The sequence below is a fragment of the Pseudomonas sp. UBA4194 genome, from assembly GCF_002379585.1.
In the GTDB taxonomy this organism is placed as follows: domain Bacteria; phylum Pseudomonadota; class Gammaproteobacteria; order Pseudomonadales; family Pseudomonadaceae; genus Aquipseudomonas.
This window is the reverse complement of sequence record NZ_DFUE01000033.1, coordinates 1-46,088: the sequence shown is the minus strand read 5'-3', so window position 1 is coordinate 46,088 and position 46,088 is coordinate 1. Positions and strand designations below refer to the sequence as shown.

Here is a 46,088-nt window from a genome sequence, read left to right as displayed (position 1 = left end):
CGCTGGCCATGCTGCTGGCTGCCCAGGCCCGTGGCTGGACGCTGATGCACATGGAAATCCAGGATCTCTACCAGGCCAAGGGCCAGGCCCGCGCGCGGATGCGGCCGTTGAAGGTGTTCGCCGACCCCGAGCACTGGTTCGAATTCGAGTCCGAAATCGACGCGCCCCTGGCCGACCTGGACGTCATCCTGATGCGCAAGGACCCGCCCTTCGACCTGGAATTCGTTTATTCCACCTACCTGCTCGAGCAAGCCGAGAACGATGGCGTGCTGGTAGTCAACAAGCCCCAGAGCCTGCGCGACTGCAACGAAAAGATGTTCGCCACGCTGTTTCCACAGCTGACCCCGCCGACCATGGTCAGCCGTCGTGCCGACATCCTGCGCGAGTTCGTCGCCGAGCACGGCGACGTGATTCTCAAACCGCTGGATGGCATGGGCGGCACCTCGATCTTCCGCCATCGCCCGGGCGACCCCAACCTCTCGGTGATCCTGGAAACCCTGACCGTACTGGGCACCCAGCAGATCATGGCGCAGCGCTACCTGCCGGCGATCGTCGATGGCGACAAGCGCATCCTGATGATCGATGGCGAGCCGGTGCCCTACTGCCTGGCACGTATCCCGGCCAGCGGCGAGACCCGCGGCAACCTGGCCGCCGGTGGCCGTGGCGAAGCTCGTCCGCTGAGCGACAAGGACCGCTGGATCGCCGAACAGGTCGGCCCGACCCTGCGCGAGAAAGGCCTGCTGTTCGTGGGTCTGGACGTGATCGGCGAGAACCTCACCGAAATCAACGTCACCAGCCCTACCTGCATTCGCGAAATCGATGCGGCCTTCAATACCGACATCGGCGGACAGTTGATGGACGCCATTGATCGCAAGCTCAAGGCACGCTGACGTAGCCACCCGGGGACAGGTTATGATGCTCGCCCTTTTCAGTTCTCGGGCGTGCATCACCGCCCGGGATGCAAGACTGCTGGATTTTTCATGACCTTGCCTGCCGACCTGCCCACCGAATTGACTCGCATCGGCCCCCGCCCTGCGGATCGTCTGGGGTTCACCCTGTTCCTCGCTGCTCTGGTGCACGTGGCGCTGATTGTCGGCGTGAGCTTCAGCGTGGAAAAGCCGCCGGAAATCAGCAAGACCCTGGAAGTGACCCTGGCGCCGTTCAAGAGCCAGGTTGCGCCCAAGCAGGCCGATTACCTGGCCCAGGACAATCAGCAGGGCAGCGGTACCCTGGACAAGAAAGCCGTGCCCAAGACTACCGAGGTCGCGCCGTTCCAGGACAGCAAGATCAACAAGGTGACCCCGCCACCGGCGCCCAAACCTGCCGCGCAGCCCGAGCCGGCGCCGGTAAAAAAAGCCGTGGCCACCACCGCGCCCAAACCGGTCAAGACCGAAGCCCGGCCACCGCCGGCCAAACCCGAACCCACGCCCAAGGCCGCCACCCCGGATTTCGACAGTTCGCAGCTGTCCAGCGAGATTGCCAGCCTCGAAGCCGAGCTCTCTCATGAGCAGCAGGCCTATGCCAAGCGCCCGCGCATCCATCGGTTGAGCGCGGCCTCGACCATGCGCGACAAGGGTGCCTGGTACAAGGACGACTGGCGCAAGAAAGTCGAACGCATCGGCAACCTGAATTATCCCGAAGAAGCCCGGCGTCAGCAGATCTACGGTAGCTTGAGGCTGATGGTCTCGATCAACAGCGACGGCTCGCTGTACGAGGTGCTGGTGCTCGAATCGTCCGGTCAGCCGTTGCTGGACCAGGCGGCGCAGCGCATCGTGCGCCTGGCCGCGCCCTTCGCGCCGTTCACCGGGGATCTGGCAGACGTCGACCGCCTGGAGATCATCCGCACCTGGCGTTTCGCCAAGGGCGATCGACTGCAAAGCAACTGACACATGAAAGTACGCGCCTCAGCTTGTCAGCTTGGCGCACCGACGCCACACTACACCCTATGAAAAACGTCGACCCGACCTACCTCAAGCATCAGTTTCTGATTGCCATGCCGCACATGGCCGACCCGAACTTTGCCCAGACCTTGACCTACATCGTCGAGCACACGGCCAATGGCGCCATGGGTCTGGTAGTCAACCGCGCCCAGGACTTGAGCCTGGCGGACATTCTCGAGCAGTTGCGACCGGACATCGATCCACCGCCGGCCTGCCAGCACGTGCCGATCTACAACGGTGGCCCGGTGCAGACCGACCGTGGTTTCGTGTTGCACCCCAGCGGGCCGGTGTTCCAGGCCACGGTGCAGTTGGGCGAGATTTCCCTCTCCACCTCCCAGGACGTGCTGTTCGCCATCGCCGACGGCGCCGGCCCGGCCAAGAGCCTGATCACCCTGGGCTATGCCGGCTGGGATGCAGGGCAGCTGGAAGCGGAACTGGCGGACAACGCCTGGCTGACGTGCCCGTTCGACGCCGATATCCTGTTCGAGATGAACAGCGAACAGCGTCTGGCTGCCGCCGCGGCACGCCTGGGCATCAATTTGAGCCTGCTCACCAGCCAGGCGGGCCACGCCTGATGGCAAGTCCCAAACTGCTGCTGGGCGTGGACTACGGCACCAAACAGATCGGCTTCGCGGTCGGCCAGGTGATCACCGGCCAGGCCCGCGAGCTGTGCACCTTGAAAGCCCAGAACGGCGTGCCCGACTGGACCAGGGTCGAAGCCCTGATCAAGGAATGGCAACCCGATGCCATCGTCGTCGGTTTGCCGTTGAACATGGACGGCAGTCCCAGCGACATGAGCGAACGCGCCGAGAAATTTGCCCGTCGCCTCAATGGCCGCTTCAACATCCCGGTCCACACCCACGACGAGCGCCTGACCACCTTCGAAGCCAAGGGCGAGCGCATGGCCCGCGGCGGACAGCGCGGCAGTTATCGTGACAACCCGGTAGACGCCATCGCCGCCAAGCTGTTGCTGCAGGGCTGGCTCGAGGAGCATGCGGGGTCTTTTGATCGTTGATCGGATGCGACCTTGATTACCGCGTGGCCCCCATCGCGGGTAGAACCCGCTCCCACAGGAGTCCGCGCCCCAATGTGGAACCAGGCCCCCACAGGAGTCCGCGTTCCAATGTGGCCCACAGGAATCCACGTACCCATGTGGGAGCGGGCTCTGCCCGCGATGGGGTCCACACCGATCTTGCGCCATGCCGACCACCCAACACCCACACACAGGAGCACACATGAGCCTTCCCAACCCCGCTGAGCTGATCAGCGCGATGGCTGTCGATCTCAAGGCGCATCTGGCCAGACGCTCCATCCACGAGCCGCGCTTCATCGGCATCCGTACCGGCGGTGTCTGGGTCGCTCAGGCATTGCTCGAGGCGCTGGGCAGCACGGAACCGCTGGGCACCCTGGACGTGTCGTTCTACCGCGACGACTTCAGCCAGAACGGCCTGCACCCGCAAGTGCGCCCCTCCGAGCTGCCATTCGAGATCGAGGGCCAGCACCTGGTATTGATCGACGACGTGCTGATGAGCGGCCGCACCATCCGTGCGGCCCTCAATGAACTGTTCGACTATGGCCGGCCGGCCAGTGTGACGCTGGTCAGTCTGCTGGACCTGGATGCCGGCGAACTGCCGATCCGCCCCGATGTGGTCGGCGCCACCCTGTCACTGGCCGCCCACGAACGGGTAAAATTGCTCGGCCCCGCCCCGCTCGCCCTCGAGCGCCAGGACCTCGTTTCCGCCTCCACCCTTTAAGAGCCCCGCCATGACGCCTATCGACGCCAAGCGCCCGCTGCAGCTCAATGACCAGGGCCAGCTCCGCCACTTCCTGTCCCTGGACGGCCTGCCCCGGGAACTGTTGACCGAATTGCTCGACACCGCCGACTCCTTCCTTGAGGTCGGCGCTCGCGCCGTCAAGAAAGTCCCGCTGCTGCGCGGCAAGACCGTATGCAATGTGTTCTTCGAGAACTCCACGCGCACCCGCACCACCTTCGAACTGGCGGCCCAGCGGCTGTCGGCCGACGTGATCACGCTGAACGTATCGACCTCCTCGACCAGCAAGGGCGAAACCCTGTTCGACACCTTGCGCAATCTCGAGGCCATGGCGGCGGACATGTTCGTGGTACGCCATGCCGACTCCGGCGCCGCTCACTTCATCGCCGAGCACGTATGCCCGGACGTTGCCATCATCAACGGCGGTGACGGCCGCCATGCGCACCCGACCCAGGGCATGCTCGACATGCTGACCATCCGCCGCCACAAAGGCGGTTTCGAGAACCTCTCGGTGGCCATCGTCGGTGACATCTTGCACTCGCGCGTGGCGCGCTCGAACATGATTGCCCTCAAGACCCTGGGTTGCCGGGACATCCGCGTGATCGGGCCCAAGACCCTGCTGCCGATCGGTGTCGAGCAGTACGGCGTGAAGGTCTACACCGACCTGGAACAGGGCCTCAAAGACGTCGACGTGGTGATCATGCTGCGTCTGCAACGCGAGCGCATGAATGGCGGCCTGCTGCCCAGCGAAGGCGAGTTCTACCGCTTGTTCGGCCTGACCACGGCGCGATTGGCCGGGGCCAAGCCGGACGCCATCGTCATGCACCCGGGGCCGATCAACCGTGGTGTGGAAATCGAGTCGGCAGTGGCCGACGGCCCCCACTCGGTGATCCTCAATCAAGTGACCTACGGCATCGCCGTCCGCATGGCGGTGCTGTCCATGGCCATGAGCGGACAAACCGCGCAACGTCAATTCGAGCAGGAGAGCGCCCAGTGAGCCTCAGTATTCTCGGCGCCCGCGTCATCGACCCCGCCAGTGGCCTGGACCAGCTCAGCGACCTGCACGTCAGCGAGGGCCGGATCGTGGCCGTGGGTGCTGCACCCGCAGGCTTCAGCCCCAGCCAGACCCTGGACGCCACCGGCCTGGTGGTCGCGCCAGGCCTGGTCGACCTCAGCGTTTCCCTGCGAGAGCCTGGCTACAGCCGCAAAGGCACCGTCGCCAGTGAAACCCGCGCCGCAGCGGCCGGCGGTGTTACCAGCCTGTGCTGCCCGCCGCTGACCAAGCCGATTCTGGACACCACGGCGGTGGCCGAGCTGATTCTGGATCGCGCCCGCGAAGCCGGCCACGCCAAGGTTTATCCCATTGGCGCCCTGAGCAAAGGCCTGGAAGGCGAGCAACTGGCCGAACTGGTGGCCTTGCGTGACGCCGGCTGCATTGCCTTTGGCAACGGCCTGAGCAGCTTCCCCAACAACCGCACCCTGTGCCGGGCGTTGGAATACGCGGCCACGTTCGACCTGACCGTGGTGTTCCACTCCCAGGACTGTGACCTGGCCGCTGGCGGCCTGGCCCATGAAGGCCCGACGGCCAGCTTCCTGGGTCTGCCGGGGATTCCGGAAACTGCTGAGACCGTGGCCCTGGCCCGGGACCTGCTGCTGGTCGAGCAAAGTGGTGTGCGTGCCCACTTCAGCCAGCTGACCACAGCCCGCGGCGTGAAGCTGATCGAACAGGCCCAGGCCCGCGGCCTGCCGGTGACGGCGGATGTGGCGCTGTATCAGTTGATTCTGACCGACGAGGCCCTGACCGGATTCTCCAGCCTGTACCACGTACAACCGCCCCTGCGCTCCAGCGCTGACCGCGAAGGGCTGCGCCAGGCGGTGAAAAGTGGTGTGGTACAAGCCATCTCCAGCCATCACCAGCCCCACGAGCGGGATGCCAAGCTGGCGCCGTTTGGTGCCACCGAGCCGGGCATCAGCAGCGTCGAGTTGCTGTTGCCGCTGGCGTTGACCTTGGTGGAAGACGGTTTGCTGGATCTGCCGACGCTGCTGGCGCGTCTGGGCCAGGGGCCGGCCGATGCCCTGCGCTTGCCGGCGGGACGCCTGCAGGTGGGTGCGGCGGCCGATCTGGTGGTGTTCGATCCAGGTGTGTCGACGGTGGCGGGCGAGCGCTGGCTGTCCAAGGGCGCCAACTGTCCGTTCCTGGGCCATAGCCTGCCAGGCATGGTTCGCCATACGTTGGTGGATGGGCATATCAGTTTTACCAGCTGATACCGCAGCGCGCCCATCGCGGGCAGAGCCCGCTCCCACAAGTGACCTGCGCCACTCCCACCCCCCTGTGGGAGCGGGCCCTGCCCGCGAGAGGCCCTCAGCCCCACCGCAAATCCCCTGTGGGAGCGGGCTCTGCCCGCGATGAGGCCCTCAGCCCCACCACAAATCCCCTGTGGGAGCGGGCTCTGCCCGCGAGAGGCCCTCAGCCCCACCGCAAATCCCTACCGCCGCTGTGCATTCTCCAACGACACCTGGTCATTCAACGTCCAGAAGTCATACAGAATACCCACCAGAAACAACCCACCGGTCAGCAGATAGATCACCCCGGTGATCCACTTGCCCATGTACATGCGGTGCACACCGAACAAGCCGAGAAACGTCAGCAGCACCCATGCCACGCTGTAGTTGGTCTGACCCCCGTGAAAACGGATGTCTGCCTGACGATCCATGGCCGGGATCAGGAACAGGTCGATGATCCAGCCGATGCCCAGCAAGCCGAGGGTAAAGAACCAGATCGTGCCGGTTACCGGCTTGCCGTAATAGAAACGATGAGCGCCGGTGAACCCCAGGATCCACAGCAGATAACCCATCACTTTGCTGTGGGTATCATAGCTCTGATAGCTGTTCATACTTGACTCGATCCCTCTGATATAAAAATTTTCTAAACAAATGTGTGACTTTTTTGTCCTGTCCCGACGTATGGCATTTCTGTGACCGACAGGTGCTGAACCCTTGTAGCACCTGACTTGCGTGCCGCACAAAGGACAATTTTGCACCGCAAAGGTGCCATTTGCGACCTTTCGACGTCGACCAGCGGATTAAAAACCACACAAAAAGCTGTTATAAAGTTGCGCGCCTATCCATATGAGCCCTGCCGAATGCGTCCTTTCTTCAAGACATGGCTGACTATCTGCCTATTATTGCCCCTGGCCGCCCACGCCACCAACCGTGAGCAACGACTTCCTGCCGGCTTCAATGGCTACACCGCCAAAGCCGGTTCCGAACAATCCAGCCATGCGCCACGCATCGTCGTGCGCCGGGCGCCGGGCAACTCCGCCGCGCTGGCCAGCGTCACCACCAGCAAGCTGGCGACCATGCCGTCCAAGCAGAGCAGCGACGTGCTGAGCCGCGCGGTGAACGTGCTGGGCACGCCTTACCGCTGGGGCGGCAGTAGCCCGAGCAAGGGGTTTGACTGCAGTGGCCTGGTCAAATACGCCTTCAACGACGTCAAGGCCGTAGACCTGCCGCGCACCTCCAACGCCATGGCTGCAGGCCACGGTGTGAAGGTTGAACGCAAAGACCTGAAACCGGGCGACCTGGTGTTCTTCAACATCAAGAGCCGCAAGGTCAATCACGTGGCGATCTATCTGGGCAACGACCGTTTCATCCATGCCCCGCGCCGCGGCAAGGCTGTGACCATCGATACCCTGAAGAAGCCGTACTGGAACACCCATTACGCCGTCGCCAAGCGCGTCCTGCCCAAAGAGCCAACGCTGCGCGTCGTCCAGCGCTAACCCCCCGACGCGCCTTACGCCGTAGCAGCGGCGTAAGCCGCGTCCCCCCTCACCCCAACCTAAAAATTATCCGGCGACTTGGCCTTCTCCCGCGCGCTGTCCCGGCTGATCAACCCCTGCGCCAGCAGGTTCTTCAGGCACATGTCCAGTGTCTGCATCCCCAACGAACCCCCGGTCTGAATCGACGAGTACATCTGCGCCACCTTGTCCTCACGGATCAGGTTACGAATGGCCGGTGTGCCGATCATGATTTCATGAGCCGCCACCCGACCGCCGCCGATCTTCTTCAGCAGGGTCTGGGAAATCACCGCCTGCAGTGACTCGGACAGCATCGAGCGGACCATGGACTTTTCCTCGGCGGGGAACACGTCCACCACCCGGTCGATGGTCTTGGCGGCCGACGTGGTGTGCAGCGTGCCGAACACCAGGTGACCGGTCTCGGCAGCCGTCAGCGCCAGGCGAATGGTTTCCAGGTCGCGCATCTCGCCCACCAGAATCACGTCCGGGTCTTCGCGCAGCGCCGAGCGCAGGGCGTTGGAGAAACCCAGGGTATCGCGGTGCACTTCACGCTGGTTGACCAGGCACTTCTTGGATTCGTGAACGAACTCGATCGGATCCTCGACAGTGAGAATGTGGTGGTGCTTGTTGTTGTTCAGGTAGTCGATCATCGCCGCCAGGGTGGTCGACTTGCCCGAACCGGTCGGCCCGGTGACCAGCACCAGCCCGCGGGGTACTTCGGTAATCTTGCGAAACACATCTCCCATGCCCAGGTCATCCATGCTCAGGACCTTCGAGGGAATGGTCCGAAACACTGCACCCGCACCGCGATTCTGGTTGAAGGCGTTGACCCGGAAACGCGCCACACCTGGCACCTCGAACGAGAAGTCGGTCTCCAGGAACTCCTCGAAGTCCTTGCGCTGCTTGTCGTTCATGATGTCGTAGATCAGCGCCTGGACTTGTTTGTCGTCCAGTGCCGGCAGGTTGATGCGCCGTACATCGCCGTCGACGCGAATCATTGGCGGCAGGCCTGCGGAAAGGTGCAGGTCGGATGCGCCTTGTTTCGCACTGAAGGCCAACAGCTCGGTAATGTCCATGAGACTCCCCAAATACAGACAAGCAGGTAGAATGCCGCAGACCTGAAACCCGCCGGCACGAATTCAATGTCCACGATAGCAGACAACATTTCGCAAGTGAGTGCCCGAATCGCCGCCGCGGCCGTCACGGCGCAACGCGCGCCCGGCGCTATCGGCCTGCTGGCCGTGAGCAAGACCAAGCCCGCCGCTGCCGTACGTGAAGCATTCGCGGCGGGGATCTGCGATTTCGGCGAGAACTACCTGCAGGAAGCCCTGGGCAAACAGGATGAATTAAAAGATATCCCCTTGATCTGGCATTTCATCGGCCCCATTCAGTCGAACAAGACGCGCGCTATCGCCGAACACTTTGCCTGGGTACATTCCGTGGACCGCCTCAAGATCGCTCAACGGCTCAGCGAGCAACGCCCCGCCGAGCTGCCGGCGCTGAATATCTGCATCCAGGTCAACGTCAGTGGCGAAGCGAGCAAATCCGGCTGTGCGCCTGCCGATCTGCCGGCATTGGCCCAGGCCATCGGCGAGCTGCCCAACCTGCGTCTGCGCGGCCTGATGGCCATTCCCGAACCCAGCGACGACCGTGCTGCGCAAGACGCCGCCTTCGCCCGGGTACGCACCCTGCAAGAAGACTTGAACCTGCCCCTCGATACGCTATCCATGGGCATGAGCCATGACCTGGAGGCCGCCATCGCACAGGGCGCCACCTGGGTTCGCATCGGCACGGCCCTGTTCGGTGCCCGCGACTATGGCCAGGACACGACCAGAGCCAACCCCGACGCGGGCCTTCCACCCTTCACCAAGGATCCTTCATGAGCAAGACTCGTATTGCCTTTATCGGCGCCGGCAACATGGCCGCCAGCCTGATCGGCGGCCTGCGTGCCCAGGGCGTCGAAGCCAGCCACATTCGTGCCAGCGACCGCGGTGTCGAGCAGCGCGACAAGGTCGCTGCCGAGCACGGCATCGAAGTGTTTGCCGATAACGCCCAGGCAGCCGATGGCGCTGACGTGGTGGTGCTGGCGGTCAAGCCGCAAGGCATGAAAGAGGTCTGCCAGACATTGGCGCCGAGCCTCAAGCCCGGGCAACTGGTGGTCTCCATCGCCGCCGGCATCACCTGCGCCAGCATGCAGGCCTGGCTCGGCGGGCAACAGCCGATCGTACGCTGCATGCCCAACACCCCGGCGCTGCTGCGCCAAGGCACCAGCGGGTTGTACGCCACCGCCGACGTCAGCGCCGAGCAACGCCAGCAGGCCGAAGACCTGCTCAACGCGGTGGGTCTGGCCCTGTGGCTGGACGAAGAACAACAGCTGGACGCCGTCACTGCGGTGTCCGGCAGTGGCCCTGCGTATTTCTTCCTGCTCATCGAGGCCATGACCGCCGCCGGCGAGAAACTGGGCCTGCCCCATGAAACCGCCGCTCGCCTGACCCTGCAGACCGCCCTGGGCGCCGCGCACATGGCAGTGGCCAGCGACGTCGATGCCGCCGAGCTGCGCCGCCGCGTCACCTCACCCGCCGGCACCACCGAAGCGGCCATCAAATCGTTCCAGGCCAATGGCTTCGAAGCCTTGGTGGAGAAGGCCCTGGGCGCCGCCGCCCATCGCTCGGCCGAACTGGCCGAACAACTGGGTAAATAAGGAGCTTTCATGTACGGTCTCAATACCGCGGCGATCTACGTCGTGCAAACCTTGGGCAGTCTGTACCTGCTGATCATGCTGCTGCGCTTCGTGCTGCAACTGGTGCGCGCAGACTTCTACAACCCGCTCAGCCAGTTCATCGTGCGCGCCACCCAGCCGCTGCTCAAGCCCATCCGGCGGATCATCCCCAGCCTGTTCGGCCTGGACATGTCTTCGCTGTTGCTGTCGATCGTCATCCAGATGATCGTCATGGCCCTGACACTGCTGCTGGCTTACGGCACCACCGGCAACCCGCTGCAACTGCTGGTGTGGTCGATCATCGGGGTCACCGCGCTGTTTCTGAAGATCTTCTTCTTCGCCATGATCATCAGCGTGATCCTGTCGTGGGTCGCGCCACAGAGCCACAACCCCGGCGCCGAGCTGGTCAACCAGATCTGCGAACCGGCCCTGGCACCGTTCCGCCGCATCGTGCCGAACCTGGGCGGGCTGGATATCTCGCCGATCCTGGCGTTCATGGTGTTGAAGCTGCTGGATATGCTGGTGATCAATAATCTGGCGATGAGCACGGGAATGCCGCAGATCCTGCGCATGCTGATCTGATAACCGTGGTGCAGGGTCCCCTCACCCCAACCCNNCCCTGAGGGAGAGGGGGCCAACAGCTGCGGGGTGAGGGGACCCTGCGCCGCAAATCCCCAACCATCACCCGCTTGCCCCCATCCCCCGCCCTCTTTAGACTTACGCCTCATTCATGCGTGAGCAGGGTCGATGTCCACTGTCTTTCCCGACGACTCCGTCGGTCTGGTCGTTCCACAAATTGCCCATTTCAGCGAACCTCTGGCCCTGGCCTGCGGGCGTTCGTTGCCGGCCTACGACCTGATCTACGAAACCTACGGCCAGCTCAACGCCACCGCCAGCAACGCTGTGCTGATCTGCCACGCCCTGTCCGGTCATCACCACGCCGCGGGTTTTCACTCCAGCGAAGACCGCAAGCCGGGCTGGTGGGACAGCTGCATCGGCCCGGGCAAACCGATCGACACCAATCGCTTCTTCGTTGTCAGCCTCAATAACCTGGGTGGCTGCAACGGCTCTACCGGCCCCAGCAGCATCAACCCGGAAACCGGCAAGCCGTTCGGCGCCGACTTCCCGGTGCTGACCGTGGAAGACTGGGTACACAGCCAGGCGTGCCTGGCCGACTACCTGGGCGTCAGCCAGTGGGCGGCGGTGGTCGGTGGCAGCCTGGGCGGCATGCAGGCGCTGCAATGGACCATCACCTACCCTGACCGGGTGCGCCATTGCCTGGCCATCGCCTCGGCACCCAAGCTGAGCGCGCAGAACATCGCCTTCAACGAAGTGGCACGCCAAGCCATCCTGTCCGACCCCGAATTCCACGGCGGCGATTTCCAGGCCCATGGCGTGATCCCCAAGCGCGGCTTGATGCTGGCGCGCATGGTCGGGCATATCACCTACCTCTCCGATGACTCAATGGGCGAGAAATTCGGCCGGGGCCTGAAGAGTGAAAAGCTCAACTACGACTTCCACAGCGTGGAATTCCAGGTGGAAAGCTACCTGCGCTATCAGGGCGAGGAGTTTTCCGGTCGTTTCGACGCCAACACCTACCTGTTGATGACCAAGGCGCTGGATTACTTCGACCCGGCCGCCGCGCACAACGACGACCTGGCCGCCACGTTCGCCAACGTCAAAGCCAAGTTCTGCGTGATGTCGTTCACCACCGACTGGCGCTTCTCCCCGGCCCGTTCGCGGGAACTGGTGGACGCCCTGATGGCGGCCAAGAAAGACGTCTGCTACCTGGAAATCGACGCGCCGCAAGGCCATGACGCTTTCCTGATCCCTATCCCGCGGTATCTGCAGGCGTTCAGCAGCTACATGAACCGCATTGCACTCTGAGGCCTTCATGAGAGCCGATCTAGAAATCATCCAGGACTGGATTCCTGCCGGCAGCCGGGTCCTCGACCTGGGCTGCGGCGACGGTGAACTGCTGGCCTGGCTGCGTGACAACAAGCAAGTCACCGGTTATGGCTTGGAAATCGATGCCGACAACATCACCGAGTGCGTGCGCAAGGGCATCAACGTCATCGAGCAGGACCTGGACAAGGGCCTGGGCAACTTTGCCAGCAACAGCTTCGATATCGTCGTGATGACCCAGGCACTGCAAGCGGTCGAATACCCCGACCGGATTCTCGACGAGATGCTGCGCGTCGGTCGCCAGTGCATCATCACCTTCCCCAACTTCGGCCACTGGCGCTGCCGCTGGTATCTGGCGAGCAAGGGGCACATGCCGGTTTCGGAATTCCTTCCCTACACCTGGTACAACACGCCGAACATCCACTTCTGCACCTTCGCCGACTTCGAAGCCCTGTGCCATGAACGCCGCGCCCAGGTCCTGAACCGCCTGGCGGTGGATCAACAGCACCGCCACGGGTGGGCAAGCAAGATCTGGCCTAACCTTTTGGGTGAGATCGGCATCTATCGGGTGAGCAGCCCGGGGCTGCGGGAGCATCGGGTGGCGGTGTAGGCACCCGCTACCCCGTCGCGCCCATCGCGGGCAGAGCCCGCTCCCACAGGGGCCTTTTATCGGGTTCGGCACCGACACCGCCCTCTCCCCAGCAACCCACACACCCCGGACCCTACGATGAACAACCTCACCCAACTCGTCCTCGCCAGCCACAACGCCGGCAAGCTCAAGGAACTGCAAGCCATGCTCGGCGGCTCGGTGCAACTTCGCTCGGTCGGCGAGTTCAGCCAGGTAGAGCCGGAGGAAACCGGCCTGTCGTTCGTCGAGAACGCCATTCTCAAGGCGCGCAACGCTTCGCGGCTTTCCGGGCTGCCGGCGCTGGCCGATGACTCCGGGCTGGCGGTGGATTACCTCGGCGGCGCTCCTGGCATCTACTCGGCCCGCTACGCCGATGGCCAAGGCGACGCCGCGAACAACGCCAAACTGCTGGACGCCCTCAAAGACGTGCCCGAAGACCAGCGCGGTGCGCAATTCGTCTGCGTACTGGCCCTGGTCCGACATGCCGACGATCCTCTGCCCATCCTCTGCGAAGGCCTGTGGCATGGCCGTATCATGCAGGCCGCCAGCGGCGAGCACGGGTTCGGTTATGACCCGCTGTTCTGGGTGCCCGAGCGCAATTGCTCCAGCGCCGAATTGAGCCCGGCCGAGAAGAACCTGATCAGCCACCGCGCGCGCGCCATGGCGTTGCTGCGCCAACGTCTGGGCCTGGCATGACCACCGAGCTGCTCTACTCGTCCGCCAGCGCCCACGGCCCTGCGCTGGCGCAGTTGCCGCCGCTGGCGCTGTACATCCACATCCCGTGGTGCGTACGCAAATGCCCTTATTGCGACTTCAATTCCCATGCCGCCAGCCCGGTGCTGCCGGAGCAGGAATACGTCGACGCCCTGCTGGCTGACCTGGACCAGGATCTGCCGTCCGTTCACGGCCGGCCACTGACGTCGATCTTCTTCGGCGGCGGCACCCCCAGCCTGTTCAGTGCGGCGGCGCTGGGTCGCCTGCTCGCGGGCGTGGAGCAGCGCATCCCCTTTGCAGCGGATATCGAGATCACCCTGGAAGCCAACCCCGGGACCTTCGAGCAGGAAAAATTCATTGCCTATCGCAAGCTGGGCATCAATCGCCTGTCGATCGGCATCCAAAGCTTCCAGCCGCAGAAGCTGGAAGCGCTGGGCCGTATCCATACCGGCGATGAAGCCCTGCGCGCCGCCGAAATGGCCCGCCGCGCCGGCTTCGATAACTTCAACCTGGACCTGATGCACGGCTTGCCCGACCAGTCTCTGGAAGACGCGCTGGATGATCTGCGCCAGGCCATCGCGCTGGCCCCCACCCACCTGTCCTGGTACCAACTGACGCTGGAGCCGAACACAGTGTTCTGGAACCAGCCACCGCTGCTGCCCGAAGACGACATTCTCTGGGACATCCAGGAAGCGGGCCAGGCGCTGCTGGCCGAGCATGGCTACACCCAGTACGAAGTCTCCGCCTACGCCAAGCCCGGCAAGGCGGCGCGCCACAACCTCAATTACTGGAGCTTCGGCGACTTCATCGGTATCGGCGCCGGGGCCCACGGCAAGCTCAGCCATCCGGACGGGCGCATTGCGCGCACCTGGAAAACCCGGCTGCCCAAGGATTTCCTCAACCCGGCGAAAAGCTTCAAGGCCGGCGAGAAGGCCCTGACCGTGGACGAGCTGCCGTTCGAGTTCCTGATGAACGCCTTGCGCCTGACTCAAGGGGTGGATGCCGCGTTGTTCGCCGAGCGTACCGGCCTGGCCCTGGCCGATCTTGCCAAGGCCCGCCGGGAGGCCGAACAAAAGGGCCTTTTGCAGGTCGAACCGACGCGTCTGGTCGCCACCCCCCGGGGACAGCTGTTCCTCAACGACCTGCTGCAATATTTCCTGGTTTAAGGATTGCCCAATGGATTTAGTGCTTGATCTGCTCGCCACGGTTTCCCGCTGGAGTCGCAGCAACCTCTCGGAAATTTCCCTGGCGCTGGTGGGCTGTCTGCTGGTGTTGTTCGGCGCTGACGTGAAGGCCTGGGCCGAAGGCCGTCTAGGCTCGCTGGCGGGCGCGCTGCGGGTGCCACTGATCGCACTGCTGTGCGTGATCGGCAGTGGTGCGGCGCTGATCTATGCAACGCCTTGGGTGCTGCGCGGGTTGAGCCAATTCAACAACTACAGCCTGGCGCCGGTGCTGTTGGTGGTACTGGTGTTGCTGGGGATCGTGGCGGATCGCAAGTGATACGCGCCCACACCGGATCTGCGTGATTGCGAAGATCCGGTGTGGGAGCAGGCTCTGCCCGCGATAGAGCAGGCACTGCTCCTGCAAGAATTCAGTCCACCTTTTCGAACTTCAGATCCCACACCCCGTGCCCCAGGCGCTCGCCGCGGCGTTCGAACTTGGTGATCGGGCGCTCGGCCGGGCGTGGCACGCAGCCGCCGTCCGCCCCCTGGTTGCGATAACCGGGGGCCACGTTCATCACTTCCAGCATGTACTCGGCATAGGGCTCCCAGTCGGTGGCCATGTGCAGCACACCGCCAACCTTGAGCTTGCTGCGGACCAATTCGGCAAAGGCCGGCTGGACGATGCGACGCTTGTGGTGGCGCGCCTTGTGCCAAGGGTCCGGGAAGAACAGCAGCAGACGATCCAGACTGTTGTCGGCCACGCATTGCTTGAGCACCTCGATGGCGTCGCAATCGTAGACCCGCAGGTTTTTCAGGCCCTGGGTCAGCACGCCATTGAGCAACGCACCGACGCCGGGGCGATGCACTTCCACGCCAATGAAATCCAGCTCCGGCGAGGCAGCGGCCATCTCCAGCAGCGAGTGGCCCATGCCGAAACCGATTTCCAGGGTGCGCGGCGCGCTGCGCCCAAACACCTGGTCAAAGTCCACCGGCGCGTCGGCCAGGGGCAGCACGAACAGCGGCTTGCCTTGGTCCAGGCCGCGCTGCTGGCCTTCGGTCATGCGTCCGGCGCGCATCACGAAACTCTTGATGGCGCGGTGTTGGCGCGGTTCGCCTTCGGTCGGCGTTGGCGTTTCTTGCGAGTCAGTCATCGGGGGCTCTTACTTGATCAGGCCATCCAGCGGCGAAGAGGCGCTGGCATAAAGTTTTTTCGGCATACGTCCGGCGAGGTAGGCCATGCGCCCGGCGATGATGGCGTGTTTCATGGCGGCGCCCATCATGATCGGGTCCTGGGCGTGGGCGATGGCCGAGTTCATCAGCACGGCCTCGCAGCCCAGTTCCATGGCGATGGTGGCGTCGGAAGCGGTACCCACCCCGGCATCCACCAGCACAGGAACCTTGGCTTCTTCCAGGATGATCTGCAGGTTGTAGGGGTTGCAGATGCCCAGGCCGGTGCCGATCAGGCCCGCCAGCGGCATTACGGCGATGCAGCCGATTTCGGCCAGTTGCCGGGCAATGATCGGGTCATCACTGGTGTACACCATTACGTCGAAACCGTCCTTGACCAGCACTTCGGCGGCCTTGAGGGTTTCGATGACGTTGGGAAACAGGGTTTTCTGATCCGCCAGCACTTCCAGCTTCACCAGGTTGTGGCCATCGAGCAGCTCACGGGCCAGGCGACAGGTGCGCACGGCTTCCACGGCGTCGTAGCAACCGGCGGTGTTAGGCAGGATGGTGTAGCGGTCCGGCGGCAACACGTCGAGCAGGTTAGGCTCGCCAGGGTTCTGGCCGATATTGGTGCGGCGCACCGCCACGGTGACGATTTCGGCTCCCGAGGCTTCGATGGCCAGTCGGGTTTGCTCCAGGTCACGGTACTTGCCGGTGCCCACCAGAAGGCGCGACTCGAAGGTACGACCTGCCAGGGTGAACGGCTTGTCAGTGCGAGCATTGCTCATCGGAATTCCTCTCGTGCGGTGCAGGTATGCGGGCGCGGGCGCTGCCCGCAATCGGGGCTCTGGAGGACACCCCCGCGACCCGTTGGTTGGTGCGCAACGCTGGCGGTGGGTTTAGCCACCGCCGATGGCGTGGACCACTTCGATCTGGTCGCCTTCGCCCAGCACGGTCTCGCCGTGCTGGCTACGCGGGACGATATCCTGGTTCAGCTCCACCGCAACGCGGCGGCCAGCCAGGTCCAGCCGAGTGAGCAGGCCAGACACGGTTTCGCCGTCTGGCAGTTCAAAGGGATCACCGTTCAATTGAATGCGCATGCCGTTAGCAGCCATCATTTTTTGGGGTCAGCATTCTAGCCCGATCGCCCAGGATTCCCAAGGACCAGCCGACCATTCGCGCACTCAACCCAGGCGCCACGCCAGCAGCCCCAGGCACGCCCACCCGGCCAGAAAAGCCAGCCCACCGAAGGGTGTGACGATCCCCAGCTTGCTGACACCGGTGAGGGTGAGCAGGTAGAGGCTGCCGGAAAACAGCACGATACCCAGGCAGAACAGCACCCCGGCCCAGACCACCAGACGGCCCGGCAGGTGCAGGCTCAGCAGCGCCACGCCAAACAACGCCAGGGTATGGATCAGTTGATAGGTCACGCCGGTCTGGAAAATGGCCAGGTATTCGGCGCTCAGCCGGTTTTTCAGGCCATGGGCGGCGAACGCCCCGAGGCCTACACCGGTAAAGCCGAAAAATGCCGTCAGCAGCAGGAAACCACGAAGCATGTTGGATTGACCTCAGAAAGCCGCCATCGGGCGCGGGGTCTGTATAATGGCCCGCTCACCCGGTTAGGCCAAGCCTTCTATGCTGCGTTCCCTTTTCCGTCGTCTGTGCAAGGCCTTGCTCTGGTTCGCCGTCGTCAGCGTCGCTGTGGTGGTGATCTTTCGCTTCGTTCCGCCACCCGGCACCATGCTGATGGTGGAACGCAAGATCGAATCCTGGATCGACGGCACACCTATCGACCTGCAACGTAGCTGGCGTCCGTGGGATGAGATCTCCGACGACCTCAAGGTTGCAGTGATCGCTGGCGAGGATCAGAAGTTCGCCGAGCATTGGGGCTTCGACATTGCCGCCATTCGCGCAGCGTTCGTGCACAACGAGGAAGGCGGCTCGCTACGCGGCGCCAGCACCTTGAGCCAGCAGGTGGCCAAGAACGTTTTTCTGTGGTCTGGCCGTAGCTGGCTGCGCAAGGGCCTGGAGGCCTGGTTCACCGGGCTGATCGAAATCTTCTGGTCCAAGCAGCGGATTCTCGAGGTATACCTCAACAGTGCCGAATGGGACGAGGGAGTGTTTGGCGCCGAAGCAGCAGCCCGGCATCACTTTGGCGTCGGTGCGCCGTATCTGTCTCGCCAACAGGCGAGCCTGCTGGCGGCGGTACTGCCCAACCCGCGCAACTGGAGCGCCAGCCGGCCAAGCCCTTATGTGGCGCGACGGGCGGGCTGGATTCGCAAGCAGATGAGCCAGTTGGGCGGAAATGACTATCTGGTGCGGCTCAATCATTCGCGGCGGGCGCCTTGGGCGGATTGAGGAGGCTAAAAGCGTAACGCGTACGGCTCTCTCTGCCTAAACCCCACAAACGAAAAAGCCCCAACCAGGTTGGGGCTTTTTCATTCGACGCGATCCATCAGGCCGCGATCGAAACCTTCAGCTTGTTCATCGCGCTTTTTTCCAGCTGACGAATCCGCTCGGCCGACACGTTGTACTTCTCTGCCAGCTCGTGCAGCGTTGCCTTCTCTTCAGCCAGCCAGCGCTGGTAGAGAATGTCGCGGCTGCGATCATCCAGGACCTGCAAGGCTTCGTGCAGGTTGCTGTTGGAGTTGTCACTCCAGTCCGCGTCTTCCAGCTGACGTGCTGGATCGTAGCGATGATCTTCCAGGTAGTTGGCCGGCGACTGGAAGGCGCTGTCGTCGTCTGCTTCGGCAGCTGGATCGAACGCCATGTCCTGGCCAGTCAAGCGGCTTTCCATCTCGCGCACTTCACGTGGCTCCACCCCAAGGCTTTCGGCCACACGGTGGACTTCCTCGTTGTTCAGCCACGCCAGGCGCTTCTTCTGGCTGCGCAGGTTGAAGAACAGCTTGCGCTGGGCCTTGGTGGTAGCCACTTTCACGATGCGCCAGTTGCGCAGGATGAACTCGTGGATTTCCGCCTTGATCCAGTGCACGGCGAACGACACCAGGCGCACACCCATTTCCGGGTTGAAACGCTTCACGGCCTTCATCAGGCCGACGTTACCTTCCTGGATCAGATCGGCCTGAGCCAGACCATAACCCGAATAGCTGCGCGCGATATGCACGACAAAACGCAGGTGGGCGAGCACCATCTGCCGAGCCGCCCCAAGATCCTGCTCATAGTAGAGACTCTCGGCCAGTTCACGCTCCTGCTCGGGTGTCAGCAAGGGAATGCTGTTCACCGTATGCACGTAGGCTTCCAGGTTTGCACCCGGGACCAAGGCATAAGCAGGTTGCAAAGAAGTGGTCATACGAAAAAACCTCCGACTCACATGACTCGTGCCCGTAGGCACTGCGAAAAATTGACCAGGAACCGCGAGACAAGTTCCTTGTATTACCTACCAGGTCAATGACAATAAATTTAACTCACACAGATGCTGCTACTTGACTCTACTCAACGCGGCGCCAGTTCTCTGAGGTGACGCCAAACCGCAATCCATGCACCGATATACCCTAACAATACCGCTCCTAGCAAGAGGGACAGACCATCGGCAGCGGGCACTCCGGCCAGGGCAAAATCGCTGCCATACAACCCGGAAAGCCCTACCACCGCGTCGTTCAGCCAGTTAAGGCCGAACGCCAGTATGCCCCACGCGAAAACTCCTGCGCCGAAGCCATACAAGGCGCCCATATAAAGGAACGGCCTGCGCACATAGGCGTCGGTGCCGCCCACCAGCTTGATCACCTCGATCTCGACCCGGCGATTCTCGATGTGCAGGCGGATAGTGTTACCAATTACGAGCAGCAACGCCGACACCAGCAACAGCGTCAGGCCAAACACGAAACGGTCGCCCAGCTTGAGGATCGCCGCCAGGCGCTCGACCCACACCAGGTCCAGCTGCGCCTGCTGCACCTTCGGCAATTCCGACAGCTGCTGGCGCAAGGCTTCCAACGTGGTCTTGTCGACCTCTTCAGGCGTTACCACCACCACACCGGGCAGCGGGTTTTCGGGCAGCTCCTTGAGCGCCTCGCCCAGCCCGGACTGCTGCTGGAACTCGCCCAATGCCTTCTCGCGGCTGACGAACTCGGCATCGGCCACGCCGGCCAGGCCCTTGATCTGTGTGACCAGGGCCTGACCTTCGCGTTCACCGGCATCGAGTTCCAGGTACAAGGAGATCTGCGCCGCCCGTTGCCAGGAGCCGCCCAGGCGCTCGACGTTCTTGAGCAGCAGCGACAGGCCCATGGGCAGGCTCAGCGCCACGGCCATCACCAGGCAGGTAAAGAAGCTGCCGATGGGCTGCTTGCCCAGGCGCCGCAGGCTGTCGACCCAGCTGGCGCGGTGGCTTTCGATCCAGGCGCGCAGCAGGGTGCTGAAATCCGGACCGTCGTCATCGTCATGCTGGCGTTTCTTCGGTTTCTGCGGCTGCGGATCGCCCGCCTTGGGCGCTACGCGGTCCGCGACCTTGGGGCTGCGTGTCGCACTCATTGTCCTGCCTCCCCGTCGCCGATCAGGCGGCCGCGCTGCAGCGTCAACATGCGATGGCGCATGCGCGCGATCAGTGCCAGGTCGTGACTGGCGATCAGGACGCTGGTACCCAGGCGATTGATGTCTTCGAAAACCCCCATGATCTCCGCGGCCAGGCGCGGGTCGAGGTTGCCGGTGGGTTCGTCGGCCAGCAGCAAGGCTGGCTGGTGCACGATGGCGCGGGCGATGCCGACGCGCTGCTGCTGCCCGGTGGACAAGTCACCGGGATACAGCTCGGCCTTGTCGGCCAGGGCAACGCGCTCGAGGGCCGAATCGACCTTCTTGGCGATCTCGGGCTTGGACAGCCCGAGAATCTGCAAGGGCAGCGCGATGTTGTTGAACACCGTACGGTCGAACAGCAACTGGTGGTTCTGGAACACCACGCCGATCTGCCGACGCAGGAACGGAATCTGCGCATTGGTGATCTGGCCAAGATCCTGGCCGGCCAGCAGCAGTTTGCCACTGGTGGGACGTTCCATTGCCAGCAGCAGGCGCAACAGGGTGCTTTTACCGGCACCGGAGTGGCCGGTCACGAACAGGAACTCGCCCCGCCGCACCCGGAAACTCAGCTCATGCAAACCGACATGGCCATTGGGGTAGCGCTTGGCAACCTGTTCGAATCGAATCATGAACGCTCCCGCTCGGCAAACAGTGCCTGGACAAAGGGTTCGGCCTCGAAGGTGCGCAGGTCGTCGATGCCTTCACCGACGCCGATGTAACGAATCGGCAGGCCGAACTGCTTGGCCAGGGCGAAGATCACGCCGCCCTTGGCCGTGCCGTCGAGCTTGGTCAGGGCCAGGCCCGTGAGCTCGACCGTCTGGTTGAATTGCTTGGCCTGATTGATGGCGTTCTGGCCAGTGCCGGCATCGAGCACCAGCAGCACCTCGTGAGGCGCCTGCTCATCGAGCTTGCCGATCACCCGGCGAACCTTCTTCAACTCTTCCATCAGGTTGTCTTTGGTGTGCAGACGTCCGGCAGTGTCGGCGATCAGCACGTCGATGCCACGGGACTTGGCTGCCTGCACCGCGTCGAAGATCACCGAGGCCGAGTCGGCGCCAGTATGCTGGGCAATGACCGGAATCTTGTTGCGCTCGCCCCACACCTGCAGCTGCTCCACAGCCGCGGCGCGGAAGGTGTCGCCGGCGGCCAGCATGACCTTCTTGCCTTCGAGCTGCAGCTTTTTGGCCAGCTTGCCGATGGTCGTGGTCTTGCCGGCGCCGTTGACGCCTACCACCAGAATGACGAAAGGCTTGTGTTCGCTGTTGATCACCAGCGGCTGTTCCACCGGACGCAGCAGGGCGGTGAGTTCGGCCTGCAACGCCTTGTACAGCGCGTCGGCGTTGGTCAGTTCCTTGCGCGCGACCTTGCGCGTCAGGCTCTGGATGATCACCGAGGTGGCCTCGACCCCGACGTCGGCGGTCAGCAGGCGAGTTTCCAGCTCTTCGAGCAGGTCGTCGTCGATGGCTTTGCTGCCCAGGAACAGGCTGGCCATCCCTTCGCCAAGGCTGGCGCTGGTTTTGGCCAGGCCCTGCTTGAGACGGGCGAAGAAGCCAGCCTTGGTTTCGCTGGGGGCGACCGCAGGCACCGGCAGGGACACGGGTTCCGGATCGACTGCGACCGCTGGCACCGCCGGGGCAACCACGGCCACGGGCGGCGCCTGCACAACGGGTGCGGGTACGGGCGCCGGTGCTGGTGCAGGTGCAGGTGCAGGTATTGCTGCGACGACTGGCTCGGGCTCGGGCTCGGGTTCAGGCACCACCGCCGGTGCAGCCTCGACAACGGCTACCGGCTCGGCACGCGCCGGGATGGCCGGCGGCGCATGGGGCTCGAGATCCTCGACCAGGGCCACGGGCTCTTCCGGCACCGGCAACACCAGGCCGTGGGCCGGCTGGGCGGCAATCGGACTGGCCGTCGGCTCGGAGGTCGGCTGCACGGCAAGCGGCTCGGCTTCGGGCTCAGGCGTCAGCAGCGGCTCTGGCGCAAGTGCCACTGCCGCTTCGAGCGAGGCCTCGGAGACCGTGTCAGGCGCTTCGGGCGCAGGTGTTTGTGGCTGCTCGGCGGGGGCTTCCTGCGGCTTCTTGCGCAGCCATCCGAACAGGCCTTTCTTTTCGCCGGCCGGGGCCGGGGTCTTTTTGTCGTCGTTGGAACCAAACATGGAAGACGGCTATCTCAAGGTAGCGACGCGCCAGGCGGCGTGTCGGAAAATTCTATGACGCAACACAGACTGCTTTTTCGTCGGCTCGTTCACGCGCAACATTTTGTCGAGTTGCCCGCACAGGTTACTGGCAACCAGGCATGGCCCCCAGCGAACCGGATCAGTATCCTAGCACCTCCTCGCCCGTAGACGCTAAGGCCACGCGGGCAGCTTTTAAGGTTCAAAAACCCATGAATGCGTTTGTCCTCCGTGCCGCAGGCCTCCTGCTCTGCACGCTTTGCCTGCCTTTTGCCGCGTTTGCCGCCGATCCGCAACCCACCCACGAATTCATCCTGGACAACGGCCTGAAAGTGGTCGTACGCGAAGACCACCGCGCGCCGGTGGTGGTCTCGCAGCTCTGGTACAAGGTCGGTTCCAGCTACGAAACCCCCGGCCAGACCGGTCTGTCCCATGCCCTGGAACACATGATGTTCAAGGGCACCGACACCCTTGGGCCGGGCGAAGGGTCGCGCATACTGCGTGATCTGGGCGCCGAAGAGAACGCCTTCACCAGCGACGACTACACCGCCTACTACGAGGTCCTGGCCAAGGATCGCCTGGCCGTGGCCTTCGATCTGGAAGCCGACCGCATGGCCAGCCTGAGCCTGCCGGCCGAGGAGTTCGCCAAGGAAATCGAGGTGATCAAGGAAGAACGCCGCCTGCGCACCGAAGACAAACCCAGCGCCAAGGCCTACGAAATCTTCAAGGCCATGGCGTACCCCGCCAGCGGCTACCACACCCCGACCATCGGCTGGATGGCAGACCTTGAACGCATGAAGGTCGAAGAACTGCGTCACTGGTACCAGGCCTGGTATGTGCCCAACAATGCCACGTTGGTGGTGGTCGGCGACGTCGAGCCCGAGGCGGTCAAGGCCTTGGCAGAACGCTATTTCGGCAAGATCCCACGGCGCGCCACGCCACCGGCGAAAATCCCCCTGGAACTGGCTGCCCCCGGCCAGCGCATGGCAACCCTGCACGTGCGCACGCAATTGCCATCGCTGATGTATGGCTTCAATGTCCCGGCCCTGGCCACGGCCAGCAACCCACGCGACGTCCAGGCCCTGCGCCTGATTTCGGCGCTGCTCGACGGTGGCTACAGCGCGCGCATGGCCACGCGCCTGGAGCGCGGCCAGGAGCTGATCTCCGGCGGCGGTGCCGGCTACAACCCGTTCACCCGGGGCGATAGCCTGTTCTCGATCTCCGCCACGCCCAACACACAGAAGAAAAAGACCCTGGCCGATGTCGAGAAAGGCATCTGGCAACTGCTCGAGGAGCTCAAGACCACGCCACCCACCGCTGACGAACTCGAGCGGGTGCGGGCACAGGTGATTGCCGAGCTGGTCTACAGCCAGGACTCCATCAGCAACCAGGCCAACACCATCGGCATGCTGGAAACCGTGGGCCTGTCGTGGAAACTCATGGACAGCGAGTTGGACGACTTGAAAAACGTCACCCCCCAGGACATCCAGAACGCCGCACGCACCTACTTCACCCGCGATCGCCTGAGCATCGCCCATGTCTTGCCCGAGGAAACTGCTCATGACTGAGCGCAATACTCCCCGCTACGCGCGGGTCAGCGTGTCGGTTGCCGTGCTGCTGGCGCTGCTCGCGGCGTTCGCCGCCCGCCCGGCTCCCGCCGCCGAACCGTCCGAAGGCCTGCAGTCGCTCAAGGAGCTCGATAGCAAGGCCCCCGGCCATCGCAGCCTGGACATCCAAAGCTGGAAAACCGCCGAGGGCGCCAAGGTAATGTTCGTCGCTGCGCCCGAACTGCCGATGTTCGACCTGCGCCTGACCTTCGCCGCCGGCAGCAGCCAGGACCAGAACCATCCAGGCATTGCCTTGCTGACCAACGCCATGCTCAATGAAGGCGTGGCCGGCAAGGACGTCGAAGCCATCGCCCAGGGCTTCGAAGGCCTGGGTGCGGACTTCGGCAACGGTGCCTATCGCGACATGGCCGTGGCTTCGCTGCGCAGCTTGAGCGCCCCGGAAAAACGCACCCCTGCCCTGCAACTGTTCGCCGACGTGGTGGGCAAGCCGACCTTTCCCGCCGACTCGCTGGCGCGCATCAAGAACCAGCTACTGGCCGGCTTCGAGTACCAGAAGCAAAACCCAGGCAAGCTGGCCAGCAACGAGCTGTTCGAGCGCCTGTATGGCAATCACCCGTACGCACACCCGAGTGAAGGCGACGCCAAGTCTCTGCAGGGCCTGAATCTGGCGCAGTTGCGCGCTTTCCATCAGCGCGCCTACGCGGCAGGCAACGCGGTGATCGCCATCGTCGGCGATCTGTCGCGCGGGGAAGCCGAACAGATGGCCGCGCAGGTCTCGGCGGCCTTGCCCAAAGGCCCGGCCGTGGCCAGGCTTGCACAGCCACAGGCGCCCAAAGCCGGCCTGAGCCATATCGATTTCCCGTCCAAGCAGACCCAGATATTGCTGGCCGAGCTGGGCATCGACCGTACCGACCCGGATTTTGCTGCCTTGTCCATGGGCAACCAGATTCTGGGCGGTGGGTCCTTCGGCACCCGTCTGATGAGCGAAGTACGGGAAAAACGTGGCCTGACCTACGGCGTCTACTCCGGCTTCACGCCAATGCAGGTGCGAGGGCCGTTCATGATCAACCTGCAAACCCGCGCAGAGCTGAGCGAAGGCACGTTGAAACTGGTTCAGGACATCCTGCGCGACTACCTCAAGACCGGCCCTACCCAGGCCGAGCTGGACAATGCCAAACGTGAACAGGCAGGCAGCTTCCCACTGTCCAACGCCAGCAATGCCAGCATCGTCGGGCAACTGGGTGCCATCGGCTTCTACGACCTGCCGCTGAGCTGGATGGAAGATTTCATGCAGCAATCCCAGGCGCTCACGGTCGAACAGGTGAAGGCCGCCATGAACAAGCACCTCGATGCCGATAAACTGGTCATCGTCACGGCGGGCCCGAAGGTTGCCCAGCAACCCCTGCCTGCCCCAACTGATAAACCCGCCGAGCAGCCGCTCGGGGTTCCGGAGCACTGATGGCCAGCGTCAAACCCAAGCAACCCCATGGCGGCCAAGGCTCGCTGCGCATCATTGGTGGCCAGTGGCGCAGCCGCAAGCTGGGCTTTCCCGAAGCGCCCGGCCTGCGCCCGACCCCGGATCGAGTGCGCGAAACCTTGTTCAACTGGCTCGCGCCGCACATCGAAGGGGCCAAGGTGCTGGACGCTTTCACCGGCAGTGGGGCTCTATACCTGGAAGCGTTGTCCCGGGGCGCCAGCCTGGGGCTGGCGCTGGACGCCAACGCCACAGCCATCTCCAGCCTGCGCCACAACCTCGACGTGTTGGGCTGTTCGGTAGGCCAGTTGTTGCAGAGCGATGCCGTACGCTATCTGGAGACCCAGACGCCAACCGCCTTCGACGTGGTCTTCCTCGATCCGCCCTTCCACCAGAACCTGTTGCCGGCCACCTGCGCGCTGCTGGAAGACAAGCACTGGCTGGCAGAGCGGGCCTGGATCTACACCGAGAGCGAGACCCGTCCCGACGCTCTGCCGATGCCCGCCAACTGGCGCCTGCATCGCGACAAGAAAGCCGGCCAGGTCTATTACTCGCTGTGGCAACGCGGCTGATCCCGCCGACCGCTGATGCTGTGGCACAGTAGGCATCACTGCTCAGGACCTGCACCGTGATCGCTTCCGACTCCCTGTTTCGTCCAGCCTTCGGGCTGGGCAACCCTCACCTGCAAACCCTGTGGGGCCCGCTGTGGCGCAAGCAGCCGCCCCTTGAGCGCAGGCGTGAGCGGCTGTGGCTGGACGACGGGGATTTCCTCGACCTTGACTGGCATGGCCCCCATGAAGCCGAAGCGCCCCTGGTGCTGGTGCTGCATGGCCTCACAGGCTCTTCCAATTCCCCCTACGTCGCCGGGCTGCAACGCCAGCTGGGCCAGCGCGGTTGTGCCAGCGTGGCGTTGAACTGGCGAGGCTGCTCCGGCGAGCCCAATCTGCTGCCGCGCAGTTATCACTCGGGCGCCAGCGAAGACCTGGCTTTGGTGCTGGAGCATCTGGGCAAGGCGCGGCCCCTGGCGCCGCTGTACGCGGTGGGCTATTCACTGGGGGGCAATATTCTGCTCAAGCACCTGGGCGAAACCGGCAGCGCCAGCCCATTGCAGGCTGCGGTGGCGGTGTCCGTGCCGTTTCGGCTAGACCAGTGCGCGGACCGCATCGCCCTGGGTTTCTCCAAGGTCTATCAGGCACACTTCATGCGCGCCATGCTGACCTACCTGAAGGACAAGCAACTGCGCTTCCAGCACGAAGGCCAGCAGGCCGGGTTGGCAACCCTGGCCGATCTGGGGTCGCTGGAGAACATCAAGACATTCTGGGACTTCGACGGCCGTGTCACGGCGCCACTGCATGGTTTCGAAAGCGCCGAAGACTATTATCGGCGCTCGTCCAGCCGCTACTTCCTGGGTGAAATTGCCAAGCCGACCTTGATCATCCAGGCGGCAGACGATCCATTCGTGTTTATCCACAGCCTGCCGACGGCCAACGAGATGTCGCCGAGCATCCAGTTCGAACTGCATGCCAAGGGCGGTCACGTGGGCTTTGTCGCAGGCAGCCTGCGCCAGCCTGCGTACTACCTGGAGCAGCGCATCCCGCAGTGGCTGGGCGAACTCATGCCCCTTTCGCCACACCACGCTGCGGGTCGGTGATCCACTCGCTCCAGGAGCCTGGGTAAAGCTTGGCCATTGGATAGCCCGCCAGGCACAGGGCAAACAGGTTGTGACACGCTGTCACGCCGGAGCCGCAGTAGGCCACCAGCTTGTGATCCGGGCGCCCTTGCAATTGCTCTTCAAACCGCTGTTTGAGCTGTTCAGCGGGAAGAAAGCGGCCGTCAGCGGCCAGGTTGTCGGTGAACGCCGCGCAGCGTGCGCCGGGGATATGCCCGGCCACAGGGTCGATGGGCTCCACCTCACCGAGGAATCGAGGCAGCGCGCGAGCATCGAGCAGGGTCAACTCGGGGGTGTCCAACTGCTGCTGCAACTGCTGGGCAGTCACCACCATGCCCTCATCCGGCGTGCCAGCAAAATGTCCTGGCTCGCTCGGCGGAGCATCCAGACTCAGGGGCAGTCCTGCCGCATGCCAGGCCTTGAGCCCGCCATCGAGCAGGTACACGCCCTCGCGCTTGCCCAGCCAGGCCAGCAGCCACCAGGCACGGGCGGCAAAAGCACCGGGGCCGTCGTCGTAGAGCACGATCTGGCTGTCGGCGTTGATGCCGCAGTGCCGCAGGCGCTCCAGCAACCGCTCTGGCTGGGGCAGCGGATGACGCCCGGTCACGCCCTTGACCACAGCGCCGCTGAGGTCGCGCTCCAGATCGGCAAAATGTGCCCCGGCAATATGCCCTTCGGCATAACTGCGCTGGCCGTAATCGGTATCTTCCAGGGCAAATCGACAATCCAGGACCACCAGCCCAGGCTCCTCGAGCCGTGCGGCGAGCTGGTTCGGGCTGATCAGTTGCGCAATGGGCATGGCGGGCTCCGTCGGTGAATGAAAAATCAGACCATGGAAAACCAGAAAACGCTCAGTGGCTATGGAACTTTAGGCGTGAGCGCCTGTTGCAGCGGCACATGAAACTCGTCGCGCAAGGCGTTGACCGCCGGACGCCAGGGCTCACCGACAAAACCTTCCACCAGCACCAGCACCTGGTAGACCCCACGCTTGACCGCAGCCTCGGTGAGGTCCGCCGTGCCTTCCTGAGCCGTGCACAGAAAGCGCACCCACGAGGTCAACACAATCCAGGCATTCACGGTCAACGCCTCGATCTGCGCCTCGCTCATGTGCAGAATCCCGGCCTCTACGAAACCTCGGTAGATGGCCTGGCCCTGCACCATGCACCGTTGCGAGAAACCGCGAAAGCGCTGGGCCAGCGCCGGGTCGGCTTCCAGCAGATGTTCGAGGTCGCGGTACAGGAAACGGTAGCTCCACATGGCAGAGATCAGCGAGCGCAGATAGAAACGCATGTCTTCCATGGTCGCCAGCCGCCCCTTGGGCGGGTGCAGAAAGCCATCGATCATGGCCTCGTAGTCGCGAAACAGCACCGCGACGATCTCTTGCTTGTTACCGAAATGGTAGTAGAGGTTGCCCGGAGAGATATCAAGATGAGCGGCGATATGGTTGGTGCTGACGCTACGCTCACCCTGCTGATTGAACAGCTCGAGGCTACTGTGCACGATGCGCTCACGAGTTTTCGGTCGTGGGGCCATTTGAGCTCCAGTCGTTGATAGTGTCATGCCATCTTACGGCGTATTGCCAGCAGTGGAAGCTTTTGTCCCCCAATCGCCCCCCGCGACAGCCTGCCACAGGCGATACCCCTTGCAATGCGACGGCGATGCACACTTGGCCGACTTGGCTGGCTGCGATACCATCCCCTTCCCCAACCGATTCCCGCCAGGACGACGCGATGAACCGAGTGTTGTACCCAGGTACCTTCGACCCGATCACCAAGGGTCATGGCGATCTGGTCGAACGCGCCTCGCGCCTGTTTGACCACGTGATCATCGCGGTGGCCGCGAGCCCGAAGAAGAATCCACTGTTTCCTCTGGAGCAGCGGGTGGAACTGGCCCGTGAAGTCACCCGCCACCTGCCCAATGTCGAAGTGGTCGGTTTTTCCACCCTGCTCGCTCATTTTGCCAAGGAACAGAACGCCAACGTGCTGCTGCGCGGATTGCGCGCCGTGTCGGATTTCGAATACGAGTTCCAGTTGGCGAACATGAACCGTCAGTTGGCACCGGACGTCGAAAGCCTGTTTCTTACGCCCTCGGAGCGCTATTCGTTCATATCGTCGACGCTGGTCCGCGAAATAGCGGCGCTGGGCGGGGATATCAGCAAGTTCGTGCACCCGGCGGTGGCCGAGGCGCTCAGCCAACGCTTCAAGAAGTAACCCATCAGGCGACAGCGTCCGCGTGCACTGCGGGCGCTAATGCGGCACAATTGCGCCCATCGGTTTTAACATGCCTGGGCCGCCGTCTCGGGCCGGAGTTTTCATGTCCCTTATCATCACCGACGATTGCATCAACTGCGACGTCTGCGAACCCGAGTGCCCGAACGCTGCCATCTCCCAGGGTGAGGAGATCTACGTGATCGATCCCAACCTGTGCACCCAGTGCGTTGGGCACTATGACGAACCCCAGTGCCAGCAGGTGTGCCCGGTGGATTGCATTCCGCTGGACGAAGCGCACCCGGAAACCGAAGAGCAGTTGATGGCCAAGTATCGGCAGATCACCGGCAAGCACTGATTGCCGCTGGGCTTTTCGAGCTCAAGGCGGGCCGCTGCCCGCCCACCCACAGATCAATCCCGTTTGTTGTACCCGGTATGGGTACAACCCAGGCAGCGTACGAACGCCGCCTTGCCAGGGTCCACCACCAGCGCCTGGCCACTGGCTCCAATCCCGCCACTGGCGGCGGTGAACGGCAGCGCAATCACGAACAACCCCGCCCCCACTACCGTTGCCGCGATCAGCAGCGGGCGGGCGATGAGCAGGTCGCCGATCATGGCGTAGGCTGGCGGGTTCTGGATCTGATAGGTGGGGTCGCCACTGCTGACGCTGACGCTGGAGTCCGCTGCCGCGGCGGGCAGGGCCTGCAGGCCGAAGCTGAAGATCAAGGCTAGCGACAGGGCTCGAAACAGGTTCATGGCACAATCCTTCTGCTCACGGTGGGGCGACGGCGATTTGCGGTGGGTTAACTATATCAGTTGGTTGGGGGTGTGCGGTGTCGGTGCAGGCCCCTTCGCGGCTGGACGCCGCTCCTACAGGGTGGGGGGCCTGCCTGGGTACCTTCGCGGCTGTAGGCCACTTCTGCAGGTTGGGGGTTCTGCTGGGCACCTTCGTGGTGTCGCGCCGCCCCTACTTCTGGCAGCGCGGGCAAAATACGCTCGCGCGCTGCCCCAATTTCACTTCCCGCAACGTCGTGCCACACACCTTGCACAACTCCCCGCCCCGGCCATAGGCAAACAACTCCTGCTGGAAATACCCCGGCTGGCCATCACCCCCGATGAAGTCGCGCAGCGTGGTGCCGCCCCGTTCGATGGCGTAGGTCAGGATGCGCTTGATCTCGATGGCCAGGCGCAGGTAGCGCGCCCGGGAAATCCCCCCGGCCGCGCGCCGCGGGTCGATACCGGCAGCGAACAAGGCTTCGGTGGCGTAGATGTTGCCCACACCCACCACCACCGCGTTGTCCATGATGAACGGCTTGACCGCCATGCTGCGCCCACGGGACAGCTGGAACAGACGTTCGCCGTCGAACAGCTCGGTCAAGGGTTCCGGCCCCAGCCGCAGCAACAGCTCGTGATTCAGGGGATCGAGGCTCCACAGCATTGCCCCGAAACGTCGCGGGTCGGTGTAGCGCAGGGCCATGCCCGACTCCAGTTCGATGTCCACGTGCTCGTGCTTGAGCGCCGGCAACCCGGCCTCCACCAGGCGCAGGTTGCCGGACATCCCCAGGTGGCTGATCAGCGTACCGACCTCGGCATTGATCAACAGGTACTTCGCCCGCCGCTCCACGGCCACGATGCGTTGGCCGGACAGCCGAACGTCGAGGTCCTCGGGGATGGGCCAGCGCAGGCGGCTGTCGCGCACGATCACCCGGCTGACTCGCTGCCCCTCCAGATGAGGCGCGATACCGCGGCGGGTGGTTTCCACTTCAGGTAATTCAGGCATGGTTCACCAGGCAGGCAGAGCGATTGGGGTCAGTGTGCACCCAATTCGCGAATCGATTCCTTGAGGTTTTCGAAGTCGTAGTCCGACAGGCCGACGTAATCCAGCACCAGCGGGCCGATGGCCGCCCACTCGTGATCTTCGCCCTGGCCGCCCAGCACCCGATAGGACGCACAGATGTGCTCAGCCATCTTCAGGAGGGCCAGCAGGTTCTTCAGCGGCACATGGTCAGACCCCTCGTCGCTGAAGATCGCCAACGCATTGTGATGATTGGCGATGGCGTCGCTCAGGTGTTCGGGCAGGCGCCAGGACCGAGCGGTGTAATAGCCAACCACCGCATGGTTGGTATTGAAGGCCGCATTCTCGGCGTCGATGACTCGCCGGGCGGCGCCCGCCTGGGCATAGCCACGCTCCAGCACGCCCATGTAAGCGGGAAAACGCTTGAGCATCAGCGGCACGCCACAGTCATGGAACAGGCCAAGGGCATAGGCCTCGTCGACCGCCTGCAGACCCGTACGCTTGGCCAGGGTCAGGCAGGTATTGGCGACGTCCTGGGCAGTGTCCCAGAAGCGATTGAGGGTGACGATGGTCTCGTCGCTCATCTCGCCCTTGATCGACAGCGCGTTGATCAGGTTGATCACAGAACGGCTGCCCAGCAGATTGACTGCCCGCTGGATCGAGGCAATCTTGTTGCTCAGGCCGTAATGGGCCGAGTTGACGATCTTGAGTAGCGCGCCGGAAAGCCCTGGGTCCTGGGCGATCAGCTTGGCGATCACCTCCAGGTCGGGGTCTGGCATGTACTGTTCCATCTGCAGGTCGACCATGATCTGCGGCTGCGGCGGCACACTGATACCCTGCAAAACCTGTTGGATCTGCTCGGGGGAAAGCTCTTGGGACATGACTGGACACTCTGGGCTGAGCCGGGATTCTACTCTCCGACCACGGGCCACCACCACCGTGGCAACGGCGTAAGCCGCGTCAAACCGTCACGCGAATGACCTTGCGGGCAGCACTTGGACTGACGCGGCTCACGCTCGCTGCCACGGGGCGGTGATTTGATGAATGGGGGAATCGGCGCTGGCACCAACACGCTATACTCCCGCTCTTTTTTCACCGGAGCGACTTCATGTCCCTGCCCAGCCTTCGCCTCAAAGCCAATGCCGACCGCCGCCTGCGCGCCGGTCACCTGTGGGTCTACAGCAACGAGATCGACGTCGCCGCGACCCCGCTGCATGGTTTCCAGGCCGGTGATCAGGCCATTCTCGAAGCCGCCGGTGGCAAGCCGCTGGGCGTCGTGGCCATGAGCCCCAACAACCTGATCTGCGCCCGCCTGCTGTCGCGCGATGCCAAGCTGAGCCTGGACAAATCGCTGCTGGTGCACCGCCTCAACGTGTGCCTGTCATTGCGCGAGCGGTTGTTCGACAAGCCGTTCTACCGCCTGGTCTACGGCGACTCCGACCTGCTGCCAGGCCTGGTGGTGGACCGCTTCGGCGACATCCTGGTGGTGCAGCTGGCGTCCGCGACCATGGAGCGCTACAAGGCCGACGTGATGGCAGCCCTGATCCAGGTGATCAAGCCCAGCGGCATCCTGTTCAAGAACGACTCCGCCGCCCGCGATGCCGAGGGCCTGGAGCGTTATGTGGAAAGCGCCTTCGGCGTGGTCCCGGAGTGGGTCGCCCTGGAAGAAAACGGCGTGAAATTCGAGGCGCCGGTGATGGAAGGCCAGAAAACCGGCTGGTTCTACGATCACCGCATGAACCGCGCGCGCCTGGCGCCCTACGTCAAAGGCAAGCGTGTCCTCGATCTGTTCAGCTACATCGGTGGCTGGGGCGTGCAAGCCGGTGCCTTCGGCGCCAGCGAAGTGTTCTGCGTAGACGCCTCCGGTTTCGCCCTGGACGGCGTGGAACGCAACGCCGCGTTGAACGGCTTCGCCGAAAAGGTCACCTGTGTTGAAGGCGACGTGTTCGAAGCCCTCAAGGAGCTCAAGGCCGCTGAAGAGCGTTTCGACGTCATCGTCGCCGACCCGCCCGCCTTCATCAAACGCAAGAAAGACCTGAAGAACGGTGAAGGCGCCTACCGCCGCCTCAACGAACAGGCCATGCGTCTGCTCAGCAAGGACGGCATCCTAGTCAGCGCTTCGTGCTCCATGCACCTGCCCGAAGACGACCTGCAAAACATCCTGCTGACCAGCGCCCGCCACCTGGACCGTAACATCCAACTGCTGGAACGCGGCGGCCAAGGCCCGGACCACCCGGTGCACCCGGCAATCCCGGAAACGCGGTACATCAAGAGCATCACCTGCCGGCTGTTGCCCAACAGTTGAAGAAAATGCCCGCGTCTTTGATCGGCGCGGGCATCCAAATGCAATCCCTCGCTACATCCGATCGTATCGACCGCGCAAGAGCCGCCCGGTTCTTTTGCGATGCCCTCGTATTCCTCGCCTTCCTTGGAGTGTCTGAGCACTAGAAACGCTCTCGCGCACCCGCACAATCTGATCCGAAACACTTCAAAAAAAATCTTCAGCATAAGGCCAGGAATAACTGATCACTGTAGGAAGTTTCCGAAACTTGTGTGGGAAGTTTCTAAATTTCCACCACGTTTGACACCTTATTTTCTTTAACTATTCTTGAGCTCGTTACTGCAGTGACACAATAAAAACAACCTAAGGAAAACTTCCTCATGAATGCCAAAAAAGCGTCTTCACGCCAAACCCTCAAGCCTGTGCAAAAGCTCTCGACGGCAGCGCAAAAACTGATTAAAGATAACGCTGCCAATAACAATGGCGGCGGCGGACACTGCCAGGGTGGCGGTGACTGGTAAAGTTTGAAGCTGCCGACGCCCTGCGTCGGTAGCCCCACTCAAGGATGTGACTACCATGCACTACAAGCGCATTGTAAATACCCTTCCACATGAAATGAACAAGCCAAAATCGAGGCTTGTCCACACACCTTCACTGGAAGACGCCGTTAACCATATCAACCAAATGGACCTGTCCGCGATCGTAAAAAAAATCACCACCAAGGACCCATTGATATGTCGTCACTGGTCCCCTACAGAGGCAGAGATAGCGGTCCAATACTACAAAAACTTTCTTTATTTAAATCGAAAATACCTTTCCACCCACCCCGTGTTACCGCCGCTTCTGGAAGTGGATGAGATCTGGCACCACCATATTCTCGATACGAGACAGTACATCAGGGACAGCAATGCCATATTTGGGTATTACTTCCATCACTACCCCTACTTCGGAACGCGAAGTCGAATAGACAAAATCAATCTCGACGTTGCCTTCGAGGAGGTCCAGAAGCTCTATGAGATGGAATTTGGAAACCGAATGATTTCCATATGGAGCACATCGCAATGACCTACCACGGCCATCTACGAAAGAGCTATATCCCTATGTTGCTTAGCCGCACCATCCCTGTAGCGGGCATTACCGTCCTCTTTTCGCTGGTTGCCAACATATCCACCACCGGCCTTGTGCTTTTCGCGTATACACTTGCGATGTTCACCATTCTCACGGCACTCACCTCCATGTGCCTAGGCGCCACTGGCAATATCATTGCTCGCCCATTCCAAGACCAGAAAAAAGCCCAGGAAATCTTCAGTTCCGGATTATGCTTGGCAGCATTGCTCTGTGCAGTCGGCACTGCCGTAGCGCTGATGCTAGCCAGCATCGTTAAATTCCTGCCAGGCGGGCAGTTGTTGGAGGAAGCACCGCTGCGATGGATGGCGATCATTTACATTTCCTGCATACCCTTCACTGTAATCAACACCTTCCTCCATATTTTCCATGAGAGCTCAGGATCTGCTCTGAATTGCACCAAGATAAGAACCCTGTCTACTGTTTCAGGATTATGCTTTCTCCTGGCGTCCTCCCGGCTTGTTGATAAAGACATATTTGTATACCTGGCAATGAGCTATTTCGTCGTGACAGAAACCATCAGTTTCTACGCATTACGCAAACTCACCACTTCCAAAAGATTGACCTTCACATTGGTATTCGACCGCACCATCATCAGACAGACACTTTCCCTTGGACTACCAATCGCTGTAGGTTTAGCAGGCCAAAAGTTCTATTTCTATCTGCTGAACGAGCGGCTTGCTAGTCTTAATCTGCAGCTCGTCGCTGAGCTTGCCGTGTTCATGACATTGGCTGGGTTGCTCTTGATTCCCTATACCACATTGAGCCAGGCACACAGCCTATACGTCAGTAAATTTCCGGGCTCATCTCTTGCAGCTTATGGACGGGGCATCATAGGGCACATTATCTTGTCCACCCTACTGTCCACCGCTATTCTAATGAATGCCAATCGGCTTTTTTCAACCATAGGTGACACGACGCTACCCGCCTCTAACACCCTTGTTGGAGCGCTGATCTCACTTATATTCTGCAATGGACTTCTTTCCTTAGCAATGGCCCATCTGCGTGGAATGAACGATACGCTCAAGCCGCAACTACTGGTCAACATCGTATTCTTCACAGCGCTGACACCTCTACTTTATTCCATTACGCCAGAGCCGTTGACTCTGCCGTGGTACATAAACCTTCAGGCCATTGCGCTGTTGTGTATCTGGGTGATTCTGACGTTTCGGATTTTTTTACTTCACCACAGATCCAGATCCACCCTCTGCTCAGTGCAATGAATGCCTAGATAATTGGCGCCGAAACGCTGCGGTCAAGAAACGGCCAACTGCGTAGCGCTGGGGAAATAGACAATGAAGACCCTCGAGCCCCATCCTGAAAAGCAACACTGCCGCATCAGCGACGACCAGACCGGCACGGTTCGTCGCCAGACAAGAATTGTCATGCTGTTGATCCTGATGACCTCTCTCGGCGTCTTTCCTTTGGACGTCATTCTTCCTTCCTTTCCCGCACTGGCGGATCACTTCGACACCGATACGGCACGGATCGCCTTCTCGCTGAGTGTCTTTGCCGTGGGTTTTGCTATCTCGCAACTCGCCATTGGTCCTCTGTCGGATCAACTCGGCCGTAGGACGCTCTTGTTGGCCGGGCTCGGCTTGGCGGTGGGCGGCGCCATCGGTTGTACATTTGCCGATGACTTACAGACCTTCCTGGGGTTCAGGTTGATGCAGGCGATGGGCTGCGGTTGCTTTGTGCTAGCCAACGCAATCATTCAGGACCTGTTTGCAGACCAACAGCGCAGGCAGTTGCGGATACTGATGGTCAGCATCAGCGGGATATGCATATCGGTTTCGCCACTGCTGGGGACGATGCTGCAAATGGCAGCGGGCTGGCAGGGGAGTTTCTATGTCTTTGCCGCGCTAGGCCTCGTCACGATCGGGTTCACCTGGAAACTCATGCCTGGGGATAACCCCGGCAGCGCTTGCTCTGGTGTCCGCTGGCGCGATCGCTTTCGACCCTGCCTGACCCTGGAATTCGCGGGCCTGTCCCTGCTGTCGGCGATTGCATTTGCCAGCCATTTTTCTTTCATCGTCGTATCCCCTTTGTTGTTCCTGGACAGGTTGGGCTTCACGCCACTGGAGTTCGCCTTGTCGCTGCTGTGCTACAGCTTGGCCTATATCGCCGGGGGATATGCTGCTTCACGTCTGGGCAGCTTCGCGTCAGCCAATACCCAGATGATGGCCGGGCTTGCACTCATCCTCGTCGCGGGAACGGCCATCATCCTGTTGCCGGAGGCATGGCGGGAGTCGTTGCCCGGTATTCTGGTGCCGATGATCATCTGTACCGCAGGCTCGAGCATCCTGAGGCCGGCCGCCACTTGCCAAGCGCTGGACCTGTCAGCGCAAAGCGCTGGTACGGCCTCGTCATTGCTGAACACGGTGGTCTTCATTGTCGGAGGGGTTGTCAGCGCTCTGGTCAGCAGCGCCGACGGTCAACTGCTCCAAACCTTGGGACAGACCTTTGTCGTGCTGGGTGTCATCGGCATCCTGCTGCTGAACGTGCTGATCTTTCTCAACAGCCGCAAGCAATCTCTCGGTTCATAAGCCGCAGGAACTCTCCCCACCCCCCCCTGTAGCAGCGGCGTAAGCCGCGTCCCCCCCCATAAACACACTTCACGTTCCTTCCTGAAGCCAGCGGTGTAGAATCACGGTACTCATCGCCAATCATCCCCCGGCGGGTTTATGAGCTCGGCCGAACGCGCGGCGATCCCGCGACGTTACCGGCCTCATCCGCAAGCACGGCAAAACACCGACCGAGCGTGCCGCGGACCAGGACAAGCTCAATCCCACATTGAAACCTGATTAGCCGCCCGGAGTTGCTCCATGCCTGACTATCGCTCGAAAACGTCCACCCACGGCCGCAACATGGCCGGTGCCCGCGCGCTGTGGCGTGCCACTGGCATGAAGGACGACGACTTCAAGAAACCGATCATCGCCATCGCCAACTCGTTCACCCAGTTCGTGCCCGGCCACGTGCACCTCAAGGACCTGGGACAGTTGGTCGCCCGCGAAATCGAGCGTGCCGGTGGCGTGGCCAAGGAATTCAACACCATCGCCGTGGATGATGGCATCGCCATGGGCCACGACGGCATGCTGTACTCGTTGCCCAGCCGCGAGATCATTGCCGACTCCGTGGAATACATGGTCAACGCCCACTGTGCCGATGCCATCGTGTGCATCTCCAACTGCGACAAGATCACCCCCGGCATGCTGATGGCCGCCTTGCGCCTCAACATCCCGGTGATCTTCGTTTCCGGCGGCCCGATGGAAGCCGGCAAGACCAAGCTGGCCAGCCATGGCCTGGACCTGGTCGACGCCATGGTGATCGCCGCCGACTCCACCGCCTCCGACGAAAAAGTCGCCGAATACGAGCGCAGCGCTTGTCCGACCTGTGGCTCGTGCTCCGGCATGTTCACCGCAAACTCCATGAACTGCCTGACCGAAGCCCTGGGCCTGGCCCTGCCGGGCAATGGTTCGACCCTGGCCACCCACAGCGACCGCGAGCAGCTGTTCCTGCAGGCCGGGCGCACCATCGTCGAGCTGTGCAAGCGCTACTATGGCGAGAACGACGACTCGGTGCTGCCGCGCAACATCGCCAACTTCAAGGCCTTCGAAAACGCCATGATGCTGGACATCGCCATGGGCGGTTCCACCAACACCATCCTGCACCTGCTGGCCGCAGCCCAGGAAGCAGAGATCGATTTCGACCTGCGCGACATCGATCGCCTGTCGCGCAGCGTGCCGCAGCTGTGCAAAGTGGCGCCGAACATTCAGAAATACCACATGGAAGACGTGCACCGCGCTGGCGGCATCTTCAGCATCCTCGGCTCCCTGGCGCGCGGCGGTCTGCTGCACACCGACCTGCCGACCGTGCACAGCCGCAGCATGGAAGAAGCCATCGCCAAGTGGGACATCACGCAGACCGACGACGAAGCCGTGCACCACTTCTTCAAGGCCGGCCCGGCAGGCATCCCGACCCAGACCGCGTTCAGCCAGTCGACCCGTTGGGAAACCCTGGACGACGACCGCGAGAACGGTTGCATCCGCAGTTTCGAACACGCCTACTCCAAGGAAGGTGGCCTGGCCGTGCTCTACGGCAACATCGCCTTGGACGGCTGCGTAGTGAAGACGGCCGGTGTGGATGAATCCATCCATGTGTTCGAAGGCAACGCGAAGATCTTCGAAAGCCAGGACAGCGCCGTGCGCGGCATCTTGGCCGACGAGGTACAGGCCGGCGACATCGTCATCATTCGTTACGAAGGCCCGAAAGGCGGTCCGGGCATGCAGGAAATGCTGTACCCGACCTCGTACCTGAAGTCCAAGGGCCTGGGCAAGGCCTGTGCGCTGCTGACCGACGGCCGTTTCTCGGGGGGTACCTCGGGCCTGTCCATCGGCCACGCTTCGCCTGAAGCCGCTGCCGGTGGCGCGATTGGTCTGGTGCAGGATGGCGACAAGGTATTGATCGACATTCCCAACCGCTCCATCAACCTGCTGGTCGACGATGCCGAACTGGCTGCGCGTCGTGCCGAGCAGGACAAGAAGGGTTGGAAGCCGGTTGAAGTGCGCCCCCGCAAGGTGACCACGGCGCTGAAGGCCTATGCGTTGCTGGCCACCAGTGCCGACAAGGGCGCTGTGCGCAACAAGGCGATGCTCGACGGGTTGTAAACCGCGTCCGGCCCCATGCGCTTTTCTGGGACACCCGTGAGGATTTTGACGCGGCTTACGCCGCTGCTACGGGTGTTCCCAGACCTCGAATGCGTAGGCAGGCTTGCCGTCTGCCGCGTCGTTGGGCACGCTGGACACCAACTGCCACTTCGCCTCATCGAATTCGGGAAACCACGCATCGCCCTCTGGCTGCAGCGCCACGCGGGTCAGATACAAACGGTCCGCGCGGTCCAACCCCAGCGCGTACAACTGCGCCCCGCCAATAAGCATCACCTCATCGGCACCCTGCTCCAACGCCCAGGCCTCGGCTCGTGCTATCGCAGCCTCCAGCGAGGCGAACACCTCGGCACCTTCGAGCAGCAGACCGGGCTGGCGACTGACCACCAGGTTCAACCGCCCAGGCAACGGTCGACCCAACGAATCCCAGGTCTTGCGGCCCATGATGATTGGCTTGCCCAGGGTGGTGGCCTTGAAATACTTGAAATCCCCCGGCAGGTGCCAGGGCATGCTGTTGTCGATGCCGATCACACGGTTCTCGGCGAGCGCCGCGATCAGGCTGAGGGGGAGAGATGTCTTCATGGGCGGCAGAATAGCAGAGCCGCCTTGAGTTATGCTCATGGCGAACCCGCCGCCTGGAAAACCGCGTGACAGCTCCCGACACCCTGGAAACACTCTGGCTTACCGAAGCCGTCCGCCTGCGCGAAGAACAGGCCGGGCCATTGGATGACCTGGAAGCGAACCGCCGCGCCCGCCAGCAAGGCGGCGACATGGCTGCTCGCATCACCCATCGGGCCTGGCTGTTGGCCGAGCGCGATGGCCAGCGCCAGGCCATGCAGCACTGGAAGCAAGGCGCGCGCCTGGCGCTGCTGATATTGGCGGTAGTGGCGATGATCAGCGGCGCCGGCCTGGCCTTCGCCGCGCTGGGCGATGGCCTGCAACCGGTCAACGTGTTCTGGGCATTGGGCAGCCTGCTGGGCCTGAACGTCATCATGCTGTTGAGCTGGGCTTTCGGCCTGGTGTTCGCCGGTGGCCACGGCGCCAGTCTGGGGCGAGTGTGGTTGTGGCTCAGCGAGAAACTGGCCCGGGATGCCCAGGCGGTGCATCTGGTCCCGGCGTTGGTGCTGGTGTTGCAACGGCGGCGTCTGAATCGCTGGGCGCTGGGGACATTGGTGCATGGCTTGTGGTTGCTGGCCTTGCTCAGCGCCATGGCGGTATTGCTGTTGCTGCTGGCGACTCGACGCTATGGCTTCGTCTGGGAAACCACCATCCTGGGCGCCGATACCTTCATTGCGCTGACCCAGGCATTGGGTGCGCTGCCAGGGCTGCTGGGCTTCAGTGTGCCGGACATCGACATGATCCGTGCCAGCGGCGATGCTGCCGTGAACATTGAAGGTGCACGTCAGGCCTGGGCCGGCTGGCTGGTGGGGGTATTGCTGGTTTACGGTATCGTGCCGCGGTTGGTGTTGGCCCTGCTGTGCCGCTGGCGCTGGCGCCATGGCCGCGCACGGCTGAGCCTGGACCTGACATTGCCGGCCTACGCCGATTTGCGCGAGCGCTTGATGCCTAGCAGCGAGCGCCTGGGCGTGCGTGACGAAGCACCGGATGCATTGCCGCACATCGATACGCCGCAGGCCAGCGAGCAAACCGACGGTGCCTTGCTGGTGGCCATCGAGCTGGATGGGCAACACCCGTGGCCGCCCCGGCTGCCTGCGACCGTGCAAGACGCCGGTATCCTCGACAGCCGCGAATCACGCAACCGCCTGTTGGAACAACTGACCCGCTTTCCCCCTGCCCGCCTGGTGATCGCCTGCGACCCGCGTCGTTCTCCCGACCGCGGCAGCTTGGGGCTGATCGCCGAACTGGCGCGCTGTGCCGGTGCTACCCGGGTGTGGCTGCTGCCTGCCCCGCCGGGGCAGGCGCTGGAGGCACAACGGTTGGGCGACTGGCATGGCGCGTTGACCCAACTGCAGCTGACCTTCAGTGACAGCGCACCCTTGACTTGGCTGGAGACGGGCCATGACTAAACCTCTGACCCTGGCGGTGGTGGGCCACACCAATGTCGGCAAGACCTCGCTGCTGCGGACCCTCACTCGGGACGTCGGCTTCGGTGAGGTGTCGCACCGGCCCAGCACCACCCGGCATGTGGAGGGCGCGCGGCTGTCGGTGGATGGCCAAGCGTTGCTGGAACTGTACGACACGCCTGGGCTGGAAGATGCCATCGCGCTGCTGGACTATCTCGAGCGTCTGGAACGGCCCGGTGAACGGCTCGATGGCCCGGCTCGGCTGGAGCGTTTTCTGCAAGGAGCCGAGGCACGCCAGCGCTTCGAGCAGGAAGCCAAGGTGCTGCGCCAGTTGCTGGCCTCCGACGCCGGGCTGTATGTGATCGATGCCCGCGAGCCGGTACTGGCCAAGTACCGCGACGAGCTGCAAGTGCTGGCCAGTTGTGGCAAACCGTTGCTGCCGGTGCTCAATTTCGTCAGCAGCGCCCAGCACCGCGAAAATGATTGGCGTGAAGCCCTGGCGCGGCTTGGACTGCATGCCCTGGTGCGCTTCGACAGCGTGGCGCCACCGGAAGATGGCGAGCGTCGGCTATACGAAAGCCTGGCGCTGCTGCTGGAGCATTCCCGGCCGGCGTTGCAGCGGCTGATCGATGATCAACAGGCCCAGCGTCTGGCGCGCCAGGCCAGTGCCTTGCGCTTGATCGCCGACATGCTGATCGACTGCGCGGCCTGTCGGCGCAGCGTACCCAGCGATGCGGTCGCCGGCGCCGTCGATGAGTTGCGTCAGGCGGTGCGCAAGCGCGAACAGCGCTGCGTCGAGGCACTGCTCAAGCTCTACGCGTTCCGCAGCGACGATGCCTCTGCCGGCGATCTGCCGTTGCTGGATGGTCGTTGGGGCGATGATCTGTTCAATCCCGACACCCTCAAACAGTTGGGGGTAAAGGTGGGAGGTGGGATCGCCGCGGGCGCCGCCGCCGGTGCGGGGGTGGACCTGCTGGTTGGCGGTCTGACCCTGGGTATGGCGGCGCTGGCGGGAGCCATTGCCGGCGGGGCGTTGCAGACCGCTCGTGGCTACGGCGCACGGTTGATGGGCAAGCTCAAAGGCGAGCGCGAGCTGACCGTGGACGACAATGTGCTGCGCCTGCTGGCCCTGCGTCAGCGCCAGCTGGTCCACGCCCTGAACGCCCGCGGCCATGCGGCGCTGGGCACGGTGCAGGTGCCCACCCCGCAGGAGCAGACCTGGCGTGAAGGCAAGCTGCCTGACGCTTTGAACCGGGCTCGGGCGTACCCGCAATGGTCGTCGCTCAATGGGCACAAGCGGGTTAGCCAGGGTGAGCGGGAGGAGCAGGTGGAGGTGTTGGCGGGGGAGTTGTGATGTTGGCTTGGTTTTGGATTCTGTGGTGAATGGTCCCCTCACCCCAGCCCTCTCCCTTAGGGAGAGGGAGCCGTACGGTGGTGTTGCGACTATCGGCGATCCGCTTTTAGCTCCCTCTCCCCCAGGGAGAGGGCTGGGGTGAGGGGACCATTCACCGCAGAATCCAAAGCCAAACCACCCGGACCTTGCCGGCCAGGCCCTACTTGACATCCGATTCTCTTTGTCTATTTACGCAGCAGACGCAGTCCGTTGAACACCACCAGCAGGCTCACGCCCATGTCGGCGAACACTGCCATCCACAAGGTGGCCATGCCCGCCACGGTGACGGCCAGGAACACCGCCTTGATGGCCAAAGCCAGCACGATGTTCTGCATCAGTACCGCACGGGTCTGGCGGGAGAGCCTGACGAACGCCGGGATTTTGCGCAAGTCATCATCCATCAAGGCCACGTCGGCGGTTTCGATGGCGGTGTCGGTGCCGGCCGCTGCCATGGCAAACCCGATCTCGGCGCGGGCCAGCGCTGGCGCATCGTTGATACCGTCGCCCACCATGCCCACCCGATGGTTCTGCGCGTACAGGTGCTCCACGGCCTTGAGCTTGTCGGCCGGCAGCAGATTACCCACCGCCTGGTCGATGCCCACCTGCGCGGCGATGGCCTGGGCGGTATGCGGGTTGTCGCCGGTGAGCATGACCGTCTTGATGCCCAGCGCATGCAGCTGCGCGATGGCTTCACGGCTGGTTTCCTTGACCGTGTCCGCCACCGCGAACAGTGCAACCGGCCCCTCACCACCGACCAGCACCACCACCGACTTGCCTTCACGCTCCAACCGATCGAGCTTGGCCTCCAACCCCGCCGAACACACCCCCAACTCTTCCACCAAACGATGGTTACCCAACTGGTAGATCTGCCCCTCGACTAGCCCTTTCACCCCCCGTCCCGCCAACGCCTCGAAATCTGCCACTGTTGGCGCGGCCTGAGCCGAGGTTTCCGCGTCCTGGGCACCGGCGATCGCCCGCGACACCGGATGATCCGAGCGCCCCGCCAGCGCCCTGGCAATCCCCTCGGCCCGCCCTTCATAGGCTGGATCCAGCAACTCATAATCCGTCTGCACCGGCTTGCCGTGGGTCAGGGTCCCGGTCTTGTCCAATGCGATGTAATCGAGCTTGTGCCCCCCTTCCAGATACACCCCGCCCTTGACCAGAATACCCATGCGCGCCGCCGCCGCCAGGGCGCTGACAATGGTCACCGGCGTGGAAATCACCAGGGCGCACGGACACGCCACCACCAGCAACACCAGCGCTCGGTAGATCCATTCGAACCAGGTGCCCATGCCCAACAGCGGCGGCAGCACGGCCACGATCAGCGCCAAGGCGAACACCACCGGCGTGTAGACCCTGGAGAAGTTATCCACAAAGCGCTGGGTTGGCGCCCTTGCCCCCTGTGCCTGCTCCACCGCGTGAATGATCCGCGCCAGGGTCGACTGATTCGCCGCCGCAGTGACCCGAAACTCCAGCGAGCCGGCCTGATTGATGGTGCCGGCGAACACCTTGTCGCCAACGCCCTTCTCCACTGGCAAGCTTTCGCCGGTGATCGGCGCCTGATCGATAGTCGATTGGCCGGCCGTCACCTCACCGTCCAGGCTGATGCGTTCGCCCGGTCGCACCCGCACGATGGCCTCCAGAGGCACGACCTTGACGTCCTGTTCCAGCCACTGGCCGTCGGCCTGACGTACCGTGGCGGTGTCAGGCGTCAGTTGCATCAGACTGCCGATGGCGTTGCGCGCGCGGTCCAGGGACTTGGCCTCGATCAACTCGGCCACGGTGAACAGGAACATCACCATGGCCGCTTCCGGCCACTGGCCAATCAACACCGCGCCGGTCACGGCGATGCTCATCAGGGCGTTGATATTGAGATTACGGTTCTTGAGGGCGATCCAACCCTTCTTGTAGGTGCTCAAACCGCAGCTGAGGATCGATACCAAGGCAACGATAGCCACCACCCAATTGGATGCCACACCGGTGAAGTGAATCACCTCTGCCCCTACGGCGGTCACACCGGAAAGCGCCAATGGCCACCAGGACTTCTTCGCCGGCGGAACGGCGGCGACGTTTTCAGCGTTCTCGTCGATAGGCTCGGCCACCATGCCCAGGGAGGCGATCGCCTTCACGATCGGTTCGGTGCCGGACAGCGAATGGCTGACCCCCAGCACGCGATTGATCAGATTGAATTCCAGCTGTTGTACGCCCGCCAGCTTGCCCAGCTTGTTCTGGATCAAGGTTTGCTCGGTGGGGCAGTCCATGGCTTCGATGCGGAACTGGCTGAGCCGCGACGCGCCGTCAGCGGCATTGGCAAACTGCACGGTGGTGGGCGCGGAGCTTGCGGCGCTGGCGCAGCAGTCATGGCCGTGGGCAGTGTGATCGTGGGCCTTGGCGATGGCAGGCTCGGCCTTGGTCGCGCAGCAGCCACCGGCGTGGGCATGGGCCTGCTCGTGCTCGTGCTCGTGCTCGTGGCTATGGTCGTGTGCGTGGCTGCGGGGCGGGTGGCTCATTGGTCTGAATCCCTGAAGGTGCTTGTTGCCAAGTGAACACCCTGTAGCCACTATAGGGTCAAGCATCTTGTTGGAGAGCACAGTGATGAAAATCGGCGAGCTGGCGAAGACCACCGACTGCCAGGTCGAAACCATCCGCTACTACGAGCGCGAGCACCTCTTGCCCCCGCCCGCCCGCAGCGATGGCAACTACCGGCTTTATACACAGGCGCATGTGGAACGCCTGACGTTCATCCGCAATTGCCGGATTCTGGACATGACGCTGGACGAAATCCGCAGCCTGCTGACCCTGCGCGACAGCCCCGAGGACCAGTGCCAGAGCGTCAACGACCTGATCGACGAGCACATCCACCACGTCAAGGCCCGCATCGACGGCCTGGTAGCGCTGCAGGAGCAGCTGGTGCAACTGCGCAAGAAGTGCCACGGCGGCAACAACGACGAACACTGCGCCATCCTCCAGCGCCTGGAAGTCAGCGGCGCCGTCACCGCCCCCGAAGCCGAGCACTCCCACGTCGGCCGCAGCCACGGGCACTAGCCTGCACAAGATCCAACTGCTTATGCGATGAACCTGTGAGAGCGGGGGTGGCGCCGATCACTGTGGGAGCGGGCTCTGCCCGCGATGGCGGCGGGGTGGGCGCCATAGGGTTCGGGATGTGTGGAGGCTGGGATGGCCCCATCGCGGGTAGAACCCGCTCCCACAAGGTGAGGGGGTGGCCCAGATCAATGTGGGGGCAGGGATGGCCCTGATCACTGTGGGAGCAGGGATGGCCCTGATCAGTGTGGGAGCAGGGATGACCCAGATCACTGTGGGAGCGGGAGGACGCAGATCTTTGTGGGAGCGGGCTCTGCCCGCGATGGCGGCGGGGTGGGCGCCAT

General features: G+C 62.8%; 49 protein-coding genes. 32 read left to right on the top strand and 17 right to left on the bottom strand.

Annotated elements, in window-relative coordinates; all coding sequences use genetic code 11:
- The 7 genes from gshB to B3397_RS09120 form a co-directional block, all read left to right on the top strand.
- The coding region (gene gshB / locus B3397_RS09150; RefSeq protein ID WP_296249257.1) for a glutathione synthase at positions 1-890 on the top strand (890 nt) is incomplete at its 5' end.
- 90 nt (positions 891-980) lie between these two features.
- Entirely contained in the window at positions 981-1,886 is a 906-nt protein-coding gene (locus B3397_RS09145; RefSeq protein WP_296249256.1) for an energy transducer TonB, read from the top strand.
- Between the two features lie 59 nt (positions 1,887-1,945).
- Positions 1,946-2,515, top strand: a complete 570-nt coding sequence (locus B3397_RS09140) for a YqgE/AlgH family protein (protein WP_296249255.1) — start codon at positions 1,946-1,948, stop codon at positions 2,513-2,515.
- Positions 2,515-2,955 carry a Holliday junction resolvase RuvX gene (gene ruvX / locus B3397_RS09135; RefSeq protein ID WP_296249253.1) on the top strand — a complete coding sequence of 147 codons (441 nt, stop codon included), beginning with the start codon at positions 2,515-2,517 and terminating at the stop codon, positions 2,953-2,955. Before B3397_RS09140 ends, ruvX begins: the two co-directional genes overlap by 1 nt.
- 220 nt (positions 2,956-3,175) lie before the next feature.
- Complete coding sequence (gene pyrR / locus B3397_RS09130) at positions 3,176-3,694, top strand: bifunctional pyr operon transcriptional regulator/uracil phosphoribosyltransferase PyrR (protein WP_296249252.1); 519 nt, start codon at positions 3,176-3,178, stop codon at positions 3,692-3,694.
- A gap of 10 nt (positions 3,695-3,704) precedes the next feature.
- Entirely contained in the window at positions 3,705-4,709 is a 1,005-nt protein-coding gene (locus B3397_RS09125) for an aspartate carbamoyltransferase catalytic subunit (RefSeq protein WP_296249251.1), read from the top strand.
- The gene (locus B3397_RS09120) at positions 4,706-5,977 is read left to right on the top strand and encodes a dihydroorotase (protein WP_296249250.1); all 1,272 of its coding nucleotides are present in this window, start codon (positions 4,706-4,708) and stop codon (positions 5,975-5,977) included. Before B3397_RS09125 ends, B3397_RS09120 begins: the two co-directional genes overlap by 4 nt.
- Positions 5,978-6,198: 221 nt before the next feature.
- On the opposite strand, the gene B3397_RS09115 is transcribed toward B3397_RS09120, so the two are convergent.
- Positions 6,199-6,606: an NINE protein gene (locus B3397_RS09115; RefSeq protein WP_296249249.1), complete on the bottom strand. Its 408-nt coding sequence runs from the start codon at positions 6,604-6,606 to the stop codon at positions 6,199-6,201.
- Positions 6,607-6,855: 249 nt separating this feature from the next.
- On the opposite strand from B3397_RS09115, the gene B3397_RS09110 reads away from it, so the two are divergent.
- A complete protein-coding gene (locus B3397_RS09110) occupies positions 6,856-7,491 on the top strand; it encodes a C40 family peptidase (RefSeq protein WP_296249248.1) in 636 nt (211 codons plus the stop codon).
- 59 nt (positions 7,492-7,550) lie between these two features.
- Here B3397_RS09110 and B3397_RS09105 read toward each other — a convergent pair whose 3' ends face one another.
- Positions 7,551-8,585: a type IV pilus twitching motility protein PilT gene (locus B3397_RS09105; protein WP_296249246.1), complete on the bottom strand. Its 1,035-nt coding sequence runs from the start codon at positions 8,583-8,585 to the stop codon at positions 7,551-7,553.
- 66 nt (positions 8,586-8,651) lie between these two features.
- Between B3397_RS09105 and B3397_RS09100 the strand changes: the two genes are divergently transcribed.
- The 8 genes from B3397_RS09100 (at position 8,652) to B3397_RS09065 (ending at position 14,975) form a co-directional block, all read left to right on the top strand.
- The gene (locus B3397_RS09100) at positions 8,652-9,392 is read left to right on the top strand and encodes a YggS family pyridoxal phosphate-dependent enzyme (protein ID WP_296249245.1); all 741 of its coding nucleotides are present in this window, start codon (positions 8,652-8,654) and stop codon (positions 9,390-9,392) included.
- Positions 9,389-10,210 carry a pyrroline-5-carboxylate reductase gene (proC, locus tag B3397_RS09095; RefSeq protein ID WP_296249243.1) on the top strand — a complete coding sequence of 274 codons (822 nt, stop codon included), beginning with the start codon at positions 9,389-9,391 and terminating at the stop codon, positions 10,208-10,210. The genes B3397_RS09100 and proC overlap by 4 nt, the downstream gene beginning before the upstream one ends.
- 9 nt (positions 10,211-10,219) lie before the next feature.
- Entirely contained in the window at positions 10,220-10,810 is a 591-nt protein-coding gene (locus B3397_RS09090) for a YggT family protein (protein WP_296249242.1), read from the top strand.
- 165 nt (positions 10,811-10,975) lie between these two features.
- The gene (gene metX, locus B3397_RS09085; RefSeq protein WP_296249241.1) at positions 10,976-12,115 is read left to right on the top strand and encodes a homoserine O-succinyltransferase MetX; all 1,140 of its coding nucleotides are present in this window, start codon (positions 10,976-10,978) and stop codon (positions 12,113-12,115) included.
- Between the two features lie 7 nt (positions 12,116-12,122).
- Positions 12,123-12,743: a methionine biosynthesis protein MetW gene (metW, locus tag B3397_RS09080; protein WP_296249240.1), complete on the top strand. Its 621-nt coding sequence runs from the start codon at positions 12,123-12,125 to the stop codon at positions 12,741-12,743.
- Between the two features lie 117 nt (positions 12,744-12,860).
- Positions 12,861-13,457: an RdgB/HAM1 family non-canonical purine NTP pyrophosphatase gene (gene rdgB / locus B3397_RS09075; RefSeq protein ID WP_296249239.1), complete on the top strand. Its 597-nt coding sequence runs from the start codon at positions 12,861-12,863 to the stop codon at positions 13,455-13,457.
- Positions 13,454-14,641 carry a radical SAM family heme chaperone HemW gene (gene hemW / locus B3397_RS09070; protein WP_296249238.1) on the top strand — a complete coding sequence of 396 codons (1,188 nt, stop codon included), beginning with the start codon at positions 13,454-13,456 and terminating at the stop codon, positions 14,639-14,641. Before rdgB ends, hemW begins: the two co-directional genes overlap by 4 nt.
- Before the next feature lie 10 nt (positions 14,642-14,651).
- Entirely contained in the window at positions 14,652-14,975 is a 324-nt protein-coding gene (locus tag B3397_RS09065) for a DUF3392 domain-containing protein (protein ID WP_296249236.1), read from the top strand.
- Positions 14,976-15,066: 91 nt separating this feature from the next.
- Here B3397_RS09065 and trmB read toward each other — a convergent pair whose 3' ends face one another.
- From trmB to B3397_RS09045, 4 genes are all read right to left on the bottom strand, one after another.
- Positions 15,067-15,789, bottom strand: coding sequence for a tRNA (guanosine(46)-N7)-methyltransferase TrmB (gene trmB, locus B3397_RS09060; protein WP_296249234.1), 723 nt, complete (start codon positions 15,787-15,789; stop codon positions 15,067-15,069).
- Between the two features lie 9 nt (positions 15,790-15,798).
- On the bottom strand, positions 15,799-16,593 hold the full coding sequence (locus B3397_RS09055) for a thiazole synthase (protein WP_296249233.1): 795 nt from the start codon (positions 16,591-16,593) through the stop codon (positions 15,799-15,801).
- Between the two features lie 111 nt (positions 16,594-16,704).
- Positions 16,705-16,905, bottom strand: coding sequence for a sulfur carrier protein ThiS (gene thiS / locus B3397_RS09050; protein ID WP_296249232.1), 201 nt, complete (start codon positions 16,903-16,905; stop codon positions 16,705-16,707).
- An 84-nt stretch (positions 16,906-16,989) separates the two neighbouring features.
- Positions 16,990-17,361 (bottom strand): DUF423 domain-containing protein, encoded by a 372-nt coding sequence (locus B3397_RS09045; RefSeq protein ID WP_296249231.1) that lies wholly within the window; start codon positions 17,359-17,361, stop codon positions 16,990-16,992.
- 79 nt (positions 17,362-17,440) lie between these two features.
- Between B3397_RS09045 and mtgA the strand changes: the two genes are divergently transcribed.
- A complete protein-coding gene (gene mtgA / locus B3397_RS09040) occupies positions 17,441-18,163 on the top strand; it encodes a monofunctional biosynthetic peptidoglycan transglycosylase (protein ID WP_296249230.1) in 723 nt (240 codons plus the stop codon).
- A 97-nt stretch (positions 18,164-18,260) separates the two neighbouring features.
- Here the strand turns inward: mtgA and rpoH are convergent, their stop codons facing one another.
- From rpoH to ftsY, 4 genes are all read right to left on the bottom strand, one after another.
- On the bottom strand, positions 18,261-19,115 hold the full coding sequence (gene rpoH, locus B3397_RS09035) for an RNA polymerase sigma factor RpoH (RefSeq protein WP_296249229.1): 855 nt from the start codon (positions 19,113-19,115) through the stop codon (positions 18,261-18,263).
- Between the two features lie 143 nt (positions 19,116-19,258).
- Positions 19,259-20,290, bottom strand: a complete 1,032-nt coding sequence (gene ftsX / locus B3397_RS09030; protein ID WP_296249228.1) for a permease-like cell division protein FtsX — start codon at positions 20,288-20,290, stop codon at positions 19,259-19,261.
- Positions 20,287-20,958, bottom strand: coding sequence for a cell division ATP-binding protein FtsE (ftsE, locus tag B3397_RS09025; RefSeq protein ID WP_043191541.1), 672 nt, complete (start codon positions 20,956-20,958; stop codon positions 20,287-20,289). Before ftsE ends, ftsX begins: the two co-directional genes overlap by 4 nt.
- Complete coding sequence (ftsY, locus tag B3397_RS09020; RefSeq protein WP_296249227.1) at positions 20,955-22,484, bottom strand: signal recognition particle-docking protein FtsY; 1,530 nt, start codon at positions 22,482-22,484, stop codon at positions 20,955-20,957. Before ftsY ends, ftsE begins: the two co-directional genes overlap by 4 nt.
- A gap of 230 nt (positions 22,485-22,714) precedes the next feature.
- On the opposite strand from ftsY, the gene B3397_RS09015 reads away from it, so the two are divergent.
- The 4 genes from B3397_RS09015 to B3397_RS09000 are packed head-to-tail and all read left to right on the top strand — an operon-like array spanning position 22,715 to position 27,195.
- Positions 22,715-24,070, top strand: a complete 1,356-nt coding sequence (locus B3397_RS09015; RefSeq protein ID WP_296249226.1) for a M16 family metallopeptidase — start codon at positions 22,715-22,717, stop codon at positions 24,068-24,070.
- Complete coding sequence (locus B3397_RS09010; RefSeq protein WP_296249225.1) at positions 24,063-25,529, top strand: M16 family metallopeptidase; 1,467 nt, start codon at positions 24,063-24,065, stop codon at positions 25,527-25,529. Before B3397_RS09015 ends, B3397_RS09010 begins: the two co-directional genes overlap by 8 nt.
- Positions 25,529-26,116, top strand: a complete 588-nt coding sequence (gene rsmD / locus B3397_RS09005) for a 16S rRNA (guanine(966)-N(2))-methyltransferase RsmD (protein WP_296249224.1) — start codon at positions 25,529-25,531, stop codon at positions 26,114-26,116. The genes B3397_RS09010 and rsmD overlap by 1 nt, the downstream gene beginning before the upstream one ends.
- Before the next feature lie 56 nt (positions 26,117-26,172).
- Positions 26,173-27,195 (top strand): hydrolase, encoded by a 1,023-nt coding sequence (locus B3397_RS09000; RefSeq protein ID WP_296249223.1) that lies wholly within the window; start codon positions 26,173-26,175, stop codon positions 27,193-27,195.
- Here the strand turns inward: B3397_RS09000 and B3397_RS08995 are convergent.
- Together B3397_RS08995 and B3397_RS08990 are read right to left on the bottom strand one after the other, a co-directional pair.
- Entirely contained in the window at positions 27,158-28,012 is an 855-nt protein-coding gene (locus tag B3397_RS08995) for a sulfurtransferase (RefSeq protein WP_296249222.1), read from the bottom strand. The genes B3397_RS09000 and B3397_RS08995 overlap by 38 nt on opposite strands.
- Positions 28,013-28,071: 59 nt before the next feature.
- Complete coding sequence (locus B3397_RS08990; protein ID WP_296249220.1) at positions 28,072-28,746, bottom strand: TetR/AcrR family transcriptional regulator; 675 nt, start codon at positions 28,744-28,746, stop codon at positions 28,072-28,074.
- 197 nt (positions 28,747-28,943) lie between these two features.
- Here B3397_RS08990 and coaD point away from each other — a divergent pair, with 197 nt between their 5' ends.
- Positions 28,944-29,423 carry a pantetheine-phosphate adenylyltransferase gene (gene coaD, locus B3397_RS08985; RefSeq protein WP_296249219.1) on the top strand — a complete coding sequence of 160 codons (480 nt, stop codon included), beginning with the start codon at positions 28,944-28,946 and terminating at the stop codon, positions 29,421-29,423.
- A 103-nt stretch (positions 29,424-29,526) separates the two neighbouring features.
- Complete coding sequence (locus B3397_RS08980) at positions 29,527-29,778, top strand: YfhL family 4Fe-4S dicluster ferredoxin (RefSeq protein WP_296249218.1); 252 nt, start codon at positions 29,527-29,529, stop codon at positions 29,776-29,778.
- A gap of 53 nt (positions 29,779-29,831) precedes the next feature.
- Here B3397_RS08980 and B3397_RS08975 read toward each other — a convergent pair whose 3' ends face one another.
- From B3397_RS08975 to B3397_RS08965, 3 genes are all read right to left on the bottom strand, one after another.
- A complete protein-coding gene (locus B3397_RS08975) occupies positions 29,832-30,176 on the bottom strand; it encodes a multidrug transporter (RefSeq protein ID WP_296249217.1) in 345 nt (114 codons plus the stop codon).
- 211 nt (positions 30,177-30,387) lie between these two features.
- Positions 30,388-31,200: a bifunctional DNA-formamidopyrimidine glycosylase/DNA-(apurinic or apyrimidinic site) lyase gene (gene mutM, locus B3397_RS08970; RefSeq protein WP_296249216.1), complete on the bottom strand. Its 813-nt coding sequence runs from the start codon at positions 31,198-31,200 to the stop codon at positions 30,388-30,390.
- Between the two features lie 29 nt (positions 31,201-31,229).
- The gene (locus tag B3397_RS08965) at positions 31,230-32,042 is read right to left on the bottom strand and encodes an HDOD domain-containing protein (RefSeq protein WP_296249258.1); all 813 of its coding nucleotides are present in this window, start codon (positions 32,040-32,042) and stop codon (positions 31,230-31,232) included.
- Between the two features lie 281 nt (positions 32,043-32,323).
- Between B3397_RS08965 and B3397_RS08960 the strand changes: the two genes are divergently transcribed.
- The 6 genes from B3397_RS08960 (at position 32,324) to ilvD (ending at position 39,288) form a co-directional block, all read left to right on the top strand.
- The gene (locus tag B3397_RS08960; protein ID WP_296249215.1) at positions 32,324-33,520 is read left to right on the top strand and encodes a class I SAM-dependent rRNA methyltransferase; all 1,197 of its coding nucleotides are present in this window, start codon (positions 32,324-32,326) and stop codon (positions 33,518-33,520) included.
- 356 nt (positions 33,521-33,876) lie between these two features.
- Positions 33,877-34,017 carry a hypothetical protein gene (locus tag B3397_RS08955; protein WP_296249213.1) on the top strand — a complete coding sequence of 47 codons (141 nt, stop codon included), beginning with the start codon at positions 33,877-33,879 and terminating at the stop codon, positions 34,015-34,017.
- 55 nt (positions 34,018-34,072) lie between these two features.
- Positions 34,073-34,561, top strand: a complete 489-nt coding sequence (locus B3397_RS08950) for a glycine-rich domain-containing protein (protein ID WP_296249210.1) — start codon at positions 34,073-34,075, stop codon at positions 34,559-34,561.
- On the top strand, positions 34,558-35,844 hold the full coding sequence (locus B3397_RS08945; RefSeq protein WP_296249208.1) for a hypothetical protein: 1,287 nt from the start codon (positions 34,558-34,560) through the stop codon (positions 35,842-35,844). Before B3397_RS08950 ends, B3397_RS08945 begins: the two co-directional genes overlap by 4 nt.
- A gap of 72 nt (positions 35,845-35,916) precedes the next feature.
- Complete coding sequence (locus B3397_RS08940; RefSeq protein ID WP_296249205.1) at positions 35,917-37,167, top strand: MFS transporter; 1,251 nt, start codon at positions 35,917-35,919, stop codon at positions 37,165-37,167.
- 279 nt (positions 37,168-37,446) lie between these two features.
- The gene (ilvD, locus tag B3397_RS08935; RefSeq protein ID WP_296249202.1) at positions 37,447-39,288 is read left to right on the top strand and encodes a dihydroxy-acid dehydratase; all 1,842 of its coding nucleotides are present in this window, start codon (positions 37,447-37,449) and stop codon (positions 39,286-39,288) included.
- 66 nt (positions 39,289-39,354) lie between these two features.
- Here ilvD and B3397_RS08930 read toward each other — a convergent pair whose 3' ends face one another.
- Positions 39,355-39,867, bottom strand: coding sequence for a dihydrofolate reductase (locus B3397_RS08930; protein WP_296249200.1), 513 nt, complete (start codon positions 39,865-39,867; stop codon positions 39,355-39,357).
- Positions 39,868-39,932: 65 nt separating this feature from the next.
- Here B3397_RS08930 and B3397_RS08925 point away from each other — a divergent pair, with 65 nt between their 5' ends.
- Both B3397_RS08925 and B3397_RS08920 read left to right on the top strand, forming a co-directional pair.
- Positions 39,933-41,312 (top strand): DUF2868 domain-containing protein, encoded by a 1,380-nt coding sequence (locus B3397_RS08925; protein ID WP_296249198.1) that lies wholly within the window; start codon positions 39,933-39,935, stop codon positions 41,310-41,312.
- Entirely contained in the window at positions 41,305-42,663 is a 1,359-nt protein-coding gene (locus tag B3397_RS08920) for a GTPase/DUF3482 domain-containing protein (protein WP_296249197.1), read from the top strand. Before B3397_RS08925 ends, B3397_RS08920 begins: the two co-directional genes overlap by 8 nt.
- 224 nt (positions 42,664-42,887) lie before the next feature.
- Here B3397_RS08920 and B3397_RS08915 read toward each other — a convergent pair whose 3' ends face one another.
- Entirely contained in the window at positions 42,888-45,212 is a 2,325-nt protein-coding gene (locus B3397_RS08915) for a heavy metal translocating P-type ATPase (protein WP_296249196.1), read from the bottom strand.
- A gap of 85 nt (positions 45,213-45,297) precedes the next feature.
- On the opposite strand from B3397_RS08915, the gene cadR reads away from it, so the two are divergent.
- Positions 45,298-45,747 (top strand): Cd(II)/Pb(II)-responsive transcriptional regulator, encoded by a 450-nt coding sequence (gene cadR / locus B3397_RS08910; RefSeq protein ID WP_296249194.1) that lies wholly within the window; start codon positions 45,298-45,300, stop codon positions 45,745-45,747.
- Positions 45,748-46,088: the final 341 nt, after the last annotated feature.

Bases quoted from the DNA above. Each gene is read 5' to 3' on its own strand.
- B3397_RS09145 (WP_296249256.1), top strand. From the start codon at position 981: ATGACCTTGCCTGCCGACCTGCCCACCGAATTGACTCGCATCGGCCCC.
- B3397_RS09140 (WP_296249255.1), top strand. From the start codon at position 1,946: ATGAAAAACGTCGACCCGACCTACCTCAAGCATCAGTTTCTGATTGCC.
- ruvX (WP_296249253.1), top strand. From the start codon at position 2,515: ATGGCAAGTCCCAAACTGCTGCTGGGCGTGGACTACGGCACCAAACAG.
- pyrR (WP_296249252.1), top strand. From the start codon at position 3,176: ATGAGCCTTCCCAACCCCGCTGAGCTGATCAGCGCGATGGCTGTCGAT.
- B3397_RS09125 (WP_296249251.1), top strand. From the start codon at position 3,705: ATGACGCCTATCGACGCCAAGCGCCCGCTGCAGCTCAATGACCAGGGC.
- B3397_RS09115 (WP_296249249.1), bottom strand. From the start codon at position 6,606: ATGAACAGCTATCAGAGCTATGATACCCACAGCAAAGTGATGGGTTAT.
- B3397_RS09110 (WP_296249248.1), top strand. From the start codon at position 6,856: ATGCGTCCTTTCTTCAAGACATGGCTGACTATCTGCCTATTATTGCCC.
- B3397_RS09105 (WP_296249246.1), bottom strand. From the start codon at position 8,585: ATGGACATTACCGAGCTGTTGGCCTTCAGTGCGAAACAAGGCGCATCC.
- B3397_RS09100 (WP_296249245.1), top strand. From the start codon at position 8,652: ATGTCCACGATAGCAGACAACATTTCGCAAGTGAGTGCCCGAATCGCC.
- proC (WP_296249243.1), top strand. From the start codon at position 9,389: ATGAGCAAGACTCGTATTGCCTTTATCGGCGCCGGCAACATGGCCGCC.
- B3397_RS09090 (WP_296249242.1), top strand. From the start codon at position 10,220: ATGTACGGTCTCAATACCGCGGCGATCTACGTCGTGCAAACCTTGGGC.
- metX (WP_296249241.1), top strand. From the start codon at position 10,976: ATGTCCACTGTCTTTCCCGACGACTCCGTCGGTCTGGTCGTTCCACAA.
- metW (WP_296249240.1), top strand. From the start codon at position 12,123: ATGAGAGCCGATCTAGAAATCATCCAGGACTGGATTCCTGCCGGCAGC.
- rdgB (WP_296249239.1), top strand. From the start codon at position 12,861: ATGAACAACCTCACCCAACTCGTCCTCGCCAGCCACAACGCCGGCAAG.
- hemW (WP_296249238.1), top strand. From the start codon at position 13,454: ATGACCACCGAGCTGCTCTACTCGTCCGCCAGCGCCCACGGCCCTGCG.
- B3397_RS09065 (WP_296249236.1), top strand. From the start codon at position 14,652: ATGGATTTAGTGCTTGATCTGCTCGCCACGGTTTCCCGCTGGAGTCGC.
- trmB (WP_296249234.1), bottom strand. From the start codon at position 15,789: ATGACTGACTCGCAAGAAACGCCAACGCCGACCGAAGGCGAACCGCGC.
- B3397_RS09055 (WP_296249233.1), bottom strand. From the start codon at position 16,593: ATGAGCAATGCTCGCACTGACAAGCCGTTCACCCTGGCAGGTCGTACC.
- thiS (WP_296249232.1), bottom strand. From the start codon at position 16,905: ATGCGCATTCAATTGAACGGTGATCCCTTTGAACTGCCAGACGGCGAA.
- B3397_RS09045 (WP_296249231.1), bottom strand. From the start codon at position 17,361: ATGCTTCGTGGTTTCCTGCTGCTGACGGCATTTTTCGGCTTTACCGGT.
- mtgA (WP_296249230.1), top strand. From the start codon at position 17,441: ATGCTGCGTTCCCTTTTCCGTCGTCTGTGCAAGGCCTTGCTCTGGTTC.
- rpoH (WP_296249229.1), bottom strand. From the start codon at position 19,115: ATGACCACTTCTTTGCAACCTGCTTATGCCTTGGTCCCGGGTGCAAAC.
- ftsX (WP_296249228.1), bottom strand. From the start codon at position 20,290: ATGAGTGCGACACGCAGCCCCAAGGTCGCGGACCGCGTAGCGCCCAAG.
- ftsE (WP_043191541.1), bottom strand. From the start codon at position 20,958: ATGATTCGATTCGAACAGGTTGCCAAGCGCTACCCCAATGGCCATGTC.
- ftsY (WP_296249227.1), bottom strand. From the start codon at position 22,484: ATGTTTGGTTCCAACGACGACAAAAAGACCCCGGCCCCGGCCGGCGAA.
- B3397_RS09015 (WP_296249226.1), top strand. From the start codon at position 22,715: ATGAATGCGTTTGTCCTCCGTGCCGCAGGCCTCCTGCTCTGCACGCTT.
- B3397_RS09010 (WP_296249225.1), top strand. From the start codon at position 24,063: ATGACTGAGCGCAATACTCCCCGCTACGCGCGGGTCAGCGTGTCGGTT.
- rsmD (WP_296249224.1), top strand. From the start codon at position 25,529: ATGGCCAGCGTCAAACCCAAGCAACCCCATGGCGGCCAAGGCTCGCTG.
- B3397_RS08995 (WP_296249222.1), bottom strand. From the start codon at position 28,012: ATGCCCATTGCGCAACTGATCAGCCCGAACCAGCTCGCCGCACGGCTC.
- B3397_RS08990 (WP_296249220.1), bottom strand. From the start codon at position 28,746: ATGGCCCCACGACCGAAAACTCGTGAGCGCATCGTGCACAGTAGCCTC.
- coaD (WP_296249219.1), top strand. From the start codon at position 28,944: ATGAACCGAGTGTTGTACCCAGGTACCTTCGACCCGATCACCAAGGGT.
- B3397_RS08980 (WP_296249218.1), top strand. From the start codon at position 29,527: ATGTCCCTTATCATCACCGACGATTGCATCAACTGCGACGTCTGCGAA.
- B3397_RS08975 (WP_296249217.1), bottom strand. From the start codon at position 30,176: ATGAACCTGTTTCGAGCCCTGTCGCTAGCCTTGATCTTCAGCTTCGGC.
- mutM (WP_296249216.1), bottom strand. From the start codon at position 31,200: ATGCCTGAATTACCTGAAGTGGAAACCACCCGCCGCGGTATCGCGCCT.
- B3397_RS08960 (WP_296249215.1), top strand. From the start codon at position 32,324: ATGTCCCTGCCCAGCCTTCGCCTCAAAGCCAATGCCGACCGCCGCCTG.
- B3397_RS08955 (WP_296249213.1), top strand. From the start codon at position 33,877: ATGAATGCCAAAAAAGCGTCTTCACGCCAAACCCTCAAGCCTGTGCAA.
- B3397_RS08950 (WP_296249210.1), top strand. From the start codon at position 34,073: ATGCACTACAAGCGCATTGTAAATACCCTTCCACATGAAATGAACAAG.
- B3397_RS08945 (WP_296249208.1), top strand. From the start codon at position 34,558: ATGACCTACCACGGCCATCTACGAAAGAGCTATATCCCTATGTTGCTT.
- B3397_RS08940 (WP_296249205.1), top strand. From the start codon at position 35,917: ATGAAGACCCTCGAGCCCCATCCTGAAAAGCAACACTGCCGCATCAGC.
- ilvD (WP_296249202.1), top strand. From the start codon at position 37,447: ATGCCTGACTATCGCTCGAAAACGTCCACCCACGGCCGCAACATGGCC.
- B3397_RS08930 (WP_296249200.1), bottom strand. From the start codon at position 39,867: ATGAAGACATCTCTCCCCCTCAGCCTGATCGCGGCGCTCGCCGAGAAC.
- B3397_RS08920 (WP_296249197.1), top strand. From the start codon at position 41,305: ATGACTAAACCTCTGACCCTGGCGGTGGTGGGCCACACCAATGTCGGC.
- B3397_RS08915 (WP_296249196.1), bottom strand. From the start codon at position 45,212: ATGAGCCACCCGCCCCGCAGCCACGCACACGACCATAGCCACGAGCAC.
- cadR (WP_296249194.1), top strand. From the start codon at position 45,298: ATGAAAATCGGCGAGCTGGCGAAGACCACCGACTGCCAGGTCGAAACC.